The sequence below is a fragment of the Janthinobacterium sp. LPB2021202312-11-4 genome, from assembly GCF_037049705.1.
Lineage (GTDB): Bacteria > Pseudomonadota > Gammaproteobacteria > Pseudomonadales > Pseudomonadaceae > Aquipseudomonas.
Map to the genome: position 1 here is coordinate 57,143 of NZ_JBAGKV010000023.1, position 51,339 is coordinate 108,481.

A 51,339-nucleotide genomic window follows, 5' to 3' on the forward strand; every position below is an offset into this window, starting at 1 on the left:
AAGACTTCCAGGCGCGGCCGATCACCCTGAAATCGGTGAAGGTCGGCGATCCGTTGCTGCACATCGTTCGGCGTCTGAGCAATGGCGCACAGGCTGAAGTCGAGGTGTCTGGCGTCGAAGTTCACGGTCATGTGCGCATCGCCCATCGCGGGGGTTTGCACGCTCGGCCGGCGGCGCTGATTCGGCAGACTGCCCAGGGTTTCAAGAGCAAGTCGCTGCTGCATTTCGCCGGTAAATCGGCGTCGTGCGACAGCCTGATCGGGCTGATGAGTCTGGCGATTGGCGAGCAGGAAGAAGTGCAGGTCAGCAGCCAGGGCCCGGATGCCGAAGCGGCGTTGCAGGCCTTGTTGCTCGCGTTGTCCACCGCCCTGGCCGACGACAGTCACGCCGCTGCACCCGCGCCGATTGCCCAGCGCAATCGCCCGGCCGAAGCGGGCGTGTTGCACGGTGTGTGTGCCGCACCGGGTTTGGTCGCGGGGCCGTTGTTTCGCCTGAGTGCGATCAGCCTGCCCGTGGACGCCGGCAATCACGACCCCGTGCAACAACTGCAAACCCTCGATGCCGCGTTGAACGCCGTGCGCAGCGAAATCGACCAGACGCTGATTCAGGCCAGAAAACACAAGAACACCGACGAAGAAGCGATCTTCGCTGCGCACCTGGCCTTGCTCGAAGACCCGGCGCTGCTGGACGCGGCGAACACGTCCATCGACAACGGCATGGCCGCGACTCACGCCTGGAGCCAGTCCATCGACGTGCAGTGCGAGGTCCTTCAGCAACTCGGCAGTGCGTTGCTGGCCGAACGCGCCAACGACCTGCGCGACCTCAAGCAACGGGTGCTGCGGGCTCTGCTGGGTGAAGCCTGGCAGTACGATGTACCGGCCGGCGCCATCGTCATTGCCCATGAACTGACCCCGTCGGACTTGCTGCAACTGAGCCAGCAAGGGGTCGCCGGGTTGTGCATGGCGGCGGGCGGCGCGACCTCTCACGTGGCAATTCTCGCTCGCGGCAAAGGCCTGCCGTGCCTGGTCGCACTGGGTTCGGCGCTGCTGGATCAGCCGCAAGGCCAAGCGGTGGTGCTGGATGCCGATGGCGGTCGCCTCGAACTGACACCGACCACCGAACGCTTGGCCGACGTGCGTCAGGCGCAACTCGATCACCAACAACGCCGCGCCCAACAACAGGCCCAGGCGCACACCCCGGCGCTGACCCTCGATGGCGTGCACATCGAAGTCGCGGCCAATGTAGCGTCCAGCGCCGAAGCGGCGGATGCCTTGGCCAATGGCGCCGACGGTGTCGGGTTGTTGCGCACCGAGTTTCTGTTCGTCGACCGCAACACCGCGCCGGACGAACAGGAACAACGCGCCGCCTACCAAGCCGTGCTCGACGCCATGGGCGACAAATCGGTGATCATCCGCACCATCGACGTCGGCGGCGACAAACAACTCGACTACTTGCCGCTGCCTATCGAAGCCAACCCGGTGCTGGGTCTGCGCGGTATCCGTCTGGCACAAGTGCGCCCGGAACTGCTCGATCAACAACTGCGCGCGTTGCTGCACGTCAGCCCGTTGTCGCGCTGCCGAATCCTGTTGCCGATGGTCACCGAAGTCGATGAATTGCTGCACATCCGCCAGCGCCTCGACGCCTTGTGCACCGAGCTGGAACTGACCCAGCGCCCGGAGCTGGGGGTGATGATCGAAGTCCCGGCCGCCGCGCTGTTGGCCGAGCAACTGGCCGAACACGCGGATTTCCTGTCCATCGGCACCAACGATTTGTCCCAGTACACCCTGGCCATGGACCGCGACCACGCCGGCCTCGCCTCGCGGGTCGACGCCTTGCACCCGGCGCTGCTGCGCTTGATCGCCCAGACCTGTGCCGGCGCGGCGGTGCATCACCGCTGGGTCGGGGTGTGCGGCGCACTCGCCTCTGATCCGTTGGCCACACCGGTGCTGATTGGCCTGGGGGTCAGCGAGTTGTCGGTGAGCCCGGTGCAGATCGGTGAAATCAAGGACCGCGTCCGCCATCTCGACGCGAACGAATGCCGACGCCTCAGCCAGGGCCTGCTCAAGTTGAGCAGCGCTGCGGCGGTGCGTCACGCCTGTCACCAGCATTGGCCCCTGAGCTGAACAACAAAAAGAATCCTGGGAGAAACGCCATGTACCAATACTTTATCGAAGGCCTGCAGCGCCTCGGCCGCGCGCTGATGCTGCCGATCGCGATCCTGCCCATCGCCGGTTTACTGCTGCGCCTGGGCGATACCGACCTGCTGAACATCGCGATCATCCACGACGCCGGCCAGGTGATTTTCGCCAACCTGGCGATGATCTTCGCCATCGGCATCGCGGTCGGGTTCGCCAAGGACAACAACGGCACCGCAGGCCTGGCCGGGGTGATTGGTTATCTGGTGATGATTTCCACGCTCAAGGTGCTGGATGCGAGCATCAACATGGGCATGCTCGCCGGGATCGTCAGCGGCTTGATGGCCGGGGCGCTGTATAACCGCTTCAAGGACATCAAGCTCCCGGAATACCTGGCGTTCTTCGGCGGCCGGCGTTTCGTGCCGATTGTCACCGGGTTTGCCGCCGTCGGCCTGGGGGTGGTGTTCGGCTTCATCTGGCCGCCGATCCAGCAAGGCATCAACAGCTTCGGCGCCTTGATGATGGAAAGCGGCAGCTTCGGCGCGTTCGTCTTCGGCGTGTTCAACCGCTTGCTGATCGTCACCGGCCTGCACCACATCCTCAATAACATGGCGTGGTTCATCTTCGGCAGCTTCACCGACCCGACCACGGGCGCCATCGTTACCGGCGACCTGTCGCGCTACTTTGCCGGCGACCCGAAGGGTGGCCAGTTCATGACCGGCATGTTCCCGATGATGATCTTCGGCCTGCCCGCCGCGTGCCTGGCGATGTACCGCAACGCCCTGCCGGAACGCCGCAAGGTCATGGGCGGGATCTTCCTGTCGATGGCGCTGACCTCGTTTTTGACCGGCGTGACCGAGCCGATCGAATTCGCCTTCATGTTCCTCGCGCCGATGTTGTACCTGGTGCATGCCTTGCTGACCGGCCTGTCGATGGCCGTCACCAACGCGTTGAACATCCATTTAGGCTTCACGTTCTCTGGCGGCTTTATCGACATGATTCTCGGCTGGGGTAAATCCACCAACGGCTGGTTGGTGATCCCGGTGGGGCTGGCGTATGCGGTGATCTACTACGTGGTGTTCGATTTCTGCATTCGCCGCTTCAACCTCAAGACGCCGGGGCGTGAGGACGTTGTTTCGGGTGAGAAGGTCGTCGTCGCCGAGAACGAACGCGCCGGGGCCTACATCAAGGCACTGGGCGGCGCCGCCAATTTGATCACCGTCGGGGCCTGCACCACCCGGTTGCGGCTGGACATGGTGGATCGCAACAAGGCTGACGACGCGCAGTTGAAAGCCCTGGGCGCGATGGCGGTGGTGCGTCCGGGCAAGGGCGGGAGTTTGCAGGTGGTGGTCGGGCCAATGGCCGACAGCATTGCCGATGAAATTCGCTTGGCCATGCCAGCGTTGGGCCGCGCGGTCATCAGCACGCCCGCCGCCGAGGTCGAAGTCGCGAAACCGGTGGCCGTGCCAGAGGCGCAGCAATGGCTGAACGCGTTGGGCGGTGGCGAAAATGTGCTGCAAATGGACTGCATCGCCATGACCCGAATTCGCCTGCACCTGGCGGATGGCAAGGCGTTGTCGGAGTGTCAGTTGAAAGAGCTGGGCTGCCAGGGTGTCAGTCAACTGGAGGGCGGTGTCTGGCACTTGTTGATTGGCGATAAAGCGCCGAGTTTGAGTGGAGCGCTGGAGGCGTTGGTGAATCGGAGTGAGGTGAGTGCGAAGGTTTAGATTTTTGGCGCTTGCCAGTCAGTCTTCGCGGGCAAGCCTCGCTCCTACGGGGTGGTGCGTCTATCGCATTCCCCCTGTAGGAGCGAGGCTTGCCCGCGAAGGCTGTGTGTCAGACAACCCGGATCTACTCCCGTGGATCAATCCGATCCAGTACGCGGTTGGCGGTGATTTCCGCCAGCATCACGCTGTTTGAAATGCCCAGCAGGGCATTGCGGGCGCCGCCGTCCAGCAGGTCTACCAAGTGATGGACCATCACGTCGACCGAGGCCAGGGTCTCGACCAGGTAAACCGCGAGAGTTTCGGTCGTGGCGTTTGGGTTTACGGCAAACAGGCTGCTGGGGGTGCGCGGTGTGGCTTTGATGTCGGCGAATGAGGGGATGTCGCGTGGTTTTGCTTCGGGTTGTTGCGGAGATGTCGGATCGGTTTCTGGCGGATCGGGGGTAATTTTAGACATACGCTATTTTCTCTGATTGAGTGCCAACTCTCCTGCTGCTAAACGAGAGGGAGGCAGCTGTGCGCAGGTTAGCAGACCGGGGAAACTAGCAAAGCCGGCGCGCCCGAAGGCGCCCTGCGCACAGCCACCATCGAGTGCAGGCATGGGAAGGCCTGACTGACGGAGCTTGCGCTACTCACTAGATACCCTGGGCTGCTAAACCCGATCACTGATGGGCAGTGACAGGATTCAAGTTACCGAGCAGCCCCAAGGTGCACAAGCCGGCGGATTCTGGCGGAGCCGTAGGCAACGGCGCAAGATTTTGTAGGTCTCAGGAAGTAACTTCGAGCGCTTTTAAACGGGGGTCTTGTGGCGATGTTTAGTCAGTCTTCGCGGGCAAGCCTCGCTCCTACATTGGAATGCGTTTCTCCTGTAGGAGCGAAGCTTGCTCGCGAAGGGGCCCGCCCGGTTACCACAAATCCTGGGCAACAAAAAACCCGCTGATCTGCATCAGCGGGTTTCTCGTTTCAGCGGTTCGGAAGATCAAAAATCTTCCAGCCGCCACACTTCGTAAGCAGGTGTCTCGTAGGGATGGCTGAGTTTCAGCGCAGCCACCACGGCCACGATCAACTCATCCGCCACCACCAGCTCAACCTTCCATTCCTCAACCTGCTCGACCTGCCCTGCTTCGCCAATAAACGGCTGACTGCCATCCAATGGACGAAACTGGCCCAGACCCAGCACCTGCCACGCGCAGTGATCATAAGCACCGATCCGTCCGCCACCGGCGGCGAATACGGCGCTTTTGACCTGTTCCACATGACTGGCCGGAACAAAAAAGCTGAGCTTGTGCACAGCTATCAGTTAACCCAGACGCGTGCGTTACGGAACATACGCATCCACGGTGCGTCTTCGTTCCAGTCTTCCGAACGCCACGAGTTCTGCACGCCGCGGAACACACGTTCCGGGTGCGGCATCATGATCGTTACGCGACCGTCGCGGCTGGTCAGCCCGGTAATCCCGCGCGGCGAGCCGTTCGGGTTGGCCGGGTATTTCTCGGTGACCTTACCGTGGTTGTCGACGAAACGCATCGCCACGCAACCGGACAGATCGGCTTCCAGCAACGCTTCTTCGCTGGAGAACTCGGCATGCCCTTCACCGTGAGCGATGGCGATTGGCATGCGCGAACCGGCCATGCCTTGCAGGAAGATCGAGTTCGATTCCTGGACCTGAACCATCGCCACGCGGGCTTCGAACTGCTCGGAACGGTTACGCACAAAGTGCGGCCAGAACTCGCTGCCCGGGATCAGTTCGTGCAGGTTGGACATCATCTGGCAACCGTTGCACACGCCGAGGGTGAAGCTGTCGTTACGTTCGAAGAAGCCCTGGAACGCGTCGCGGGCACGGCTGTTGAACAGCGCGGACTTGGCCCAGCCCTCGCCGGCACCCAGCACGTCGCCGTAGGAGAAACCGCCGCAAGCCACCAGGCCCTTGAACTCGTTCAGGTCGACACGGCCGGCCAGAATGTCGCTCATGTGCACGTCGATCGCGTTGAAACCGGCGCGGTCGAACGCGGCAGCCATCTCAACCTGACCATTGACGCCCTGCTCACGCAGCACGGCAACCTGTGGACGGATGTTTTTCTTGATGTAAGGCGCGGCGACGTCCTGGTTGACATCGAAGCTCAGCTTGACGCTCAGGCCCGGGTTGTCTTCTTCCAGCAGCACGTCGAACTCTTGTTCGGCGCAGTCGGCGTTGTCACGCAGACGCTGGATCTGGTAGCTGGTTTCAGCCCAGGTACGTTGCAGCAGGCGACGCTGGCCTTCGAACACGGTTTCGCCGTTGAAGGTGATGTTGATCTGGCCGTTGTTCATCGGCTGACCGATCACCGACACGCAGTCACCCAGACCGGCCGCGCTGAACTGCGCGAGGATGTCCGGGGTAGCGTCCTGGCGAACCTGGATCACCGCGCCCAATTCTTCGTTGAACAGGATCGCGGCGATGTCGGCGGAGGTTTCCGCCAGACCGTCGAGGTTCAGGCTCAAGCCGCAGTGACCGGCAAACGCCATTTCGACAACGCTGGTCAGCAGACCACCGTCGGAACGGTCGTGGTAAGCCAGCAGGTGACCGTCGGCGTTTAGGCCCTGGATCACGGCGAAGAAAGCTTTGAGGTCTTCGGCATCATCGACGTCCGGCGCTTGCGAACCGAGCTTGCCGTGAACCTGGGCCAGGATCGAAGCGCCCATGCGGTTCTGGCCACGGCCCAGATCGATCAGGATCAGGTCGGTGGTGCCCTTGTCCATGCGCAGTTCCGGGGTCAGGGTCTGACGGATGTCAGCCACTGGCGCGAAACCGGTCACGATCAGGGACATCGGCGACGTCACGGTCTTGTCGACGCCTTCGTCGGTCCAGCGGGTGGCCATGGACATGGAGTCCTTGCCCACCGGAATGGTGATACCCAGGTCCGGGCACAGTTCCATGCCGACCGCTTTCACAGTGTCGTACAGACGCGCGTCTTCACCCGGGTGACCGGCAGCGGACATCCAGTTCGCCGACAACTTGATGTCGGAGATCTTGTTGATGCGCGAAGCCGCGATGTTGGTCAGGGTTTCGCCGATGGCCATGCGGCCCGACGCCGGAGCGTTGAGCAGAGCCAGCGGAGTGCGCTCGCCCATGGCCATGGCTTCACCGGTGTAGACGTCGAAGCTGGTGGCGGTCACGGCAACGTCGGCCACCGGAACCTGCCACGGGCCGACCATTTGGTCACGGGCCACCAGGCCGGTGATGGTGCGGTCGCCGATGGTGATCAGGAAGCTTTTGCTCGCCACGGCCGGGTGATGCAGAACGCGTTCAACGCAGTCTGCGATCTCAAGCGTCGACGGATCGAAGTCGTCGCCCAGTTCGCTTTCACGAACGGCCGAACGGTGCATGCGCGGGGCTTTGCCCAGCAGCACTTCGAGGGGCATGTCCACCGGGCTGTTGCCGAAGTGGCTGTCGGTGACCGTCAGTTGCGGCTCGGCAGTGGCTTCGCCGACCACGGCAAACGGGCAGCGCTCACGTTCGCAGATCGCCTGGAAGCGTTCGAAGTCCGCCGGGCCGACCGCCAGAACGTAGCGTTCCTGGGATTCGTTACTCCAGATTTCGTGCGGGGCCATGCCCGGCTCGTCGTTTGGAATGTTGCGCAGTTCGAAACGGCCACCACGGTCGCCGTCGTTGACCAGTTCCGGGAAGGCGTTGGACAGACCGCCCGCGCCGACGTCATGGATGAAGCTGATCGGGTTTTTGTCACCCAACTGCCAGCAACGGTCGATGACTTCCTGGCAGCGACGTTCCATTTCCGGGTTTTCGCGCTGTACCGAAGCGAAGTCCAGGTCCGCCGAGCTGGTGCCGGTGGCCATGGAGGATGCCGCGCCGCCGCCCAGGCCGATCAGCATCGCCGGGCCGCCGAGCACGATCAGCTTGGAGCCCACGGTGATTTCGGCTTTCTGTACGTGTTCGGCACGGATGTTACCCATGCCGCCGGCCAGCATGATCGGCTTGTGGTAACCACGAACTTCGTCGCCACGGGGGGTGGTGATCGATTGTTCGAAAGTACGGAAGTAACCGGTCAGGGCTGGACGGCCGAATTCGTTGTTGAACGCGGCGCCGCCCAGTGGGCCTTCGATCATGATGTCCAGCGCGGTGACGATGCGCTCAGGTTTGCCGTACGGCACTTCCCATGGCTGTTCAAAGCCCGGGATTTGCAGGTTGGACACGGTGAAACCGGTCAGGCCAGCCTTGGGCTTGGCGCCGCGCCCGGTGGCGCCTTCGTCACGAATCTCGCCGCCGCTACCGGTGGCTGCGCCCGGGAACGGGGCAATCGCGGTCGGGTGGTTGTGGGTTTCAACCTTCATCAGGATGTGCACCGGTTCCTGCACCGCGCCGTACTGGCGGGTTTCAGGGTCCGGGAAGAAACGGCCGGCAACGTTGCCGACGATCACCGAGGCGTTGTCCTTATAAGCCGACAGAACGCCTTCGCTGTGCATCACGTAGGTGTTCTTGATCATGCCGAACAGGCTTTTTTCCTGGCTCTGGCCGTCGATGTCCCAACTGGCGTTGAAGATCTTGTGACGGCAGTGCTCGGAGTTCGCCTGGGCGAACATCATCAGTTCGATGTCGTGGGGGTTGCGCTTCAAGCCGACGAAGGCGTTGACCAGGTAATCGATCTCGTCGTCGGCCAGGGCCAGGCCCAGCTCGGTGTTGGCTTTTTCCAGCGCGGCACGGCCGCCGCCCAACACGTCGATGGCGGTCAGGGGCTTGGGTTCGGCGTGGCTGAACAGGCCGGCAGCCTGTTCAAGGTTGCCCAACACGATCTGGGTCATGCGGTCGTGCAGCACATCAGCAATTTGCTGGGCTTCAACGTCGCTGAACTGACCGGCGACGTAGAACGCGATGCCGCGCTCCAGACGCTGGATTTTGCTCAGGCCGCAGTTGCGAGCGATGTCGCTGGCTTTACTGGACCATGGCGAAATGGTGCCAAAACGCGGCAACACCAGGAACAGACGACCGGTCGGTTCTTGCACCGGGACACTTGGGCCGTACTTCAGAAGGCGCGCGAGCACCTGCTGTTCGTCGCCGGTCAGGACGCCGGTGACTTCGGCGAAGTGAGCGAATTCAGCATACAAGCCGCTGACAGCCGATACCTTCTGGCTCAGTTGCTCAAGGAGTTTGCTGTGGCGAAAGGCAGAAAGGGCAGGAGCGCCGCGCAGGATCAACATCTTCGGGACAGCCTCGGGAAGGGGTGTGCTTTGAGGCCGTGCATTCTAGCCTAAACCGCCCGCGACATCACCCGAAACGGTACGGGCGGCATGACCCGGGCGTCGGGCCGGGTATCAAGGCCTGAAACCGGTGCTAATCGGGGCTTATTTTTTCTGTCACAAAATGCGCTTGTGGCCCATTCCTGCGGGGTCCGGGCGGGTTTTCGGTTCTCTAGCAGACTAGCCCTTCGCTGTCGAGATATGGCGCTCGCAGTCCTTTGCGTATACTGCGCAAATGTTTTCCCCAACGGCTTTGCGTCCGCGGTACGCCAAATGGCTGATCGCAACCGGACTCTTCCTGATGCTCAGTGGCTGTGTTGATAAACCCAACACGCTGGAGCGCGTAAAGGAGGATGGCGTGCTGCGGGTAATTACCCGAAACAGCCCCGCCACCTACTTCCAGGATCGTAACGGCGAGACCGGCTTCGAATACGAGCTGGTGAAACGCTTTGCCGAAGATCTGGGGGTCGAGCTCAAGATCGAAACCGCCGACAACCTCGACGACCTGTTCAATCAGGTGGGCAAGCCTAACGGCCCTGTGCTGGCGGCGGCCGGTCTGGTCAGCAGCGAGCAGCGCAAGAAGCAGGTGCGGTTCTCCCACTCTTATCTGGAAGTCACCCCTCAGGTCATCTACCGCAACGGCCAGTCGCGGCCCACGGATGCGGGCGACCTGGTCGGCAAGAAGATCATGGTGCTCAAGGGCAGCACCCACGCCGAACAACTGGCAGAGCTGAAAAAGAAATACCCCGGCATCGAGTACGAAGAGTCCGACGCGGTTGAAGTGGTCGACCTGCTGCGGATGGTGGATGAAGGCCAGATTGATCTGACCCTGGTCGATTCCAACGAAGTGGCGATGAACCAGGTCTACTTCCCCAACATCCAGGTTGCCTTCGACCTCGGCGACTCCAGCAACCAGAGCTGGGCCGTGGCGGCTGGCGAAGACAACAGCCTGCTCAACGAGATCAACAACTACCTCGACAAGGTGCAGAAAAACGGCACCTTGCAACGCCTCAAAGACCGCTATTACGGCCACGTCGATGTCCTCGGCTACATGGGCGCCACCACCTTCGCCCAGCACTTGCAGCAACGGCTGCCCAAGTACGAACAACACTTCAAGGCCTATGCCAAGAAAGAGAAAGTCGACTGGCGCCTGTTGGCGGCGATTGGTTATCAGGAATCGCTGTGGCAACCGGCTGTTACCTCCAAAACCGGCGTGCGCGGCTTGATGATGCTGACCCAGAACACCGCGCAAGCCATGGGTGTGTCCAATCGCCTGGACCCCAAGCAGAGCATCATGGGCGGCGCCAAGTACCTGGCCTACATGAAGGATCAACTGGACGAATCGATCCAGGAGCCGGATCGCACCTGGTTTGCCCTGGCAGCCTACAACGTCGGCAGCGGTCACCTGGATGACGCGCGCAAACTGGCGGCCAAGGAAGGGCTGAACCCGGACAAATGGCTGGACGTAAAGAAGATTTTGCCGCGACTATCCGAGAAAAAGTGGTTCAGCAAAACCCGCTATGGCTACGCCCGGGGCGGCGAGCCGGTGCACTTCGTGGCGAACATCCGTCGCTACTACGACATCCTCACGTGGGTGACGCAGCCACAGCTTGAGGGCGATCAGGTGGCTGAAGGCAATCTGCACGTGCCGGGGATCGACAAGAGCAAGCCAAGCCAGGAAACCCCGCCGCTTTAAAGCAAAAGATCGCAGCCTTCGGCAGCTCCTACAAGGTTATGCGAACCCTCTGTGCTTGAGGGCGATCAGGTGGCTGAAGGCAATCTGCATGTGCCGGGGATCGACAAGAGCAAGCCGAGCCAGGAAACCCCGCCGCTTTAAAGCAAAAAAGATCGCAGCCTTCGGCAGCGCCTACAAGGTTATGCGAACCCTCTGTGCTTGAGGGCGATCAGGTGGCCGCAGGCAATCTGCATGTGCCTAGGATCGACAAGAGCAAGCCGAGCCAGGAAACCCCGCCGCTTTAAAGCAAAAAAGATCGCAGCCTTCGGCAGCTCCTACAAGGTTATGCGAACCCTCTGTGCTTGAGGGCGATCAGGTGGCTGAAGGCAATCTGCACGTGCCGGGGATCGACAAGAGCAAGCAGAGCCAGGAAACCCCGCCGCTTTAAAGCAAAAGATCGCAGCCTTCGGCAGCTCCTACAAGGTTATGCGAACCCTCTGTAGGAGCTGCCGAAGGCTGCGATCTTTTGATCTTAGCCCTTCAAAGCCGCCGCCAAAATCAGCGCCTTCATCTCCGAAACCGCCGACTTGAACCCGACAAACAACGCATGGGCCACCAGCGCATGGCCAATGTTCAGTTCGTTGATGCCCTTGATCGCCGCCACCGCTTCGACGTTGTGATAATGCAGGCCATGGCCGGCGTTAACGATCAAGCCCTGGGTCAGGCCAAACGCCACGCCATCCGCCACACGCTTGAGTTCTTCAGCCACATCGGTCGGCGTTTCGGCATCGGCGTAGCGACCGGTGTGCAACTCGATCGCCGGCGCGCCCACACGTTTGGACGCCGCGATCTGCCGCTCGTCAGCGTCGATAAACAGCGACACTTCACAGCCGATCTTCGACAGGCGCTCCACGGCAGCCTTGATCCGCGCTTCCTGCCCCGCGACGTCCAGGCCACCCTCGGTCGTCAGTTCCTGACGAGTCTCCGGCACCAGGCAAATGTGCGCCGGGCGGATGCGTTCGGCGAACGCCATCATTTCTTCGGTGACGCCCATTTCGAAGTTCATGCGGGTTTGCAGCACGTCCTTGAGCAGCAACACGTCGCGCTCCTGGATGTGCCGACGGTCTTCGCGCAAATGCACGGTGATGCCATCAGCGCCCGCCTCTTCCGCATCCAGTGCAGCCTTGACCGGGTCCGGGTAACGCGTGCCCCGGGCCTGACGCAGGGTGGCAACGTGGTCGATGTTCACGCCAAGAAGAATGCGATTGCTGGTGGTCACGGAAGCGCTCCTGAGAGAGGTAAGTTCGGTGCACAGCATACACGCTGAATTTACGGCTTTCGAAACAACTCTCGGGAAACCAACGGACGACCGCCGAGATGCACGGCCAGCGCCTGGCGCATCAAACGCTTGGCGGCGGACAGCGCACCGGGGGCTGACCAGTCAGCCTCGGCCATGGCCAGCAATTCAGTGCCGTTGAACAGACCCGGTTGCAGCAGGTACACCTGCTCCAGCCCGGCATCCACTTGCAAACGATAGAGCCCGTCAGGGGCAATGGGTTCGCCGTGGATGTCGGTGTTCAGCGCAAAGCCGTAGCCGAGATCGTCCAGCAGTCGCCATTCGAAGGAGCGCAGCAACGGCTCCAGCGGCCGACCTTCGGCCAAGGCCAGCAGCGTCGCGGCGTAGTGATCGAAAACACCGGGGTGCGGATCTTCGGACGGCAACAGGCGGATCAGCAGTTCATTGAGGTAGAGACCGCTGAACAGCGCCTCACCAACGAGCCAGGTTGAAGTGCCCGAGCTTTCCATGCGCCCGACATTCTTCAGCTCGCCCCGGCCACGGAATTCGACTTCCAGCGGCACAAACGGCCGCGCCAGGGTGCCAGCCTTGCCCCGCGCACTGCGCAACACCGCCCGCAGCCGACCTTGCGGCGTGAGGAAATCCACCAGCGCACTGCTTTCGCGGTAGGCGCGGGAGTGGAGCACGTAGGCGAGTTGGCCGATGGGCTGGGACATGGAGTACTCAATGAAGGCGCGCAGTTTTACAAACAACCCAAAACCAATGTGGGAGCGGGCTTGCTCGCGAAAGCGGTGCAACAGTCAACATCAATGCTGAAGGTTACATCCTCTTCGCGAGCAAGCCCGCTCCCACAAGGTGTCTCTGGTGTATCTGGAACCGAGTGTTACAGGTCGCCGTAACCCAGCGAACGCAAGGCGCGCTCGTCATCGGACCAGCCGCCTTTCACTTTCACCCAGAGGTTAAGCATGATCTTGGAGTCGAACAGCAGCTCCATATCCTTGCGCGCTTCAGTGCCGATGCGTTTGATCCGCTCGCCCTTGTCGCCAATGATGATCTTCTTCTGGCCGTCACGTTCAACGAGGATCAAGGCATGGATGTGCAGGGTTTTGCCCTGCTGCTTGAACTCTTCGATTTCGACAGTGATCTGGTACGGCAGCTCGGCGCCCATCTGGCGCATGATTTTTTCGCGCACCAGTTCAGCGGCGAGGAAACGGCTGCTGCGGTCGGTGATCTGGTCTTCCGGGAAGAAGTGCTCGTTCTCCGGCAGGTAGCCCGCGATCACACGTTCCAGCGCTTCGAGGTTGTGCCCGTGCTGGGCCGAGATCGGCATGATCTGCGCGTTCGGCAACTGTTCCTGCAACCAGCTCAGGTGCGGCATCAGTTCGGCTTTGTCTTCAATGCGGTCGGTCTTGTTCAGGGCCACGATCAGCGGGCCGGTCACGTACTGGACGCGTTCGAGGACCATCTGGTCTTCGTCGGTCCACTTGGTGCGGTCAACCACGAAGATCACCACGTCGACGTCTTTCAACGCCGCCGAAGCGGTCTTGTTCATGTAACGGTTCAGGGCTTTCTCGCCACCCTTGTGCATGCCCGGGGTGTCGACGTAGACCGCCTGAATGGCGCCTTCGGTCTTGATGCCCAGCATGTTGTGACGGGTGGTTTGCGGCTTGCGCGAGGTGATCGCCAGCTTCTGACCCAGAATGTGGTTCAGCAGCGTGGACTTGCCCACGTTGGGACGGCCGACGATGGCGACATAGCCACAGCGAGTTGCAATTGAATCAGTCATGGCCATTCTCCACGCCCAGGGCAATCAGTGCTGCGGCGGCCGCTACCTGTTCGGCAATACGACGACTCACACCCTGACCTCGGCTTTTTTCATTCAGTAAGGTGATTTCGCATTCGACGAAGAACACTCGGCAATGCGGCTCACCCTGGATATCCACCACTTCGTAACGTGGCAGTTCACAGCCCCGGGACTGCAGGAATTCCTGCAGGCGGGTTTTCGGATCTTTGTTGGTGTCGACCAGGGTCAGGCCCTCGAACTCCCCGGCCAGCCAGGCCAGTACGCGTTCGCGCGCCATGTCCATGCCAGCATCGAGGTAGATCGCACCAATCAGCGCTTCCAGGGCATCGGCCAGAATCGACTCGCGACGGAAACCGCCGCTCTTCAATTCACCGGAACCCAGTCGCAGGTAGTCGCCCAGGTCGAAACCACGGGCCAGTACGGCCAGGGTCTCGCCTTTCACCAGGCGTGCGCGCAAACGCGACAACTGGCCTTCGCGGGCCAGCGGGAAGCGATCGAACAGAGCCTCGCCGGCGACGAAGTTGAGGATGGCATCACCGAGGAATTCCAGGCGTTCGTTGTTGCGCCCGGCAAAGCTGCGGTGAGTCAGGGCCAGGACCATCAGTTCCTGGTCCTTGAAGGTGTAGCCGAGCTGACGCTCTAGACGGCTTAAGGAGACGCTCACGGTTTACCCACGCTGAGTTCGTGGCTGGTTTCCACCGCCATCGCCGTGGTACGGCGCAGGCTTGGGACAATTAACGCTGTGTTCAAAAATAACGTCCTGAATATCATTGTTTTCATGCTTCGGACGCCGATTGTGCCGGCTCCAGAAATGCATTCGGCGCTGTGTTCACAGCGCCGTGGGTGATTACTTGATCAGGCCAACCCGCGAGAAATTCGGCAGGTGACTGAGTTTGGGTTCCGGCCAGCTCATCCAGACCGCGAAGGCCTTGCCGACGATATTCTTGTCGGGAACCATGCCCAGCAGATCCTTGGGAATAGTCGGATCATCCCAGTAGCGACTGTCGTTCGAGTTGTCGCGGTTGTCGCCCATCATGAAGTAATGGCCGGCAGGCACGGTCCAGGTATGGTCCGGCGTTGCGCGGTAGCGGCTCATTTCCTTGCGGATCTGGTGCTCGGCCGCGCCGAGTTTTTCCATGTAGAGCTCGGCGCTGCCCAACGTGCCCGGCTCGGAGCCGACCAGTTGTTCGGCAATCGACTCGCCGTTGACGAACAGACGTTTGTCAGCGGTGTAGCGAATCTGGTCGCCCGGCAGGCCCACTACACGCTTGATGTAGTTGACGTTCGGATCGCTTGGATAGCGGAACACCATCACATCGCCACGCTGTGGATCACCGACTTCGATGACTTTCTTGTCGATCACCGGCAGGCGGATACCGTAAGAAAACTTGTTCACCAGGATGAAGTCGCCAACGTCCAGGGTTGGTTTCATCGAGCCGGAAGGGATCTGGAACGGTTCCACCAGGAACGAACGCAGCACCAGCACGATGAACAACACCGGAAAGAACGACTTGCCGTATTCGACCAGCAGCGGCTCTTTGTTCAGTTTTTCGACGACCACCATGTCAGCCTGGCTGACACTGCCTTGATAGGCATTGATGGCGGACCGGCGCCGAGGCGCCAGGAACAACAGATCAAGCAACGCCAACAGGCCGCAGACGAACACGGCGATGACCAGCAACAGCGGGAAATTTAGTGACATAGGACCTAACTATCCAACCTGAGCACTGCAAGGAAGGCTTCTTGTGGAATTTCCACGTTACCGACTTGCTTCATGCGTTTTTTACCGGCCTTCTGCTTTTCCAACAGCTTGCGCTTACGGCTAACGTCACCGCCGTAGCATTTGGCCAATACGTTCTTTCTGAGTGCCTTGACGGAGGTTCGCGCAATGATCTGCCCGCCAATGGCGGCCTGGATCGCGACGTCGAACATCTGGCGCGGAATCAGTTCTTTCATCTTCTCGGTCAACTGGCGACCTTTGTAGTGCGCGTTATCCCGGTGCACGATCAACGCCAAGGCATCGACCTTGTCACCGTTGATCAGCACATCCAGCTTCACCAGACTAGCCGATTGGTAACGATCGAAATGGTAGTCCAGCGAAGCATAGCCGCGACTGGTGGATTTCAGACGGTCAAAGAAGTCCAGAACCACTTCGTTCATCGGAATATCGTAGGTCACCTGGACCTGGGACCCGAGGAACAGCATGTCGTGCTGCACGCCACGCTTTTCGATGCACAGGGTAATGACGTTGCCCAGGTGCTCTTGCGGCACAAGAATATTGGCCCGCACGATCGGCTCACGCATGTCTTCGATCGACGAGACGTCCGGAAGCTTGGACGGGTTGTCGACGTAAATCGTTTCACCGGTTTTCAGCAACAGCTCGAAAATAACCGTCGGCGCCGTGGTGATCAGGTCCAGGTCGTACTCGCGCTCGAGGCGCTCCTGGATGATTTCCATGTGCAACATGCCGAGGAACCCGCAACGGAAGCCGAAGCCCAGGGCGTCGGAGCTTTCCGGGGTGTATTGCAGGGACGAGTCGTTGAGCGTGAGCTTTTGCAGGGCTTCACGGAAATCTTCGAAGTCGTCGGAGCTGACCGGGAACAGGCCGGCGTAGACCTGCGGCTGGATGCGCTTGAAACCTGGCAGCACGTCGACGTCTGGCGTCGAGCTCAAGGTCAGGGTGTCGCCCACTGGCGCGCCGTGAATGTCCTTGATGCTGGCAATGATGAAGCCCACTTCGCCAGCCTTGAGGTCAACTGTCGGGGTGTGCTTGGGATTGAACACACCGACGCTGTCCACCAGGTGGATCTTGCCGGTGGATTTAACCAGGATCTTGTCGCCCTTCTTCACCCGACCGTGACGTACGCGTACCAGGGAAACAACGCCCAGGTAGTTGTCGAACCAGGAATCGATGATCAACGCTTGCAGCGGATCTTCGTAGTTGCCGGTCGGTGCAGGGATGGTGTGAACCAGGCGTTCGAGGACTTCATCGACGCCCAGGCCAGTCTTGGCGCTGCACTCGACTGCATCGGTAGCGTCGATGCCGATGATTTTTTCGATTTCTTCTTTGACGCGGTCCGGATCGGCCTGTGGCAGGTCGATCTTGTTCAGGACCGGCATGACTTCCAGGCCCTGTTCGATCGCCGTGTAGCAGTTGGCAACCGACTGCGCCTCGACGCCCTGACCGGCATCGACCACCAGCAACGCACCTTCACAGGCCGCCAGCGACCGGCTGACTTCGTAGGTGAAGTCAACGTGGCCGGGGGTGTCAATGAAGTTCAGCTGGTACTTGATACCGTCGCGAGCGGTGTAATACAGGGTGACACTGTGGGCCTTGATGGTGATCCCGCGTTCACGTTCCAGGTCCATGGAGTCCAGAACCTGGGCTTCCATTTCGCGCTCGGCAAGGCCGCCGCACATCTGGATGAAGCGATCGGCCAGCGTCGACTTGCCATGGTCAATGTGGGCGATGATGGAGAAATTGCGGATATGACTCAAATCACTCACGGATCAACACTCAAAAAGGCTGCAGGCATAGCCCGCCGAAAAATAGCCGGGAATTGTACCTGATCCACGACGCAAGCGTCACGTTCGCAGGTCAGACGGCGAATACAAAAACGCCCCGGTCTTGCGACCAGGGCGTTTTTCAGTAGCGGCAACCTCAGGAAAGACCCGGAATCAACCGGCCCGACGCAACAGCCAGACCCCGGCCAGGGCACAGACACCGGCCGGCACCAGCACCGCAAACAGCGGCGAGAAACCGAACACCAGGCTCGAAGGCCCAAGCAAATCCTGGATGATGCGGAAGGTGAAGCCCACCAGCACGCCGGTAAAGACCCGCTGACCGAGAGTCACCGAACGCAGCGGACCGAAGATAAAGGAAATCGCCATCAACACCAGCGCGGCGGTGACCAACGGTTGCAACACCTTGACCCAAAATGCCAGCCAGTAACGGCCATTGGCCAGGCCCTGGTCCGCCAGGTAGTGGATGTAATTCCACAAACCACTGATCGACAGGGTTTCAGGGGTCATCACCACGGTGTTGAGCAGTTGCGGGCTCAAGGCCACGTCCCAGCGTTCGACCGGAGTATTGACCACTTCCGTGTTTCTTTCATGGAACAGCGTGGTGCTGACTTCGCTCAGTTGCCAGTGATCCTTGTCGAACTCCGCACGCTTGGAGAAGCTCGCCGACAGCATGTGCCGCTCTTTGTCGAAGCGATAACGGGTCACGCCGTACAGCACGCCATTGGGTTGCACGGAGTTGATGTGAATGAACTCATCACCCTGGCGATGCCACAAGCCGTGCTTGGCGCTTTGCGCGTCACCACTGCCCTGAGCCAGGGAGCGATTGGCCTGGGCAGTGACTTCAGTCGCCGGCGCCACGTACTCGCCAATCAACACACCCACCACCATCAGGACCAGCATCGGCTTCATGACCGCCCAGACGATCCGCCCGATCGACACGCCGGCGGCGCGCATGATGGTCAGTTCGCTGTTACTGGCCAGGCTGCCCAGGCCGATCAGGCAACCGATCAACGCGGCCATCGGCAACATATCGTAAAGACGACGTGGCGCGGTCAGCAATACGTAGCTCAGGACATCCAGCAAAGTGTAGGTATCGCTGGCGTCGCCCATCTCGTCGATGAAGGCGAACAGCGTGGCCAGACCGAGGATGATCCCCAGCACCGCGAGGATTGCAACGAAAACGCTGCTACCAATGTAGCGATCGAGCTTAACCACGAGCCACCTCCTGCGCAGCGCGGCGACTCGCGATCTTCAAGCGCAAGGGTTCCCAGTAAAGCAATCCCAGGCCGATGGCCAGGAAGATCATGTGCACCCACCACAAGCCCAGCGATTGCGGGATCTTGCCCTTTTCGAGGGCGCCGCGCGCGGCAATCAGGATGGTCAGGTAAGCCATATAAAGAAGAATCGCCGGCAGCAGCTTCAGGAAACGGCCCTGTCGCGGGTTGACGCGCGACAGCGGCACCGCCATCAGGGTCACGATAAACACCAGTATCGGCAAGGAAAGACGCCATTCCAGTTCGGCGCGCGAACGGACGTCATCACCGACCAGCAAGGAGCTGGTGGTCATTGCATCACGGTCGGTCACTTCGTCACTGACGTCCGGCTTGGGCAGCAGAACGCCGTATTCGTCGTACTTGATCGAGCGGTAGTCGGCCTGCCCCGGATTACCGTCGTAGCGGTAGCCGTTGTCGAGAATCAGGTAGTGATTGCCGTCCGGGCGGATTTCCTGGCGGCCCTTTTCGGCCACCAGCACGGAAATCCCGCGATCCTTCTGGGCCGAAGAAATGTTCTTTTGCGAGATGAACACGCCGCCCAGATTGATACGGTCGTCCGTCAGCGTTTCGGTGTAGGTCACCCGCGTACCGTCACGCAGCGCCTGGAAGCGGCCCGGCTCAAGGGTGTCGAATTCGGTCAGGGCGTCTTGTTTGTTCAGCAGAAGCTGGAACTGATTGGCCCCTTGCGGCGCCAGGCTCAGGCTCAGCCATGCAACCACCAGCGCCACCAGGGTCGCCGGGAACAGGGTGTATTGAAACAGACGCTGCTGACTCATGCCGGTGGCCGACAGCACAGTCATTTCGCTTTCCAGGTACAACCGGCCATACGACAGCAGGATGCCCAGGAACAGCCCCAACGGCAGGATCAGTTGCAGGAAACCCGGCAGACGAAACCCCATGATCAGGAACAACGAACCCGGGTCCAGTTGGCCCGAAGCCGCCTGCGCGAGGTATTTAATGAAGCGACCGCTCATGATGATGACCAGCAGCACCGCGCTCACGGCACTCAGGGTCAACAGGACTTCGCGGGATAGATAACGGAAGACGATCAAACCAGACACTCCAGGGTTGTCAGGCTAAGGCGGCCAAACAAGCAAACGTATCGGGCGGCCCGCAGGGCAGAGCCGCCGAAAAAGATGGCGCATTATCCTGTGATTGGGTGCGCCTGTCACTGCGCACGCTCAAGCAGGTGATTAAAGCGTGGAAGATCGTACCGCCGAGGGTTGTCAGGCTCGTGGCCCGAGGTTCAAACTGCGGCCTTTGTCGCGGGTCGTGACCTGCGTCTTTCTATCTATATAAGCAGGCGTTTGCGCACACTGCCGAACGCTGCGTGTTGACCATTAATTCAGGGACCCGGACATGGAACTGGTTGTAAAAAGCGTTAGCCCAGAAACGTTGAAAACCGCCACTCTGGTGGTCGCCGTCGGCGAAGGCCGCAAACTCGGCGCCGTCGCCAAGCAACTCGACGAACTGAGCGGCGGCGCGATCAGCGCTGTACTGAAGCGTGGCGACCTGGCCGGCAAAGTCGGTCAAAGCCTGTTGCTGCACAGCCTGCCGAACCTCAAGGCCGAGCGCGTGCTGCTGGTGGGCGTGGGCAAGGATGAAGAACTGGGTGATCGCCCGTTCCGCAAAATCATCGCCGGCATCCTCAACACCCTCAAAGGCCTGGGCGGCAGCGATGCCGTGCTGGCGCTGGACGAAGTCGTGGTCAAGGGTCGCGACAGCTACGGCAAGACCCGCCTGCTGGCCGAAACCCTGGTGGACGGCGAATACACCTTCGACCAGTTCAAGAGCCAGAAAGCCGAACCCCGCGCCCTGAAGAAAGTCACCCTGGTGACCATCAAGGCTGCCCAGGCTGAAGTCGAGCGTGCCGTGGCCCACGCCACTGCCATCGCCAACGGCATGGCGTTCACCCGCGACCTGGGCAACCTGCCGCCGAACATCTGCCACCCGACGTTCCTCGGCGAACAAGCCAAGAACCTGGGCAAGGAATTCAAGAGCCTGAAAGTCGAAGTCCTTGATGAGAAGAAAATCAAGGAGCTGGGCATGGGCTCGTTCTACGCCGTCGGCCAGGGCAGCGCCCAGCCGCCGCGCCTGATCGTCATGCAATACAACGGCGGCAAGAAATCCGAGAAGCCGTTCGCACTGGTCGGCAAGGGCATCACCTTCGACACCGGCGGCATCAGCCTGAAACCGGGCGCCGGCATGGACGAGATGAAATACGACATGGGCGGCGCCGCCAGCGTGTTCGGCACCCTGCGTGCCGTGCTCGAACTGAAACTGCCGATCAACCTGGTGTGCATCTTGGCCTGTGCCGAGAACATGCCGAGCGGCAACGCTTCGCGCCCGGGCGACATCGTCACCACCATGAGCGGTCAGACCGTGGAAATCCTCAACACCGACGCCGAAGGCCGTCTGGTGCTGTGCGATGCCCTGACCTACTCCGAACGCTTCAAGCCACAAGCCGTGATCGACATCGCGACCCTGACCGGCGCTTGCGTGGTTGCCCTGGGCGCTCACACCTCCGGCTTGCTGGGCAACAACGACGAACTGATCGGCCAACTGCTGAGTGCTGGCCAATCGGCCGACGACCGCGCCTGGCAACTGCCGCTGTTCGATGAATATCAAGAGCAACTGGACAGCCCGTTCGCCGACATCGCCAACATTGGCGGCCCGAAAGCCGGGACCATCACTGCGGCTTGCTTCCTGTCGCGCTTCACCAAGAACCTGAACTGGGCGCACCTGGACATCGCCGGCACCGCCTGGACCAGCGGCGGCAAGGACAAGGGCGCCACTGGGCGTCCGGTTCCTTTGCTGACCCAATACCTGCTGGACCGCGCCAAAGCCTGAAACCGATGACCCTGGGCGGCGCCACCGACTGGTGACGCCGCTCATGGCTCAGGAACCGCAATGACCAAAGTCGACTTCTATATCCTGCCCAGCGCCGATCCGTCAGCGCGGCTGGACTTTGCCTGCAAGCTCACCGAGAAAGCCTGGCGCATGGGGCACCGCATCTACCTGCATTGCAGCGATGCCGCCCAGCGTGATGATCTCGATGCGCGTCTGTGGGCGTTCAAGGGCGAGAGCTTCGTGCCCCACGGCCCCGCCGAAAGCGAACCGGACAGCTTGATTGTCCTGGGGCTTGGCGATGACTGCGGCGTGCATCAGGACCTGCTGGTCAATCTCGATCTGAAGGTTCCAGCCTTCGCCAACAAGTTCGCCCGGGTGGCGGAAGTGGTGGTGGAAGATCCGACGATTCGCGCGGCTGCGCGGGAGAGTTTCCGTTTCTACCGCGAACAGGGCTATCCTCTGCAAGATCACCGTTTACAGCGACTCTGAGCATTCCGATGGACACTCCAAAACCACAGCAAAAGTCCGCGCACCTGCTGGATGACCTTGAGTCGATCCGCCAACTGCTCGGTGATGACAACCTGCAACCGCCCTTGCTGACCGACACGGTCAATGACGGTGACCAGGAACAGATTCCAATGCTGTTCGACGCGGTAGGCACCCCGCCTGAAGCCGTCGAGCCGCCCCCCGCCCCTGCCGCGCAACCGGCACCGGCCGCCAGCAAAGGCCCCGACGCCCTGCTGCACCTGGACAGCGAACTGCGCGCCGCCGCGCAATTGATCCTGCAAGACGTGATCGACGACTTCGCCCCGCATATTGAAACCGAGATCAAACGTCGCCTCGACGCACGGATGGAACGGCTGCTCAGCCAGTACGAATAACCCCGCGCCCCACTGTAGGAGCTGCCGAAGGCTGCGATCTTTTGATCTTGATCTTCAGCGTTATTGAAGACGCCAAAAGATCGCAGCCTTCGGCAGCTCCTACGGGTGCACTCGCCGTATTTCAGAGGCGCCCGGTCTGGCCCTGCTCGCCCTCTGCCACATGCCTCGCTATACTTGCCGGCTTTTCCTGAATAAATGCCAATAGGGTCCCGCCGCGCATGGATAAGACCTACCAGCCGCACGCCATTGAAACTTCCTGGTACAACACCTGGGAGTCCGAGAATTACTTCGCCCCGCAAGGCGCGGGCGAGTCCTACACCATCATGATCCCGCCGCCGAACGTCACCGGCAGCCTGCACATGGGTCACGGCTTCAACAACGCGATCATGGACGCCCTGATCCGTTTCCGCCGCATGCAGGGTCGCAACACCCTGTGGCAGCCGGGCACCGACCACGCCGGTATCGCCACGCAAATGCTGGTGGAACGCCAACTCGAAGCCAAAGGCCAGAGCCGCCACGACCTGGGCCGCGAGAAATTCCTCGAGAAAATCTGGGAATGGAAAGATGAGTCCGGCGGCAACATCAGCCGTCAGATCCGCCGCCTCGGTTCGTCCGTGGACTGGAGTCGCGAACGCTTCACCATGGACGACGGCCTGTCGGAATCGGTGAAAGAAGCCTTTGTGCGCCTGCACGAAGACGGCTTGATCTATCGCGGCAAGCGTCTGGTCAACTGGGACACCAAGTTGCACACGGCGATTTCCGACCTCGAAGTGGAAAACCACGACGAGAAAGGCTTCCTGTGGAACCTGAAATACCCGCTGGCCGACGGCGCCAAGACCGCTGAAGGCAATGATTACCTGATCGTCGCGACCACTCGCCCGGAAACCATGCTCGGCGACGCCGCCGTGGCCGTTAACCCGAACGATGAACGCTACAAAGCCCTGATCGGCAAATTTGTCGAGCTGCCGCTGGTTGGCCGCCGCATCCCGATCATCGCCGACGATTACTGCGATCCTGAATTCGGCACCGGCTGCGTGAAAATCACCCCGGCCCACGATTTCAACGACTACGAAGTCGGCAAGCGCCACAACCTGCCGCTGCTGAACATCTTCGACAAGAACGCCGCCGTGTTGTCGGCCTGCCAGGTGTTCAACCTGGACGGCACGCTGAACGAAAGCATCGACGGCAAGATCCCGGCCGAATACGCCGGCCTCGACCGTTTCGAAGCGCGCAAGCAAATCGTTGCGGCGTTCGACGCCGCCGGCCTGCTGGTCAGTGTTGACGATCACGCCCTGAAAGTGCCGAAAGGCGACCGTTCCGGCACGATCATCGAGCCATGGCTGACCGACCAGTGGTACGTATCGACCAAGCCATTGGCCGAGCCTGCGATTGCCGCCGTTGAAGACGGCCGTATCCAGTTCGTGCCGAAACAATACGAAAACATGTACTTCTCGTGGATGCGCGACATCCAGGATTGGTGCATCAGCCGTCAGTTGTGGTGGGGCCACCGGATTCCGGCCTGGTACGACGAGTCGGGCAAGGTCTACGTCGGTCGCGACGAAGCCGAAGTGCGGGCCAAGAACAATCTGGGCCCGGACGTTGCGCTGCAACAGGACAACGACGTACTCGACACCTGGTTCAGTTCCGGCCTGTGGACGTTCTCCACCCTGGGCTGGCCCGAGCAGACCGAGTTCCTGAAGAAATTCCACTCCACCGACGTGCTGGTCACCGGTTTCGACATCATCTTCTTCTGGGTTGCCCGGATGATCATGCTCACCATGCACTTGGTGAAAAACGAAGACGGCACACCGCAGGTACCGTTCAAGACCGTTTATGTGCACGGTCTGGTACGTGATGGCCTGGGCCAGAAGATGTCCAAGTCCAAGGGCAACGTCCTCGACCCGCTGGACATCATCGACGGTATCGAGCTGGAAGACCTGGTACACAAACGTACCAACGGTCTGATGCAACCGAAACTGGCGAAGAAGATCGAGAAGCAGACCCGCGACGAGTTCGCCGATGGCATCGCCAGCTACGGCACCGACGCCCTGCGCTTCACCTTCTGCTCGCTGGCGTCCACCGGTCGCGACATCAAGTTCGACATGGGCCGCGTCGAAGGCTATCGCAACTTCTGCAACAAGATCTGGAACGCCGCGCGTTATGTTCTGGACAAGGGCGAAGACTGCGGCCAGAACGGCGAGGCCTACGAGCTGTCCCTGGCGGATCGCTGGATCATCTCGCAGTTGCAACGCACCGAAGCCGAAGTGACCCGTCAGCTCGACCAGTTCCGCTTCGACCTGGCGGCACAAGCGCTGTACGAGTTCATCTGGAACCAGTATTGCGACTGGTACCTGGAACTGTCCAAGCCAGTGCTGTGGGACGAAAACGCTCCGGCTGAACGTCAGCGCGGTACTCGCCGCACGCTGGTTCGGGTACTGGAAGTGGCGTTGCGCCTGGCGCATCCGTTCATGCCGTTCATCACCGAAGAAATCTGGCAGCGCATCGCGCCGCTGGCTGGCATCGAAGGCAAGACGATCATGCTGCAACCTTGGCCAGTGGCCAACGAAGCACGCATCGATCAGGGCGCCGAAGATGATATCGAGTGGCTGAAAACCTTGATGCTCGGCACGCGCAACATTCGCGCCGAGATGAACATCGGTCCGGGCAAGCCGCTGAACCTGTTCCTGAAAAACGTCAGTGCCGAAGACCAGCGCCGTCTCACCGAGAACGAAGCGCTGCTGAAGAAACTGGCGCGTCTGGAATCGATCACCGTGTTGGCCGCTGGCGAAGAAGCACCGCTGTCCGCCACCGCGCTGGTGGGCGAGATGGAAGTGCTGGTGCCGATGGCCGGTCTGATCGACAAGGACGCCGAACTGGCACGCCTGGACAAGGAAATCCTGCGTTTGCAGGGTGAAGTCCAGCGCGTGGGCGGCAAGCTGTCCAACGCCGGTTTCGTCGACAAGGCCCCGGCCGAAGTCATCGACAAGGAACGCGCCAAACTGGCTGAAGCTGAACAGGCTTTGGGCAAGTTGGCCGAGCAACACGCGCGGATTGCCAGTTTGTAAGGGCACATCGCAATGAAAGAGGGAGGCCCGCAACGGCCTCCCTTTTTCATGCCCGCCACCGATATCTGTAGGAGCTGCCGAGTGAAACGAGGCTGCGATCTTTTGATCTTGCTCTTCAAAAACACCCTCAAAAGATCGCAGCCTCGTTTCACTCGGCACTCCTACAGGGGATATGCGTCATCAGGGAGCTAATGTGGGACAATGCCCGCACTTTCAGCCATACCCGAATCGACCACACCCATGAACGCCCCCCGCACACCCCGCCCTGCGCGCAAGAAGCCTGACTCCGCCACCCCGGCCAAGGCCGTGGAACCACGCCCGAAGGCCAGCCTGCACCCGCGCAACCGCCACCAGGGTCGCTACGACTTCCCGGAGCTGATCAAGAGCACGCCGGAACTGGCGAAGTTCGTGATCCTCAACCCGTACGGCAAGGAAAGCATCGACTTCGCCAGCCCGGACGCGGTGCGGGTGTTCAACCGGGCGCTGCTCAAGTCGTTCTACGGCGTGGCGCACTGGGACATCCCGGCTGATTACCTGTGCCCACCGGTTCCGGGGCGTGCCGACTACGTGCACTTCCTGGCGGACCTGTTGGCCAGCGTCAATGACGGCGAGATCCCACGCGGCGCGGCGGTCAAGGTGCTCGATATCGGCATGGGCGCCAACTGCGTTTATCCGTTGATCGGTTACAGCGACTACCGCTGGCACTTCCTCGGCTCGGAAATCGACCCGACGGCCGTCGCAGCCGCTAAAGCCATCGTCCAGTCCAACGGGCTGAACAAAGCCATCCAGTTGCGTCAGCAAAGCAATCCCAAGCACATCCTGCTGGGTTTGCTGGAGCCCGGCGAACGCTTTGACCTGACCATGTGCAATCCGCCGTTCCACGCCTCGATGGACGAAGCGACCAAGGGCAGCGAACGTAAATGGCGCGCCCTGGGCCGTGCCGACCCGAAACGCAAATTGCCGGTGCTGAACTTCGGCGGTCAGTCGGCCGAATTGTGGTGTGAAGGCGGCGAAGCTCGCTTTGTGACACAACTGATCGCCGAAAGCGCGAGTTTCCAGCACAAAGTGCTGTGGTTCAGCACGTTGGTGTCGAAAGCGTCGAACCTGCCGGCGATCCAGACCGCGCTGAAAAAGGCTGGCGTACTGGAAAGCCAGGTCGTGGAAATGTCCCAAGGGCAGAAGCAAAGCCGCTTCGTGGCCTGGACCTTCCAGACCAAATCCGAGCAGCAAGCGTGGCGTGAGCGCTGGGTACGCAAAGGTAACTGACCAATACTGGTCGAAAATGTGGGAGCGGGCTTGCTCGCGAATGCGGTGTATCAGTCACCATTGAAGTCGACTGACACACCGCATTCGCGAGCAAGCCCGCTCCCACAATTGTTTTTGTAGTATTTGCGGGTCAATCGCTAAATCGCAGACACAAAAAAACCGTGCCCGGATCACTCCGGAGCACGGTTTTTTTTACTGCGTCTTACTTGTTAACAGCGTCGGTCAGGCCTTTGGCCACAACCAGCTTGATAACTTTCTTGGCAGCGATTTCGATGGCAGCGCCAGTCGAAGGGTTACGGCCGGTACGGGCTGGACGCTCAGTCACTTTCAGTTTGCCGATACCTGGCAGAGTGATTTCGCCGCCGTTTTCCAGCTGATCAGCAACGATTTGGCCCAGTTGGTCCAGAGCGTTACGCGCGGTGGTTTTTGGCGCGTCGATAGCTTCAGCGATGTCGGCGATCAGTTGGTCTTTAGTAAGAGCCATGTAGTGTTCCTTCCCTATCAAATTCATATGGATTGCAGAGTGCAGTGTCAGCCATCGAGCCCGATCTTCTGGATCTGGCACCCTCGGCCATAACCGCGACGAGTCGGGGTTATAGATACCGAAATCAGGGTTTGGTTCGACCTGACAAATGCTGAATGCACGCTTAACGCAGTGACTTCGCGTAAGACCGGGCAAAACTAGCACAGAGACGGGGAAATATCCGCCTCTTGCTACCCATTTGGTCAGCTTTATTGCTCTAAACCGGGAAAAAATCGAATAAGGACCGCTCCAGACCGATGATTTTGCCTTCCGCCCCCTGTAGAAGCTGCCGAAGGCTGCGATCTTTTGACTTTGATTTTTAAAAACAAGATCAAAAGATCGCAGCCTTCGGCAGCGCCTACAAAGGGAGCTTGCCGGCCTGTTTGCGGTACACTTGGCACTTTTTTGGGGGAGCACGCCCTCCGCCCCTTCAATCAGCCGAGAAGCCCATGCCGATCCGTCATTGCATCGTCCACCTGATCGACAAAAAACCCGACGGCACACCCGCAGTTCTCCACGCGCGCGACTCTGAGCTGGCCGAGTCCACCGCCATCGAGAACATGCTCGCCGACCTCAACGAGAGCTACAACGCCAAGCAGGGCAAGGCCTGGGGCTTCTTCCATGCCGAGTCCGGGGCGCATCCGTTCAGCGGCTGGCTGAAGGAATACCTCGATGGCGGAAAGGATTTCACGGCATTCAGCCGCGTGGCGGTGGAACACCTGCAAAAGCTGATGGAAGAATCGAACCTCTCAACAGGCGGACACGTGTTGTTCGCCCACTACCAGCAAGGCATGACCGATTACCTGGCCATCGCCCTGCTGCACCACAGCGAAGGCGTGGCCGTGACCGAAGCGCTGGACGTGACCGCGTCCCGTCACCTGGACTTGGGCCAGTTGCACCTGGCGGCGCGGATCAACATTTCCGAGTGGCAGAACAACAAGCAGTCCAAGCAGTACATTTCGTTTATCAAAGGCAAGAACGGGAAAAAGGTTTCGGAGTATTTCCGCGACTTCATCGGCTGCCAGGAAGGCGTCGACGGCCCCGGCGAAACCCGCACCTTGCTCAAAGCCTTCAGTGATTTCGTTGAAAGCGAAGACTTGCCGGAAGAGTCCGCCCGCGAAAAAACCAAGACCCTGGTCGACTACGCCAGCAGCCAGGCCAAACTCGGCGAGCCGATGGGCCTGGAAGAGCTCTCGGAGCTGATCGACGAAGAGCGGCCGAAGGCCTTCTACGATCACATCCGCAACAAGGATTACGGCCTCTCGCCGGAAATTCCGGCGGACAAGCGCACCCTGAACCAGTTCCGCCGCTTCACCGGGCGCGCCGAAGGCCTGTCCATCAGCTTCGAAGCGCACCTGCTGGGCTCGAAGATCGAATACGACGAAGAAGCCGGCACGCTGATCATCAAGGGCTTGCCCACCCAACTGACCGATCAGTTGAAGCGACGCAACTGATGCTCAACGGGGTGCTGAAGAAATTCCTGCTGATCCTGCTGGTGGTCGTGGTTTACCAGAACTGGGGCAAGATCGAGCGCTACATCCACCCGGCGCAAGTGGTGTCCGAGCAAACCCAGGCCAAGGCCAACGTCGTGCTCTACGCCACCGACTGGTGCGGCTACTGCAAATTGACCAAGCGCTTTCTCGATCAGAAGGGCATTCCGTACAAGGAATTCGACATCGAGAAGGACGCGACAGCGCGCAAGGCTTATGAAGCGTTGGGCGGGCGCGGGATTCCGTTGATTGACGTGAACGGGACGTTGATTCGCGGGTATGACCCGGATGAAATCCTCGCCGCCCTGAAATGATTTTTTAAAATCAAAAGATCGCAGCCTTCGGCAGCTCCTACAGGGTGTACGCTGCCGAAGGCTGCGATCCTGGCGATATCCGCTTCACCAAAGATTTGCCGCCAAATCAGACAGCTTCGATGCGGAATCCGAACCGCGGAAAGTGCACATGCACCACGCCCGCACGTTCATCTTCACGGCGCAGTATCAATTCCTCACGCCCCGCGAACACCAGCTTGCCCGCCACCGGATCACAGCCGTAGTCGGTCGCTGCGATCACCACCTGCTGGCCCGCCTCAAAGCCGTTAGGCTCGTCGAACGCTTCATCCGGCAACGGAGCCGGCGTGGCCTTGCGCGACACCTCCAGCGCCTCTTCAGCCGTCATCTCGCTGAACGCGCCATGACCAAAGCCCAGCACCCGACCAAACCACGCCAACACCGCCGGATAAGCATCGACCAACGGTGAAGTCACCGGTGTTGCCTTGAGGAACCACAGGCAATGGGCCAGGGAGAAATCGGCAATCGACGGCTCGCCAAACAGGAAGTCGCCCTGCTCGCGTTGAAGCTGCAATTCGAGACCGCCCATGATGGTCGGCCACTGGTGCCGCGCCTGTTCCGCCGACAACTTCGTCGCGCTGCCACCGCTAAACAACCCGGCTCGGTCAGCCAGGAACGCCTTGATCGCTTCCGGCGGCAATTTGCCGAAACGCACCGCCACCGATTCCGGCTGGAACACCAGGCTCACTGCGTGCTGGAACACCACCGAATCCACCCATGCCGCGAAGGCCGCGACGATCATTTCCTGACCTTCGGGGAAGAACGCCGGCAGGGCTTTTTCCTGCTCCAGGCGACGGGCGATCAATGAGGTGTCGCAATAGATGTCGGCGCCAATTTGCAGCACCGGGGTCTTGCGGTAGCCGCCGGTCAAAGCGGTCAGATCAGGTTTTGGCATCACCGGCGAGATCTTCACCGAGCGCCAGGACAACCCCTTGAAGCCCAGCAACAAACGCGCTTTTTCAGCGAAAGGGGACGTCGGGTAGTTGTGAAGAATCAGCTCTGACATGCTCGGCTCCGCCGCTCAGATGAAGGAGCTCGCAGCTTAACGTGCAATGGGTGAGCAGCCTACAGATCTGCCTGATGGGAACTTATCAGTCAGATTGATAAGTACCGACCAGACATTCCTTGGCGCTTTTCTTGAGTTTTTTGATCAACCGTTCCTGACGCAGGGCTTCGCTTTTATCGCGGCAGGCTTCGGTGTAGACCAGCGCCACGGCGGGGCTGGAAAGGAAGAAGCGTGCGCCCTTTCCGCTTTGATGCGTGGCAAAACGGCGCACCGGGTCGTCGCTGATCCCGCAGTAAAGCGACCCGTTGGCCGCCCGCACGAGGTAGACGAACCAGGGTTTGCTCACCGGGGTTTGCGGGTCGGCGGGTATTTCGCTGAGGGTGCTCACGTGACGATCAAGGCTTGAGGGGAAACAAGCCGCGATCTTATCAGCGACTGGCCTGGAATGCCTTCAGCCCCTTCAACGCCTGGGCGCGAACGGCGTTGCGCACCAGTGGCGTCCAGCCCAGCAACAGGCCTTTGGCGCCCAGTGCCTGGCGGGACCAGCGCCACATATCAAAGCTGTCGTGGTGCTCGCAGATCTTGCCGTCGCGAAACACAAAACGCGCCTGGATGTCGTTGATCACGACATTGCCGGTCTGGCTGAACAGGTACGTCGCCACCCAATGGGCGCCGCCGGTGCGGTCGTCGCTGCGCACGCTGTCGAAGGTCAGGGAAAAGTCTTTGGCCCGAGTGGTGAGCATGCGCCACATGTCGCCGGCATCGCGGCCGCGCAACTCGCCGAACGCCGGATCACTGAACACCACGTCGTCGGTGTAGCAGGCGCTCATCGCCTCGGCATCCAACCGCTGGAAGGCTTGGTAGAACCGGGTGATCAAGGCGTTGTGGGCATCACTCATGGGCAGACTCCGTGGGTTTGCAAAATGGTTTCAAAAGATTGCATGCACGATAGTCTGCAAATGCGCGCAAGACCACCGGCATTCGTGGGCCGAATGCCAGCAGTGCGAAAATTCAGACTTTTTCCCTGTGCACCTGGACGTAGAGCGCTCGCCCGGCACCGAGCCCGGCGATGATCGCGCCGAGGCCGATGATGCCGAAGATCCAGCCGAGAGCGTTCCAGCCACCGGTCCAGTCATGAACGATGCCGACCGCAAATGGCCCCATGGACGCCAGGGTGTAACCGAAGCCCTGGGCCATGCTCGACAGGTTGGCGGCCACATGCGCGTCCCGCGAGCGCAACACGATCAGGGTCAGCGCCAGGCTGAACGTGGCGCCCTGCCCCAGACCGAGCAGGATCGCCCAACCCCACAGGCCTTCGATCGGCGCGTAGAGGCAACCGAACAAACCGCCGAGAGTCAGCAGCATAACGATGACAATCGCCAGCCGTTGGTCCTTGCCGCGTGTCGCCAGCCAAGGTGCGGCGAGGGAACTGGCCAGTTGGACAATCACCGAACCGGACAATACGAGCCCGGCCTGGGTCGGTGTCAGCCCACGACCGATCAGGATCGACGGCAACCAGCCGAACACGATGTAAGCCAGGGACGATTGCAGGCCCATGTAAAGCGTGACTTGCCAGGCCAATGGATCGCGCAGCAACCCGCGCACCCGATAGGCGACGTTATGCGAGCCGTGTTTCTGTCCCACTTGCGGCAACCAGAACATCGCCGCGACCACCGCCGGAATCACCCAGAAGCCCAGGCCCAACGCCCAGCTCTTGTCGAAATGCTCGCTCAACGGCACGGTCGCCCCTGCCGCCATCGCCGCACCCAGGCACAGCGCCATGGTGTAGACACCGGTCATGGTGCCGGCCTGTTTCGGGAAGTCGCGTTTGACGATTCCCGGCAGTAACACGCCGATGACACCGATGCTGGCGCCGGCCAACACGCTGCCGGCGAACAACCCGACTTCACCGAAGCAACTGCGCAGGATGATCCCGCCGGCCAGCACCAGCAAAATCCCCAACACCACACGCTCGGCGCCGAAACGCCGGGCCAGGATCGGAGCCAGTGGCGCGAACAGACCGAGGCACAGCACCGGCAACGTCGTCAGCAAACCGGCCTGGGCAGCGGACAAGCCGAGGGTTCTGGAAACCTCGCTGAGCATCGGCGCCATGCTCGACAGCGCCGGGCGCAGGTTCAGCGCCACCAGAATCAGCCCCAGCAACAACAGCCACGGCCGCCGCAGAATCGGGTGACTTTGCTGAATTTGTTCGTCATCGGCCTCGGCGTCGATCAGCAGCTCTTCGAGCTCTGCCGTGCGCTTGGGCTGCTGGATGTTGCTGTTATTGGCAGACATGGAGTTCTCGGCTTAAAGGTTCATTGATCAACTGTCTCGACAGGGCTTTGGCCCGTTCCGGATCGCGTTGTTCGACGGCGTCGAGCAGGTCGATATGCAGGTCGAAGACCTCTTGGCGTCGCGGGGTGATGTTCAAGGTCTGGCGTAGTTGTGCGCCGACGATGCTGGAGAAGTAGCGATACAACTCGCTGAGGGTCGGGTTGTGGGCGGCATCCACCAGAAGCCGGTGGAACACCAGGTCGCAGGCGATGTAACTGTCGAGATCGCCGTGGTAGTGGCTGCCGCTGACGCCTAATGCCTCTCGCAGGGCGATCAGGTCTTCGTCGGTACGACGCAGCGCCGCCAGGCCGATGGCTTCGACTTCGAGGATGTGCCGGGTTTCCCTGGCCTGTTCCTGGGTGCAGCGGGATAAGGCTTTCAGGGTGTCGAGCGGATCGATCACCGCCCGCAGGTAACTGCCGTCGCCCTGGCGGATCTCGATCAACCCGGAAAACGCCAACACCCGCATCGCTTCACGCACGGTGTTGCGGCTGATGCCCAGCTCGGCGGACAGCTCGGGCTCGGTGGGTAAACGCTGGCCGACCGTCCAGACGCCTTCGGTGATGCGCAGGCGCAACTGATCCAGGGCCTGATCGACCAGGGATCGCTTAACGAGTGGAGAAATGTCTGACATTGGATTCGCCCTTTCATCCAATCATAGGATGAATTTTCTGACATGTTAGTCAGCTCCGTGTAGGACGGCAACCGCCTAAATTCAGACAGAGGGAAATGGAGCGGGATTTTCGATTAGTCAAAATTACCCTTTAAGGGTAATTTCAGGGATAGGGCTTACGGTTTCTTATGGAGAAGAACACACCCCATTATGACTTGGCAGTGATCAAGGCTGAGGTGGTCAGGCTAGGCAAAAAAGCGTTCACCCAGCGGGCCAAGGAATCGGGCCGTGACCTGGGTCTAAACCTGCCGCAAATGATCGAGGCGATCTGCGCGCTGGAACGCCGAATGCTCTTCAAATCCATGACCACCTATGTCGATCACCGGGTCTGGCAGGACGTTTATCACACAACATTTTGTGGAATGGAGATTTACATCAAAGTGTCTTACCGCCCAGGCGGAGGGCACCCGGTAGTCTCCTTCAAGGAGAAAGACCTATGAGAACGCAGCAATGCGTCAACTGCGGCACACACGATGGGATGGGCCACTTCGAAGGTCGCACCCTCTCAGTGAATTACAAACAGATGTCGCGACTCGTTGACGATCTTGCGGGATGGGAATGCAGAGTCTGCAGTGAAATCGAATTCGATCATGACACCGACAGCGCCGACCGTTATGCAGATGCCGGCGATCAATTGCTTCACGACTGCCTGCAACTGATCGGCTCGGAGATAAAACGAATCCGCCGCAAACTCCATCTCACGCAAAAAAACGCGGTGAAGTTGTTGTCCGGTGGCGGGAACAACGCCTTTTCGCGGTATGAACGCGGTGAACTAGCGCCCCCCAGGCCGCTGCTCACACTGATGCAACTGTTGGATCGTCATCCCTATTTGCTGGCAGAAATTCAGGTCTTGAACGAAGGCGACGACCTCAAACAACTATTGGCCGCTCGTCATCCGGAGTTGGAGGCCGCGCTCGCCTCCTGACTCAAATCCCGGACAAAAATAAACCCGGAACAGGTCCGGGTTTATTTCACTGCCTGACGTCGATCAATGCAGGATCTGGCTCAAGAACAGTTTGGTCCGATCATTCTGTGGATTGTCGAAGAAGTCGTTCGGTGCAGCCTGTTCGACGATTTCGCCTTTGTCCATGAAGATCACGCGATTGGCCACGGTGCGGGCGAAGCCCATTTCGTGGGTCACGCAGAGCATGGTCATGCCGTCTTCAGCCAGGCCGATCATGGTGTCGAGAACCTCTTTCACCATCTCAGGGTCGAGTGCCGAAGTCGGTTCGTCGAACAGCATGATTTTCGGTTTCATGCACAGGGCACGGGCAATCGCCACACGCTGTTGCTGACCGCCGGACAGTTGCCCCGGGAATTTATGCGCCTGCTCTGGAATGCGTACGCGCTCCAGGTAGTGCATGGCGATTTCTTCGGCCTTGCGTTTCGGCATCTTGCGCACCCACATCGGGGCCAGGGTGCAGTTCTGCAGGATGGTCAGGTGCGGGAACAGGTTGAAGTGCTGGAACACCATGCCGACTTCACGGCGAATCGCTTCGATCTGCTTGAGGTCGTTGGTCAGCTCCACGCCATCGACCACGATGCGGCCCTGCTGGTGTTCTTCCAGGCGATTGAGGCAACGGATGGTGGTCGACTTGCCGGAACCCGACGGGCCGCACAGGACGATACGCTCGCCCTGCTTGACGTTCAGGTTGATGTCTTTCAACACGTGGAACTGGCCGTACCACTTGTTTACGCCCTGCATCTGAATAATGCCTTCAGGGCTCACAGGCTGTTTGATCGCTTCACTCATGACAAAACTCCTAACGCTTGTGGCCAGTGTCCAGCTTACGTTCCAAATGCATGGAGTAGCGGGACATACCAAAACAGAAAATCCAGAACACCAGGGCCGCAAACACATAGCCTTCGGTCGCCATGCCCAACCATTTCGGGTCGGCGGCGGCTTGCTTGACGCTGTTGAGCAAGTCGAACAGGCCGATGATGATCACCAGGCTGGTGTCCTTGAACAGCGCAATGAAGGTGTTGACGATGCCAGGGATTACCAGCTTCAGGGCTTGCGGCAGAATCACCAGGCCCATGCTGCGCCAGTAACCGAGGCCCATCGCCGCAGCCGCTTCGTACTGACCTTTAGGGATCGCTTGCAGACCACCGCGCACCACTTCGGCCACGTAGGCCGACTGGAACAGGATCACGCCGATCAACGCCCGCAGCAGTTTGTCGAAGTTCATGCCTTCAGGCAGGAACAGCGGCAGCATTACCGAAGACATGAACAGCACCGTGATCAGCGGCACACCGCGCCAGAACTCGATGAAGGTCACGCAGACCACGCGAATCGCCGGCATGTTCGAACGACGGCCCAGCGCCAGGATGATCCCCAGCGGCAACGCGCCGGCGATACCGACGGTGGCGATCACCAGGGTCAGCATCAGGCCGCCCCATTGGCTGGTCGCCACGTTGGTCATGCCGAAGATGCCGCCGTGCAGCAGGAAGTAGGCAATGATCGGGTAAGCCACCAGGAAGCTCAGCCCGTACACCGCTTTACGGTGAAAACGCGAGATGAACAACGGTGCCACGCCGATGACCGCCAGCCACACGGTCAGGTCCACGCGCCAGCGCAGTTCCGGCGGGTAGTAGCCGTACATGAACTGGCCGAAACGCTGCTGGATGAACACCCAGCAAGCGCCTTCCTTGGTGCAGTCGGCGCGAGTAGTGCCGACCCAGTTGGCGTCCAGGATCGCCCAATGCAGCAGCGGCGGAACGATCAGGTAGATCAGGTAAAACGCGAACAGGGTCAGCAGGGTGTTGATCCAGCTGGAGAACATGTTGGCGCGCATCCACGCCACCACACCGATGCTGCTGCTCGGTGGTGGCATGTCAGGTTTGAAAGTATGGGTAGTCATGCGCGTTTCCTCACCGCTCGATCAGCGCAATGCGCTTGTTGTAACAGTTCATCAGCAGGGAAATGCTGATACTGATCGCCAGGTACACGCTCATGGTGATGGCAATAACCTCAATCGCCTGCCCGGTCTGGTTCAGCACCGTACCGGCAAACAACGAAACCATTTCCGGGTAACCGATACCGGCCGCCAGCGAAGAGTTCTTCGCCAGGTTCAGGTATTGGCTGGTCAGCGGCGGAATGATCACGCGCAGGGCTTGCGGGATGATCACCTTGCGCAGGGTCGGACCGTTACGCAGCCCGAGGGAGCGCGCCGCTTCGGTCTGGCCATGGCTGACCGACTTGATGCCCGAACGCACGATCTCGGCGATAAACGCCGCGGTGTACACGGTCAGGGCCAGGGTCAGCGCCAGCAGTTCCGGGATCAACACCCAGCCACCGACGAAGTTGAAGCCTTGCAGCTTCGGCAATTCCCAGTGCAACGGGGCACCGAAAATCAGCGCGCACAGTGCCGGGATCACCACAATGATCGCCAGGCCCACCCAGAACTTGTGGAACGGTACGCCGGTCGCTTCGAAGCGCTTGTTGGCCCAGCGGCACATCATCACGATGGCAACGATGGCCACCACGATGCTGACCATGAACGCCCAGAACCCCGGCGACAGTTGCGCAGCCGGCATGTTCAGGCCACGACTGCTGACGAAAAAGGTGTCGCCGAAGTTATGGCTGGCCCGCGGCCCTGGCATGGTCAGGAACACGGCGAAGTACCAGAACAGGATTTGCAGCAGCGGTGGAATGTTACGGAAAACTTCCACGTAAACCGTCGCCAGCTTGCTGATGATCCAGTTCGGCGACAGCCGTGCCACACCGACGATGAACCCGAGGATGGTCGCCAGAACCACGCCGATGACGGTCACCAGCAAGGTGTTGAGCAAACCGATGACAAACACCCGGGCATACGTGTCCGATTCGGTGTAGTCGATCAGGTGTTGAGCGATGCCGAACCCGGCACTGCGTTCCAGAAAGCTGAAGCCGGAAGTAATGCCCCGGTGTTGCAGGTTGGTTTGCGTATTGTCGAACAGATACCAGCCCATCGCGACGACCGCGACAATCGTGATGATCTGAAATAGCCACGCACGCACTTTTGGATCGCTAAGGCTGAGCCTCTGCTTTGGTGCGCCGATTGATTTTTGCATGAAGTGCCCCGCAAAGAATGGAACAGAACATCACCCGGTGGTTGGCCCACCGGGTGATAGAACCATCAGCGCACTGGTGGTGCGTATTGAATGCCGCCGTTGGTCCACAGGGCGTTCAAGCCACGGTCGATTTCCAGCGGGGTGGTCTTGCCGAGGTTTTTCTCGAAGATTTCGCCGTAGTTACCGACTTGGGAAACGATCTTGACGACCCAGTCCTTCGGCAGCTTCAGGTCTTTGCCGTATTCGCCGTCAGCACCCAACATACGGGCAACATCCGGGTTCTTGGTCGACTTGGCTTCTGCCAGAACGTTTTTCGAAGTGATGCCGGCTTCTTCGGTGTTCAGCAGTGCGTAGCCCACCCAGCGAACGATCGCCAGCCACTCGTCGTCGCCGTTACGTACGACTGGACCCAGTGGTTCTTTGGAGATGGTTTCCGGCAGTACCACGTAGTCTTTTGGCGAAGCCAGTTTGCTGCGCTGTGCGTAGAGCTGCGACTTGTCGGAGGTCAGCACGTCGCAACGACCGGATTCCAGCGACTTGGCGCTTTCATCGGAGGTGTCGAAAGTGATCGGGGTGTACTTCAGGTTGTTGGCGCGGAAGTAATCGGAAACGTTCAGCTCGGTGGTGGTACCGGCTTGAATACAGATGGTTGCACCGTCCAGTTCCTTGGCACTTTTCACGCCCAGCTTGCTGTTGGCCAGGAAGCCGACGCCGTCGTAATAAGTAATGAAGCCAGGAAATTTCAGGCCCATGCCCGCGTCACGGGAACTGGTCATGGTGGTGTTACGCGACAGGATGTCGATTTCGCCGGACTGAAGCGCGGTGAAGCGCTCCTTGGCGTTCAACTGGCTGAACTTGACCTTGGTTGCATCGCCGAATACAGCGGCTGCCACAGCGCGGCAGACGTCAGCGTCGATCCCGAGGATCTTGCCGGTGGAGTCCGGAACCGAGAAGCCCGGCAAACCATCACTCACGCCGCACTGTACGAAACCTTTCTTCTGCACTGCATCCAGGGTTGCACCCGCCTGAGCGAACCCGCTGACACCGAGTACTGCGGCTGCAGTCACGATAGCCAGGGTGGATTTCAACATTTTCATTCAAACCTCCAGTTTTGCTCTTGTTGTGTCGGAGCGTGAGTCTTGTCGCACCCTTTTGAGGCGTTGTTGACCCGTGTTGGCTTTTTTTGGGGTCAACCGACGTAAGACCTTAGCTATGAGTCTAGTAGGAGAAAATCCACATCATGGACAACTCACTTCTCACCAATCGGCCGAACGGGCTGTAGCCCTTTCACGTTCGCTATGCCCGTAACGGCCACTGGCGAACATCCATCACCGGATTCTTTGCTATCCCGTCGTCAGCAGTACACTGATAGTGTTACCGCCAGACGCGAGATTGGTTGCACAGGTTTTTCCATAGCAAAGCCCGTACCACACCGCTCGCTTAAGCGATTCAGCGACAGGTCAATAGCAAAACTTGTAGCCTTGCGACATCTTCTTAACTGATCAACCCGGTACGCACTCACATCACGCACTTAATGAGAGCGCCCGCACAATATTGGAGCAGCCATGACCCAGCCCTTGATTCTTCAGCCCGGCAAGCCCGTAGACGCCTGCGTAATCTGGCTGCACGGCCTGGGCGCCGATCGCTACGACTTCCTGCCGGTGGCCGAAGCCCTGCAGGAAAGCCTGCTGACCACCCGTTTCGTTCTGCCCCAGGCACCGACCCGCGCTGTCACTATTAATGGTGGCTACGAGATGCCGAGCTGGTACGACATATTGGCCATGAACCCGGCGCGCGCCATCAGCCGCGAGCAACTGGATGAGTCGGCGGACATGGTGACTGGCTTGATCGAAGAGCAGCGAGCCAGCGGAATAGACGCCTCGCGGATCTTTCTCGCCGGTTTCTCCCAAGGAGGTGCGGTGGTCTTGCACACCGCTTTCCTGAAATGGCAGGGCGCGCTCGGCGGCGTACTTGCCCTGTCCACGTATGCCCCGACATTCAGTGACGAACTGGAGCTTTCGGCCAGCCAACAGCGCATTCCGGTGCTGAGCCTGCATGGCCAGTACGATGACGTTGTGCAAAACGCGATGGGCCGTAGCGCTTATGAGCATTTAAAGCTGCGTGGTGTCACCGTGACATGGCAGGAATACCCAATGGGCCACGAAGTGTTACCCGAAGAAATTCGCGACATTGGCATTTGGCTCGCCGAACGTTTGCGTTAACGCCTTATATGAAAAGAACCTCCTTTAGCCTCCTTTGATCATCCCGCTACGCCGCGCCCGATTCTTGCATTACACTGGCCGGCGTATATTCCTTAACCAATTGATGAGATGACCGTGCTCAAAGCACTCAAAAAAATGTTCGGTAAGAGCGAGGCTGAGCAGCTCGCGCCAGTCGCCAGCGCTGCGTCTCACACCCCCAGCCACCGCACCGACGGTCATCAGCCTGGCCGGACCGCTGCCGTAGCGGCACCGAAACACGAGCCAGTGACCACACCGGCCGCCCCACCCGTCGAGGCCATCGCCGTCGAGCAAGCGCTCAGCGAAGCGCCGAAACCCGCAAAACCGCGTCGCGAACCCAAGCCAAAGGCGCCGGTTATTCCCTGGAAACTCGAAGATTTCGCCGTCGAGCCCATGGAAGGCAAAACCCGCTTCCACGATTTCAAGCTCGCCCCTGAACTGATGCACGCTATCCAGGACCTGGGCTTTCCGTACTGCACGCCGATCCAGGCGCAAGTCCTCGGTTTCACCCTGGCCGGCAAAGACGCCATCGGTCGCGCCCAGACCGGCACCGGCAAAACCGCCGCGTTCCTGATTTCGATCATCACCCAATTGCTGGAAACCCCGCCGCCCAAGGAACGCTACATGGGCGAACCGCGAGCATTGATCATTGCGCCGACCCGTGAACTGGTGGTGCAGATCGCCAAGGACGCAGCCGACCTGACCAAGTACACCGGCCTCAACGTCATGACGTTCGTCGGCGGCATGGACTTCGACAAGCAGCTCAAGCACCTCGAAGCCCGTCACTGCGACATCCTCGTGGCCACCCCGGGTCGTCTGCTGGACTTCAACCAGCGCGGCGACGTGCACCTGGACATGGTCGAAGTCATGGTCCTGGACGAAGCCGACCGGATGCTCGACATGGGTTTCATCCCGCAAGTGCGTCAGATCATTCGCCAGACCCCGCCGAAGAACGAGCGCCAGACGCTGCTGTTCTCCGCGACCTTCACCGAAGACGTGATGAACCTGGCCAAGCAATGGACCACCGAGCCGTCGATCGTCGAGATCGAGTCGCAGAACGTGGCCAGCGAAAACGTCGAGCAACACATCTACGCTGTGGCCGGTGCCGACAAGTACAAGCTGCTTTACAACCTGGTCACCGACAACGGTTGGGAACGGGTCATGGTCTTCGCCAACCGCAAGGATGAAGTGCGGCGCATCGAAGAACGCCTGGTGCGCGATGGCGTCAACGCCGCGCAACTGTCCGGCGACGTGCCGCAGCACAAGCGGATCAAGACCCTGGAAGGTTTCCGCGAAGGCAAGATCCGCGTATTGGTGGCCACCGACGTTGCCGGTCGTGGCATCCACATCGACGGCATCAGCCACGTGATTAACTTCACCCTGCCGGAAGTCCCGGACGACTACGTGCACCGTATCGGTCGTACTGGCCGTGCCGGTGCCGATGGCGTGTCCATCAGCTTCGCCGGTGAAGACGATTCCTATCAGCTACCGTCCATCGAAGCACTGCTGGGTCGCAAGATCAGCTGTGAAACGCCACCGACGCATCTATTGCGCGCGGTTGAGCGCAAACGTCCGTAACCCAGGACGTGTAGAAAGAGGCGCAGCCGGTAACGGACTGCGCTTTTTTTTCGCCCGGATATTGCTCAAGACAACTAAAAGTCCATAATGGACAAATTAGTTTACTTTCAGCTCCCGGAGCCGACCATGTCCAGTACGCCTTACGTGATCACCCAACCCCAGGCCCGCGAGTTGCTGGCGCAGGTCGACGTGCCGAAGATCCTGCGCAAGCTGTTCCGCGACCTGGCAGCCGGGCAAGCCGTGCAACCGGCGCAGCAACTGGTGGAATTCCCGCAAGGGGCCGGCGACTTCATCAACTATCTGGGCGTGCTGGCGCAAGATGGGGTGTACGGGGTCAAGACGTCGCCTTACATCGTGCGCGAACAGGGGCCGTTGGTGACGGCGTGGACGTTGTTGATGTCGATGCAAACCGGCCAACCGTTGATGCTCTGCGACGCCGCCGAGTTGACCGTCGCCCGCACCGCCGCCGCCACCGCCGTGGCGGTCGACGCCCTCGCACCGCTGGCCGCCCGGCGTCTGGCGATTATCGGCAGTGGCAAAGTGGCCCTGGCGCATCTGCACTACGTCAAGGCGCTGCGGGACTGGCAGAGTATCACCCTGTATTCGCCAGCCTTGAAAGACCTGAAGCCCGAAGAACGGGCACAGCTCAAGGACCTCGATTCGCGACTGACCCTCGTTGACAGTCGCGAAGCCGCGATTCACGACGCCGAGGTGATCATGCTCTGCACCTCATCCGCCGGCCCGGTGATCGATCCGGCGACACTGATTAAACCGGCGCTGATCACCTCGATCAGCACCAACGCCTTCCGCGCCCACGAAGTGCCGCCGCACAGCCTCAACGACATGCAGGTGTTCTGCGACTATCGTCAGACCACCCCGGGCTCGGCTGGCGAAATGCTGATCGCCAGCGAACAGCATGGCTGGGACAAGAGCGCCATTGTCGGCGACTTGCCCGAATTGCTCAGCGACAAGGTTCCGCGTCCTGACTACGATCGCCACGTGTTCTTCCGTTCCATCGGCCTGGGCCTGGAAGACATCGCGCTGGCCAATGCGATCTACCAACTCCAGCACTAACCCCACTCCCCCTGTAGGAGCTGCCGAGTGAAACGAGGCTGCGATCTTTTGATTGTGTTATCGAAGACAAGATCAAAAGATCGCAGCCTCGTTTCACTCGGCAGCTCCTACAGGCCTACAGGGTTTTCTACATTTCGGCATTTTCGCTCCACAGGAGAGATTCATGAGCCAGGCAGACTTCATCATCATCGGCGGCGGGATCGCCGGCGCTTCCACCGGTTTCTGGCTGTCGCAGCACGGTCGCGTCATTGTGCTGGAACGTGAATCCCATCCGGCCTATCACTCCACCGGGCGCTCGGCCGCGCTGTTCACTGCCGCTTACGGCACTGCGCAAGTGCGGGCACTGACCCAGGCCAGCCGCGATTTCTTCGACGCCCCGCCCGCCGGTTTCTGCGAACACCCATTGCTGACCCCGCGCGGCGAAATGACCGTGGATTTTACGGGGGACCCGGCCGAGCTGAACAATCAATACCTGAGCGCCAAAGCCACGGTGCCGGAGATGCAACGGCTCAGCGCCGATGAGGCCTGCACCCGCCTGCCGATCCTGCGCCGGGAAAAAGTCCACGGCGCGATCTACGATCCGACCGCCAGCGACATCGACACCGATGCCTTGCATCAGGGCTATCTGCGGGGCATTCGCCGCAACCAAGGTGAAGTCCATACCGACACCGAGGTCCTGAGCCTGACCCGTGACGCCGAAGGCCAATGGCAGGTGCAAACCAACGGCCAGACGTTCAGCGCGCCGGTCATCATCAATGCCGCCGGGGCCTGGGCCGATAAGATCGGCGCGCTGGCCGGCGCTGCGCCACTGGGCCTGCAACCGAAACGCCGTGCCGCGTTCATCTTCGCCGGCCCTGAAGGGGTGGACATCCACCACTGGCCGATGCTGGTGGCGCTGGACGAATCCTTCTATATGAAGCCCGATGCCGGCATGTTCCTCGGCTCGCCCGCCAACGCCGACCCGGTTGAACCTCACGACGTACAGCCCGAAGAGCTGGACATCGCCATGGGCATCTACCAGATCGAAGAAGCCACCACCCTGACCATCCGCCGCCCGACCCGCACCTGGGCCGGCCTGCGCAGCTTTGTGCACGATGGTGATTTGTTGTCCGGCTTCGATCCGAAGGTACCGGGGCTGTTCTGGGTCGCGGCGCAAGGTGGCTACGGTATCCAGACCTCACCGGCCATGGGCCAGGCCAGCGCTGCATTGGTTCGCGGTGAAGCCCTGCCCGAGCAACTCAGCCGTTTCGGCCTGGACGCCGCGATGCTCTCCCCGGCTCGCCTGGGTTGAGTGTCGGACTTGGGTGACGTGTCGACACGATTGCGGCAAACTTCCAGCGCCCTTTTTGCCAGGGCGCTGACGTTGCCTGGAGCTCCCTGTATGAACGCCCCCAAAAAAGACCCGAGCCTGGACAACTTCCGGGCGATCGCCGACGCCATCGCTACGCTGTTCTTTCCCCACGCCGAAGTGGTGCTGCACGATCTGCGCACGCAAAAAATCGATTACATCGCCAACAACCTGTCCAAGCGGGAAATCGGTGATGACGCGGCGCTGGAGGACATGCTCAGCGAAGACGTCAGCGAACGAAACATCGGGCCGTATGAAAAGCTCAATTGGGACGGCCAGAAGATTCGCAGCCTCAGCAGCGTGTTGCGCGACAGCGAAGGTCATCCGCTGGCAGTGCTGTGCATCAATTTGAATATTTCGCTGTTCGAGAACGCCAAGGCTGCGCTGGATTTATTCCTGTCGCCGACCAAGTTGATTCCGCAACCCGACGCGCTGTTTCGTGATGACTGGCAGGAGCGAATCAACACCTTCCTGCACGCCTGGCTGCGCGAACGTCAGTTGAGCCTGAGCGTGCTGAACCGCGACCACAAACGCGAGCTGGTGCTGGCGCTGCACGCCGAAGGGGCTTTCAAGGGTAAAAGCGCCTCCAACTATGTGGCCAATGTGCTGAACATGGGGCGGGCGACGGTGTACAAGCATTTGAAGGAATTGAAGGGCTGAAGATCAAGATCGAAAGATCGCAGCCTTCGGCAGCTCCTACAGGGAAATGCGTTCCAATGTAGGAGTTGGCGAAGCCTGCGATCTTTTATTGATCAATCGCCGTAGATGTCGGACTTGAAGTACTTATCCGAAATCTTCTGATATTCGCCACTCGCGCGAATGCCATCGATGGCCGTGTTCAACTCACTGACCAACTCGCTATTACCCTTGCGCACCGCAATCCCGGCGCCTTCGCCGACGTATTTCGGGTCCTTGAGTTCCGGCCCGACAAACGCGTAACCGGCACCACGGGGCATCGACAGGAAGTCGCTCAGGGGGATGGTGTCGGCAAAAATCGCGTCGAGGCGACCGGCCGCCAGGTCCATGTAGATCTCTTCGTTGTTGCCGTAGCGCTTGACGTTAATCCCCTTCGGCTCGAACACCTCGGTGGCGTAACGGTCGGTGGTGGTCGCGCGCTGCACGCCCACAGTCTTGCCCTTGAGGCTGGCGTACTGATCATCGACCACCGCGCCGTCCTTCATCACCAGCCGTGATGAGGTGAAGTAATACTTGTGGGTGAAATCCACGGACTTCTTGCGGTCTTCGTTGATGGTCATGGACGACAGCGCCATGTCGATTTTCTTCACTTTCAGGGAAGGAATCAGACCGTCGAACTCGCCTTCGACCCAGACGCACTTGACCTTCATCTGCGCGCACAAAGCATTGCCGATGTCGTAGTCAAAACCGACGATTTCGCCTTTATCGGTTTTGGAGGCAAACGGCGGATACGCCGCTTCGATACCAATGCGCAGGGTTTTATCGGCGGCGAACAGTGAGCTGCACGCCAACAGGCTCAAGGCCAGACCGGTGATGAGGGGGAATTTCTTCATGTTCGTTCTCTCGCGGGTTGTTGTTGGTTTGGCAAGACAGAAGAAAGAGCTGAAACGGGGGAAAACACCTTTTTTGTACTTATAATTCCATATTGGACTTTTATGTATAGATCGTCAATCGGGTGTGCAGAGATCAGCCGTACCTTTGATCGGTCGGTGAATCAGGGAGGAATTTGGCGTCTCTAATGACCTCTTCGCGGGCAAGCCTTGCTCCTACAGGGTTAGCGTCGTCCACAAAATATGTGATCGACACTAACCCTGTAGGAGCAAGGCTTGCTCGCGAAGGCATACTTGAGCCCGCTGGAGATTTACCTGTTCCAGCGATCCGCCGCCGCATGATCGCTGTCGCGCCCTTCCACCCAGCGCGAACCGTCACGGGTGCTTTCTTTCTTCCAGAACGGCGCGCGGGTTTTCAGGTAATCCATGACGAAGGCGCAGGCATCGAACGCGGCCTGGCGGTGAGCGCTGGCGGCGCCGACGAAGACGATCGGCTCGCCTGGCGCCAGGGCGCCGATGCGGTGCAACACTTCAAGCTTGAGCAACGGCCAGCGCTGTTCGGCCTCAAGGGCAATCTTGCCCAGGGCCTTTTCGGTCATCCCGGGGTAGTGCTCAAGAAACATCCCGGCCACGTCGAGCCCGTCATTGAAGTCGCGCACGTAGCCGACAAAACTCACCACTGCGCCAACGCCGACATTGGCGGCGTGCATGGCATTGACTTCGGCGCCCGGATCGAACGCCGTGGACTGCACGCGAATCGCCATGATCAGCCCCCGGTCACGGTCGGAAAGAACGCCACTTCATCGCCATCGACCACCGGCTCGTCGAGCTGGCAAAGGTCTTCGTTGCGGGCGCACATCAGGTTTTGCTCGCTCAGCACCTCGGCACCGTCGCGCTGGGCCAGCAGCGCCCGCACGTCATCCACCGTGGCGAAATCGCCTTCAACCTTGACCGAGTCCACGCCCAGCGCTTCGCGGTAACGGGCGAAAAACTTCACCGTGACGTTCATGACGGATCTGCCTGGAAATGCCCGCTCTTGCCGCCGACCTTCTCCAGCAAACGCACGCTTTCGATGATCATGCCACGGTCCACAGCCTTGCACATGTCATAGATAGTCAGCGCCGCGACGCTGGCAGCGGTCAGGGCTTCCATCTCGACGCCGGTCTGCCCGGACAACTTGCAGCGCGCGACGATGCGCACGGTGTCGTCGCCCTCGGCACTGAGCTCGACCTTGACGCCGGTGAGCAACAGCGGATGGCACAGAGGGATCAGATCACTGGTTTTCTTCGCCGCTTGAATTCCGGCGATGCGCGCCACGGCGAACACATCACCCTTGGGGTGACCGCCGCTGATGATCATTTGCAGGGTTTCGGGCAGCATGCGCACCAGCGCTTGGGCTGTCGCTTCACGGAATGTCACGGATTTTTCGGTGACGTCGACCATGTTGGCGCGACCTTGGGAATCGAGATGAGTCAGCACAGGGTTACTCCTGATCAGGAGCGTCGATTGTAAACCTGCAGGTCAAATTTCCGCACGTTTGATTATCGGATCACCACAATCCCCCGTAGGAGCTGCCGAAGGCTGCGATCTTTTGATCTTCGCCCTTTTAGAAGCAAGATCAAAAGATCGCAGCCTTCGGCAGCTCCTACAGGGGAATGTGGCCCGGCATATATCGGGTACAAAAAAAACCGGGCGACCTGTGAAGGCTGCCCGGTTTTGGTGAAGGGTTACAAATGGGTTTCGGCGTATTCAGCCAGGATCGAACGTGGCACCCCTTGCAGGGTGATGTGCACACCGTTAGGGAAATCCTTGAAGCGTTCGGTCAGGTACGTAAGCCCGGAACTGGTCGCGGACAGGTAAGGGGTGTCGATCTGTGCCAGGTTGCCCAGGCACACCACTTTGGAACCGGCGCCGGCACGGGTGATGATGGTTTTCATCTGGTGCGGCGTAAGGTTCTGGCATTCATCGATCAAAATCAGGCTCTGCTGGAAGCTGCGACCCCGTATGTAGTTGAGGGATTTGAACTGCAACGGCACTTTACTGAGGATGTAGTCGACGCTGCCATGGGTGTTTTCGTCATCCATGTGCAAGGCTTCGAGGTTGTCGGTGATGGCGCCCAGCCACGGCTCCATTTTTTCCGCTTCGGTGCCGGGCAGGAAGCCGATCTCCTGGTCCAGGCCCTGCACGCTGCGGGTGGCAATGATGCGGCGATAGCGCTTGCTGACCATGGTCTGCTCAATGGCAGCGGCCAGGGCCAGGATGGTTTTACCGGAACCGGCGGCGCCGGACAGGTTGACCAGGTGAATGTCCGGATCGAGCAAGGCATACAGCGCCAGGCTTTGATAAATGTCACGCGGTTTCAGGCCCCAGGCTTCCTGGTGCAACAGGGGTTCCTGATGCAGGTCGAGAATCAGCAGACGGTCTTCTTCAATCTCCTTGATCCAGCCGACAAAGCCCTGTTCGTCGATGATGAACTCATTGATGTGCACCGCCGGCAGGTTGTCGATCAGCTTCACCTGGTGCCAGGTGCGGCCGTGGTCCTGACGGGTTTCGACCTTGCTCACGAGGTCCCAGAAGGAGCCAGTCATGTTGTGGTAACCGTTGGGCAGCAGCGAGACGTCGTCGACCAGTTGGTCGGTGCTGTAGTCCTCGGCCGCAATCCCGCAGGCCCGGGCCTTGAGGCGCATGTTGATGTCTTTGGTCACCAGCACCACGGGCAGTTTGGGTTCGCGCGCGTGCAGGTCAATCAACTGATTGATGATGATGTTGTCGTTGAGGTGCTCGGGCAGAATGATGTTCGGCTCGGCGCGCTTGCTCATCAGAATTGACAGCAAACCTTTGGGCCCACTCTTGCCGCGCTGGATGGGAACACCGAGTTCGACGTCTTCGGGGCTGGCATCTCCCAGGGTCTTGTCGATCAGGCGAATCGCCTGACGGCATTCAGCCGCAACGCTGTGATGCCCGCTCTTGAGCTTGTCCAGCTCCTCAAGCACGGTCATCGGGATCGCGACGTGGTGTTCTTCGAAGTTAAGCAGGGCGTTTGGATCGTGAATCAGTACGTTGGTATCGAGTACATAAAGGATTGGCTGGTTGGAGGAAGAACTACGTCCGTGATCATCCATACTCGGTCACCTTTGTGGGAGCCATTCGACGCAATACCTCGACGGTGCTGCGCCTCGAAGTGACTACCGAATTCACCTGCGAGGGATCAAGTGAACTGCACACAAACTGGGGTCTTGGGAGACGCCACCTGTGTTGCAGGTTTCGGCGGTCTGTCTTCGTAATACTCCAAAACCCATGACAGAAAAAAGTACTTTGACGTTTTTTTGAAGTTTATTTTTCAGAGTGACGAATAGCCCTTGGCGTGCAGGCACCGTGCCGTTAAAGTCGGAAGTCCGCCTGCATCGAAATCCCTTCCAAAATCACCCCGCCCTGCCCTCTGCCCCAATGTTTGCGGGCTTTTCACGATTTCAACGAAACGCGTCCTGACAGTCCTCCCAACCGATCCCGCTTTGCGCCGTTTGCGTGATGAGCCAGGGCATCGAGGTTTTCACGGCGTCCTGCTTCACATTGAAATTGATCACGCCGTGACGCCATAGCAGCATCAACGTCAGCACCCTCTGCGCACTCTGGCTGCCCTTGAGTTTGCCGGCGCCGTCCTGGGGATCGATGTCCCACAGCGCCACCTGCAAACCTTGCGACTCAAAGAAGCCTTGCGCATCGGAACGCCGTTGACCGTCGGGCGGGCGGAACAGCGGCACGAAGTTCTCCGGCAGTTTGTTTTTCACCAGATCGACGCTGCGCTTCACCGAGTCCTGCCAGTCCTGCCAATGGCTGTGGGAACGGAACTCCCAGCCCTGCACGCCAATGCATTGCTGTGAATACGTCGCTTGCAGGCTGGCCACCGAACGCTCGGCCAGACGCGCTTGAATGTCCTTGCCGAGCACGAAGAAGGTGCCGTTCATGTTCGACTTGCGCAGGTATTCAGTCACCCAGCCAGTGTTGTCCGGGATGGCATTGGCGGCACTGTCGAATGTCAGCAAAAACAACCGGTCATGCATCTCATCGCCGTTACGCTCATAGTCGCCAAAACGATCGACTTCACTGCTGGTTTGCGGAAACAACGCCGCCTTGCGCAATTGCTCGTCCAGGTACTGGGCGTGAAACAACCGGCTCGGCTCGGCCCACTTGATATAGAAGCTGTCGTCACTGATCAGGAACTTGCCGGCTTGCTCGCGCAGCGTCGGCAGGTCTTCGACCAGGAAACAGAACGACGCATCCTGATCGCAGCTCTGCTGGGCGAAGTTGTAGTTGCTGAGCAAACGCTGCCACATCCGCTCGCGCAGGCGGTTGATCGAGTCAAGATTGACTGTGCGCAGCCCAAGGCGCTTGGCCAGGCCCGCTTCATCGAGGGATTCGCTGGCCAGCAGGGTGCGGGCGAACATCAGGATCTCGGCCCGTGATGCAACGTCGAACAACGTCGGGTTGCTGAGTTGTTCCGGCCAGGTGCTGCGATCCAGCGTCGCCACATCACCCGGCGCCGCCATGGCACCGAAGCTCAAAAGCCACGCCGAGAATAGAAAAACGATACGCAAAGGGATGTCTCCATAACAAAACCCGCGCGGCACTATAGCTGATCCCGCCCAATATCCCGCAGCAGCACCGAATACCTGTAGGAGCGAGGCTTGCCCGCGAAGGCGGTGGCACATTCAACATCAATGTCGCCTGACACACCGTCTTCGCGGGCAAGCCTCGCTCCTACAGGATTTTGCGCGACACCACCGATCACCTATGGACTTGATAGCTGGAGTCAACACCGACAACCCCCTAGAATCGCCCCCACGATTAAAGGAGACGACTTCATGCTGATGGTGATTTCCCCCGCCAAGACCCTCGATTACGAAACACCGCCGGCGACCCAGCGCTTCACCCAGCCGCAATACCTGGACCACTCCCAGGAGCTGATCCTGCAACTGCGCGACCTGACCCCGGCGCAGATCAGCGAATTGATGCACGTCTCCGACAAGATTGGCGGGCTCAACGCCGCGCGTTTCGGCAGCTGGAACCCGGCGTTCACTCCGGAAAACGCCAAACAGGCGTTGCTGGCCTTTAAGGGTGACGTTTATACCGGCCTGAATGCCCAGACCTTCAGCGAAGCCGATTTTGATTACGCCCAGCAGCATTTGCGCATGTTGTCCGGCCTGTACGGCCTGCTACGCCCGCTGGACCTGATGATGCCCTACCGGTTGGAAATGGGCACCAAACTGGCGAACGCCCGTGGCAAGGACCTGTACGCCTTCTGGGGCACGCGGATCAGCGAATGGTTGAACGAAGCGTTGATCGATCAGGGCGACGACGTGTTGTTGAACCTGGCCTCCAATGAATACTTCTCGTCGGTCAAACGCAGTGCCTTGAACGCCCGCATCATCAACACCGATTTCAAGGACCTGAAAAACGGCCAGTACAAGATCATCAGCTTCTACGCGAAGAAGGCTCGGGGAATGATGAGCCGTTTTGTCATCGAAGAGCGCATCAACGACCCGGCCGCCCTCAAGCAGTTTGATGTGCAGGGTTATCGCTACAGCGCCGAACAGTCCAAACCGGATCACCTGGTATTCCTGCGCGATCACGCCCCCGAGTAATGCACTTATATGGCGCACGACATTCGTCGTGCGCCGCCGTCTGATCGTCAAACAATTCCCCGCCTATTACGTCGTTTTATTGACGTCAAAAACACAACCACCCTTCTTTCTAACTTTTCTTTCACTCGACAATCGTGATTTTTTTCCGTAGTGGCACCGAAAATTTTTATCGGTAGTGGCACTTAACCATCCAATCCAATTATCACCCTATATATAAAGGGCCAAATGGTAAGTGCTATCAATTTGAAAGCAGTGCCATCTTTCTCAATATTTCAAGAAATTTCAGAATTCGCGATGGGTGGACTGGAACTATGTCCAAATGCGCCGTTCATACCACCGGTAACGATTTTCCTTGAGACTGTAGGAGATAACTTACACAGAGACGAGATGCATGTAGCCAAGTTGTCACATTAACTTCCGCCTAATGATCTCTTATTTGAGCAATACCCAAAGGACAGGAGATACGCACCATTAATATCCCCTTCAAGGCCAAGGCAGCGCCCCTATAAACGTGCTCACCTGAGCACCCAACCGCTTGATTTAAGGGCCTCCAGCCTGACATCGAGCGTGCAAGGCCTTTGCACGAGCGTCTTCTGAATAGAGGATTAGCGGCATAACAGGGCACACCATAATAATAAGGCCGCGTTGCGCACATCTTGAGTGCACTTAATTAGTCGCTCGGAACTTAGTATGCCTGCACGCGGCAATGTGGCGCCTGTATGCCGCACTAGCGAGTGCACTATGACCGCTGAACATCATTAACTCCGGCCATCT

45 protein-coding genes (1 of these 45 running past the window's edge) are annotated in these 51,339 nt (G+C 59.7%); 18 read left to right on the forward strand and 27 right to left on the reverse strand.

Annotated features, from left to right (window positions below; all coding sequences use genetic code 11):
- Together ptsP and nagE are read left to right on the forward strand one after the other, a co-directional pair.
- Positions 1-2,123: the 3' portion of a phosphoenolpyruvate--protein phosphotransferase gene (gene ptsP, locus V5E99_RS22480; protein ID WP_499804443.1), read on the forward strand. It extends 394 nt beyond the left edge of the window; the window shows 2,123 of its 2,517 coding nt (coding positions 395-2,517); its start codon lies off the left edge, out of view; its stop codon occupies positions 2,121-2,123.
- Positions 2,124-2,152: 29 nt separating this feature from the next.
- Complete coding sequence (gene nagE, locus V5E99_RS22485) at positions 2,153-3,862, forward strand: N-acetylglucosamine-specific PTS transporter subunit IIBC (protein ID WP_499804444.1); 1,710 nt, start codon at positions 2,153-2,155, stop codon at positions 3,860-3,862.
- A 124-nt stretch (positions 3,863-3,986) separates the two neighbouring features.
- Here the strand turns inward: nagE and V5E99_RS22490 are convergent, their stop codons facing one another.
- The 3 genes from V5E99_RS22490 to purL all read right to left on the reverse strand — a co-directional run bounded on the left by V5E99_RS22490 (position 3,987) and on the right by purL (position 9,052).
- Positions 3,987-4,316, reverse strand: a complete 330-nt coding sequence (locus tag V5E99_RS22490; RefSeq protein WP_499804445.1) for a DUF6124 family protein — start codon at positions 4,314-4,316, stop codon at positions 3,987-3,989.
- Between the two features lie 522 nt (positions 4,317-4,838).
- Positions 4,839-5,150, reverse strand: coding sequence for a hypothetical protein (locus V5E99_RS22495; protein ID WP_499804446.1), 312 nt, complete (start codon positions 5,148-5,150; stop codon positions 4,839-4,841).
- A gap of 5 nt (positions 5,151-5,155) precedes the next feature.
- Positions 5,156-9,052 (reverse strand): phosphoribosylformylglycinamidine synthase, encoded by a 3,897-nt coding sequence (gene purL, locus V5E99_RS22500; protein ID WP_499804447.1) that lies wholly within the window; start codon positions 9,050-9,052, stop codon positions 5,156-5,158.
- 274 nt (positions 9,053-9,326) lie between these two features.
- Here purL and mltF point away from each other — a divergent pair, with 274 nt between their 5' ends.
- Positions 9,327-10,787: a membrane-bound lytic murein transglycosylase MltF gene (mltF, locus tag V5E99_RS22505; RefSeq protein WP_499804448.1), complete on the forward strand. Its 1,461-nt coding sequence runs from the start codon at positions 9,327-9,329 to the stop codon at positions 10,785-10,787.
- Positions 10,788-11,298: 511 nt separating this feature from the next.
- Here the strand turns inward: mltF and pdxJ are convergent.
- The 8 genes from pdxJ to lptF all read right to left on the reverse strand — a co-directional run bounded on the left by pdxJ (position 11,299) and on the right by lptF (position 19,718).
- Positions 11,299-12,045, reverse strand: coding sequence for a pyridoxine 5'-phosphate synthase (gene pdxJ / locus V5E99_RS22510; protein ID WP_290024677.1), 747 nt, complete (start codon positions 12,043-12,045; stop codon positions 11,299-11,301).
- Positions 12,046-12,095: 50 nt separating this feature from the next.
- Positions 12,096-12,779: a DNA repair protein RecO gene (gene recO / locus V5E99_RS22515; protein ID WP_499804449.1), complete on the reverse strand. Its 684-nt coding sequence runs from the start codon at positions 12,777-12,779 to the stop codon at positions 12,096-12,098.
- 167 nt (positions 12,780-12,946) lie between these two features.
- Positions 12,947-13,849, reverse strand: coding sequence for a GTPase Era (era, locus tag V5E99_RS22520; RefSeq protein ID WP_499804450.1), 903 nt, complete (start codon positions 13,847-13,849; stop codon positions 12,947-12,949).
- Entirely contained in the window at positions 13,842-14,531 is a 690-nt protein-coding gene (gene rnc, locus V5E99_RS22525) for a ribonuclease III (protein WP_499804451.1), read from the reverse strand. The genes era and rnc overlap by 8 nt, the downstream gene beginning before the upstream one ends.
- A gap of 183 nt (positions 14,532-14,714) precedes the next feature.
- Complete coding sequence (gene lepB / locus V5E99_RS22530; protein WP_499804452.1) at positions 14,715-15,569, reverse strand: signal peptidase I; 855 nt, start codon at positions 15,567-15,569, stop codon at positions 14,715-14,717.
- A 5-nt stretch (positions 15,570-15,574) separates the two neighbouring features.
- A complete protein-coding gene (gene lepA, locus V5E99_RS22535) occupies positions 15,575-17,365 on the reverse strand; it encodes a translation elongation factor 4 (protein WP_499804486.1) in 1,791 nt (596 codons plus the stop codon).
- A 180-nt stretch (positions 17,366-17,545) separates the two neighbouring features.
- Positions 17,546-18,607, reverse strand: coding sequence for an LPS export ABC transporter permease LptG (gene lptG / locus V5E99_RS22540; RefSeq protein WP_499804453.1), 1,062 nt, complete (start codon positions 18,605-18,607; stop codon positions 17,546-17,548).
- Complete coding sequence (gene lptF / locus V5E99_RS22545) at positions 18,600-19,718, reverse strand: LPS export ABC transporter permease LptF (RefSeq protein WP_499804454.1); 1,119 nt, start codon at positions 19,716-19,718, stop codon at positions 18,600-18,602. The genes lptG and lptF overlap by 8 nt, the downstream gene beginning before the upstream one ends.
- Positions 19,719-20,025: 307 nt before the next feature.
- On the opposite strand from lptF, the gene V5E99_RS22550 reads away from it, so the two are divergent.
- The 5 genes from V5E99_RS22550 to rlmF all read left to right on the forward strand — a co-directional run bounded on the left by V5E99_RS22550 (position 20,026) and on the right by rlmF (position 26,728).
- Complete coding sequence (locus tag V5E99_RS22550; protein WP_499804455.1) at positions 20,026-21,516, forward strand: leucyl aminopeptidase; 1,491 nt, start codon at positions 20,026-20,028, stop codon at positions 21,514-21,516.
- 60 nt (positions 21,517-21,576) lie between these two features.
- On the forward strand, positions 21,577-22,005 hold the full coding sequence (locus V5E99_RS22555; RefSeq protein ID WP_499804456.1) for a DNA polymerase III subunit chi: 429 nt from the start codon (positions 21,577-21,579) through the stop codon (positions 22,003-22,005).
- 8 nt (positions 22,006-22,013) lie between these two features.
- Positions 22,014-22,397 (forward strand): hypothetical protein, encoded by a 384-nt coding sequence (locus tag V5E99_RS22560; protein ID WP_499804457.1) that lies wholly within the window; start codon positions 22,014-22,016, stop codon positions 22,395-22,397.
- Between the two features lie 218 nt (positions 22,398-22,615).
- Positions 22,616-25,462 (forward strand): valine--tRNA ligase, encoded by a 2,847-nt coding sequence (locus tag V5E99_RS22565; protein ID WP_499804458.1) that lies wholly within the window; start codon positions 22,616-22,618, stop codon positions 25,460-25,462.
- A gap of 240 nt (positions 25,463-25,702) precedes the next feature.
- Positions 25,703-26,728 carry a 23S rRNA (adenine(1618)-N(6))-methyltransferase RlmF gene (gene rlmF, locus V5E99_RS22570; RefSeq protein ID WP_499804459.1) on the forward strand — a complete coding sequence of 342 codons (1,026 nt, stop codon included), beginning with the start codon at positions 25,703-25,705 and terminating at the stop codon, positions 26,726-26,728.
- 202 nt (positions 26,729-26,930) lie between these two features.
- Here the strand turns inward: rlmF and V5E99_RS22575 are convergent, their stop codons facing one another.
- A complete protein-coding gene (locus tag V5E99_RS22575; RefSeq protein ID WP_007905514.1) occupies positions 26,931-27,212 on the reverse strand; it encodes an HU family DNA-binding protein in 282 nt (93 codons plus the stop codon).
- A 488-nt stretch (positions 27,213-27,700) separates the two neighbouring features.
- On the opposite strand from V5E99_RS22575, the gene yejK reads away from it, so the two are divergent.
- Positions 27,701-28,705: a nucleoid-associated protein YejK gene (gene yejK, locus V5E99_RS22580; protein ID WP_499804460.1), complete on the forward strand. Its 1,005-nt coding sequence runs from the start codon at positions 27,701-27,703 to the stop codon at positions 28,703-28,705.
- Complete coding sequence (locus V5E99_RS22585) at positions 28,705-29,055, forward strand: glutaredoxin family protein (protein WP_499804461.1); 351 nt, start codon at positions 28,705-28,707, stop codon at positions 29,053-29,055. Before yejK ends, V5E99_RS22585 begins: the two co-directional genes overlap by 1 nt.
- A 106-nt stretch (positions 29,056-29,161) precedes the next feature.
- Here the strand turns inward: V5E99_RS22585 and V5E99_RS22590 are convergent, their stop codons facing one another.
- From V5E99_RS22590 to V5E99_RS22610, 5 genes are all read right to left on the reverse strand, one after another.
- Positions 29,162-30,097, reverse strand: coding sequence for a glutathione S-transferase family protein (locus tag V5E99_RS22590; protein ID WP_499804462.1), 936 nt, complete (start codon positions 30,095-30,097; stop codon positions 29,162-29,164).
- A gap of 85 nt (positions 30,098-30,182) precedes the next feature.
- Positions 30,183-30,485 carry a GIY-YIG nuclease family protein gene (locus V5E99_RS22595; RefSeq protein ID WP_499804463.1) on the reverse strand — a complete coding sequence of 101 codons (303 nt, stop codon included), beginning with the start codon at positions 30,483-30,485 and terminating at the stop codon, positions 30,183-30,185.
- A 40-nt stretch (positions 30,486-30,525) separates the two neighbouring features.
- A complete protein-coding gene (locus V5E99_RS22600; RefSeq protein WP_499804464.1) occupies positions 30,526-30,996 on the reverse strand; it encodes a nuclear transport factor 2 family protein in 471 nt (156 codons plus the stop codon).
- A gap of 112 nt (positions 30,997-31,108) precedes the next feature.
- Positions 31,109-32,392 (reverse strand): CynX/NimT family MFS transporter, encoded by a 1,284-nt coding sequence (locus V5E99_RS22605; RefSeq protein WP_499804465.1) that lies wholly within the window; start codon positions 32,390-32,392, stop codon positions 31,109-31,111.
- Positions 32,379-33,065, reverse strand: coding sequence for a FadR/GntR family transcriptional regulator (locus tag V5E99_RS22610; protein ID WP_499804466.1), 687 nt, complete (start codon positions 33,063-33,065; stop codon positions 32,379-32,381). The genes V5E99_RS22605 and V5E99_RS22610 overlap by 14 nt, the downstream gene beginning before the upstream one ends.
- Before the next feature lie 167 nt (positions 33,066-33,232).
- Here V5E99_RS22610 and V5E99_RS22615 point away from each other — a divergent pair, with 167 nt between their 5' ends.
- Positions 33,233-33,544, forward strand: coding sequence for a type II toxin-antitoxin system MqsR family toxin (locus tag V5E99_RS22615; protein WP_499804467.1), 312 nt, complete (start codon positions 33,233-33,235; stop codon positions 33,542-33,544).
- Complete coding sequence (locus V5E99_RS22620) at positions 33,541-34,029, forward strand: type II toxin-antitoxin system MqsA family antitoxin (protein WP_499804468.1); 489 nt, start codon at positions 33,541-33,543, stop codon at positions 34,027-34,029. The genes V5E99_RS22615 and V5E99_RS22620 overlap by 4 nt, the downstream gene beginning before the upstream one ends.
- 63 nt (positions 34,030-34,092) lie before the next feature.
- Here V5E99_RS22620 and V5E99_RS22625 read toward each other — a convergent pair whose 3' ends face one another.
- From V5E99_RS22625 to V5E99_RS22640, 4 genes are all read right to left on the reverse strand, one after another.
- Positions 34,093-34,857, reverse strand: a complete 765-nt coding sequence (locus tag V5E99_RS22625) for an amino acid ABC transporter ATP-binding protein (RefSeq protein ID WP_003171943.1) — start codon at positions 34,855-34,857, stop codon at positions 34,093-34,095.
- 10 nt (positions 34,858-34,867) lie between these two features.
- Positions 34,868-35,965, reverse strand: coding sequence for an amino acid ABC transporter permease (locus tag V5E99_RS22630; protein WP_499804469.1), 1,098 nt, complete (start codon positions 35,963-35,965; stop codon positions 34,868-34,870).
- A gap of 10 nt (positions 35,966-35,975) precedes the next feature.
- A complete protein-coding gene (locus V5E99_RS22635) occupies positions 35,976-37,157 on the reverse strand; it encodes an amino acid ABC transporter permease (protein ID WP_499804470.1) in 1,182 nt (393 codons plus the stop codon).
- A 65-nt stretch (positions 37,158-37,222) separates the two neighbouring features.
- Positions 37,223-38,254: an amino acid ABC transporter substrate-binding protein gene (locus tag V5E99_RS22640; RefSeq protein ID WP_499804471.1), complete on the reverse strand. Its 1,032-nt coding sequence runs from the start codon at positions 38,252-38,254 to the stop codon at positions 37,223-37,225.
- A 468-nt stretch (positions 38,255-38,722) separates the two neighbouring features.
- On the opposite strand from V5E99_RS22640, the gene V5E99_RS22645 reads away from it, so the two are divergent.
- The 5 genes from V5E99_RS22645 to V5E99_RS22665 all read left to right on the forward strand — a co-directional run bounded on the left by V5E99_RS22645 (position 38,723) and on the right by V5E99_RS22665 (position 44,057).
- Positions 38,723-39,379, forward strand: a complete 657-nt coding sequence (locus V5E99_RS22645) for an alpha/beta hydrolase (RefSeq protein WP_499804472.1) — start codon at positions 38,723-38,725, stop codon at positions 39,377-39,379.
- Positions 39,380-39,493: 114 nt separating this feature from the next.
- Positions 39,494-40,975: an ATP-dependent RNA helicase RhlB gene (gene rhlB, locus V5E99_RS22650; RefSeq protein ID WP_499804473.1), complete on the forward strand. Its 1,482-nt coding sequence runs from the start codon at positions 39,494-39,496 to the stop codon at positions 40,973-40,975.
- Positions 40,976-41,101: 126 nt separating this feature from the next.
- Complete coding sequence (locus tag V5E99_RS22655; RefSeq protein WP_499804474.1) at positions 41,102-42,049, forward strand: ornithine cyclodeaminase family protein; 948 nt, start codon at positions 41,102-41,104, stop codon at positions 42,047-42,049.
- Between the two features lie 163 nt (positions 42,050-42,212).
- Positions 42,213-43,340, forward strand: coding sequence for an NAD(P)/FAD-dependent oxidoreductase (locus V5E99_RS22660; RefSeq protein WP_499804475.1), 1,128 nt, complete (start codon positions 42,213-42,215; stop codon positions 43,338-43,340).
- Positions 43,341-43,430: 90 nt separating this feature from the next.
- The gene (locus V5E99_RS22665) at positions 43,431-44,057 is read left to right on the forward strand and encodes a helix-turn-helix transcriptional regulator (protein WP_499804476.1); all 627 of its coding nucleotides are present in this window, start codon (positions 43,431-43,433) and stop codon (positions 44,055-44,057) included.
- Positions 44,058-44,149: 92 nt separating this feature from the next.
- Here V5E99_RS22665 and V5E99_RS22670 read toward each other — a convergent pair whose 3' ends face one another.
- The 6 genes from V5E99_RS22670 to V5E99_RS22695 form a co-directional block, all read right to left on the reverse strand.
- The gene (locus V5E99_RS22670) at positions 44,150-44,926 is read right to left on the reverse strand and encodes an ABC transporter substrate-binding protein (protein ID WP_499804477.1); all 777 of its coding nucleotides are present in this window, start codon (positions 44,924-44,926) and stop codon (positions 44,150-44,152) included.
- A gap of 308 nt (positions 44,927-45,234) precedes the next feature.
- Positions 45,235-45,687: a molybdopterin synthase catalytic subunit MoaE gene (moaE, locus tag V5E99_RS22675; protein WP_499804478.1), complete on the reverse strand. Its 453-nt coding sequence runs from the start codon at positions 45,685-45,687 to the stop codon at positions 45,235-45,237.
- Positions 45,688-45,689: 2 nt separating this feature from the next.
- A complete protein-coding gene (gene moaD / locus V5E99_RS22680; RefSeq protein ID WP_499804479.1) occupies positions 45,690-45,932 on the reverse strand; it encodes a molybdopterin converting factor subunit 1 in 243 nt (80 codons plus the stop codon).
- Positions 45,929-46,402, reverse strand: a complete 474-nt coding sequence (gene moaC / locus V5E99_RS22685; RefSeq protein WP_499804480.1) for a cyclic pyranopterin monophosphate synthase MoaC — start codon at positions 46,400-46,402, stop codon at positions 45,929-45,931. The genes moaD and moaC overlap by 4 nt, the downstream gene beginning before the upstream one ends.
- Before the next feature lie 248 nt (positions 46,403-46,650).
- The gene (locus V5E99_RS22690) at positions 46,651-48,045 is read right to left on the reverse strand and encodes a PhoH family protein (RefSeq protein ID WP_054049712.1); all 1,395 of its coding nucleotides are present in this window, start codon (positions 48,043-48,045) and stop codon (positions 46,651-46,653) included.
- 348 nt (positions 48,046-48,393) lie between these two features.
- Complete coding sequence (locus tag V5E99_RS22695; protein ID WP_499804481.1) at positions 48,394-49,518, reverse strand: polysaccharide deacetylase family protein; 1,125 nt, start codon at positions 49,516-49,518, stop codon at positions 48,394-48,396.
- Between the two features lie 267 nt (positions 49,519-49,785).
- On the opposite strand from V5E99_RS22695, the gene yaaA reads away from it, so the two are divergent.
- Positions 49,786-50,565 carry a peroxide stress protein YaaA gene (yaaA, locus tag V5E99_RS22700; RefSeq protein ID WP_499804482.1) on the forward strand — a complete coding sequence of 260 codons (780 nt, stop codon included), beginning with the start codon at positions 49,786-49,788 and terminating at the stop codon, positions 50,563-50,565.
- Positions 50,566-51,339 lie beyond the last annotated feature (774 nt).

Coding starts and splice junctions, on each gene's coding strand:
- nagE (WP_499804444.1), top strand. CDS start 2,153: ATGTACCAATACTTTATCGAAGGCCTGCAGCGCCTCGGCCGCGCGCTG.
- V5E99_RS22490 (WP_499804445.1), bottom strand. CDS start 4,316: ATGTCTAAAATTACCCCCGATCCGCCAGAAACCGATCCGACATCTCCG.
- purL (WP_499804447.1), bottom strand. CDS start 9,052: ATGTTGATCCTGCGCGGCGCTCCTGCCCTTTCTGCCTTTCGCCACAGC.
- mltF (WP_499804448.1), top strand. CDS start 9,327: ATGTTTTCCCCAACGGCTTTGCGTCCGCGGTACGCCAAATGGCTGATC.
- recO (WP_499804449.1), bottom strand. CDS start 12,779: ATGTCCCAGCCCATCGGCCAACTCGCCTACGTGCTCCACTCCCGCGCC.
- era (WP_499804450.1), bottom strand. CDS start 13,849: ATGACTGATTCAATTGCAACTCGCTGTGGCTATGTCGCCATCGTCGGC.
- lepB (WP_499804452.1), bottom strand. CDS start 15,569: ATGTCACTAAATTTCCCGCTGTTGCTGGTCATCGCCGTGTTCGTCTGC.
- V5E99_RS22550 (WP_499804455.1), top strand. CDS start 20,026: ATGGAACTGGTTGTAAAAAGCGTTAGCCCAGAAACGTTGAAAACCGCC.
- V5E99_RS22555 (WP_499804456.1), top strand. CDS start 21,577: ATGACCAAAGTCGACTTCTATATCCTGCCCAGCGCCGATCCGTCAGCG.
- V5E99_RS22560 (WP_499804457.1), top strand. CDS start 22,014: ATGGACACTCCAAAACCACAGCAAAAGTCCGCGCACCTGCTGGATGAC.
- V5E99_RS22565 (WP_499804458.1), top strand. CDS start 22,616: ATGGATAAGACCTACCAGCCGCACGCCATTGAAACTTCCTGGTACAAC.
- rlmF (WP_499804459.1), top strand. CDS start 25,703: ATGAACGCCCCCCGCACACCCCGCCCTGCGCGCAAGAAGCCTGACTCC.
- V5E99_RS22575 (WP_007905514.1), bottom strand. CDS start 27,212: ATGGCTCTTACTAAAGACCAACTGATCGCCGACATCGCTGAAGCTATC.
- yejK (WP_499804460.1), top strand. CDS start 27,701: ATGCCGATCCGTCATTGCATCGTCCACCTGATCGACAAAAAACCCGAC.
- V5E99_RS22585 (WP_499804461.1), top strand. CDS start 28,705: ATGCTCAACGGGGTGCTGAAGAAATTCCTGCTGATCCTGCTGGTGGTC.
- V5E99_RS22590 (WP_499804462.1), bottom strand. CDS start 30,097: ATGTCAGAGCTGATTCTTCACAACTACCCGACGTCCCCTTTCGCTGAA.
- V5E99_RS22600 (WP_499804464.1), bottom strand. CDS start 30,996: ATGAGTGATGCCCACAACGCCTTGATCACCCGGTTCTACCAAGCCTTC.
- V5E99_RS22605 (WP_499804465.1), bottom strand. CDS start 32,392: ATGTCTGCCAATAACAGCAACATCCAGCAGCCCAAGCGCACGGCAGAG.
- V5E99_RS22610 (WP_499804466.1), bottom strand. CDS start 33,065: ATGTCAGACATTTCTCCACTCGTTAAGCGATCCCTGGTCGATCAGGCC.
- V5E99_RS22615 (WP_499804467.1), top strand. CDS start 33,233: ATGGAGAAGAACACACCCCATTATGACTTGGCAGTGATCAAGGCTGAG.
- V5E99_RS22620 (WP_499804468.1), top strand. CDS start 33,541: ATGAGAACGCAGCAATGCGTCAACTGCGGCACACACGATGGGATGGGC.
- V5E99_RS22625 (WP_003171943.1), bottom strand. CDS start 34,857: ATGAGTGAAGCGATCAAACAGCCTGTGAGCCCTGAAGGCATTATTCAG.
- V5E99_RS22630 (WP_499804469.1), bottom strand. CDS start 35,965: ATGACTACCCATACTTTCAAACCTGACATGCCACCACCGAGCAGCAGC.
- V5E99_RS22635 (WP_499804470.1), bottom strand. CDS start 37,157: ATGCAAAAATCAATCGGCGCACCAAAGCAGAGGCTCAGCCTTAGCGAT.
- V5E99_RS22640 (WP_499804471.1), bottom strand. CDS start 38,254: ATGAAAATGTTGAAATCCACCCTGGCTATCGTGACTGCAGCCGCAGTA.
- V5E99_RS22645 (WP_499804472.1), top strand. CDS start 38,723: ATGACCCAGCCCTTGATTCTTCAGCCCGGCAAGCCCGTAGACGCCTGC.
- V5E99_RS22655 (WP_499804474.1), top strand. CDS start 41,102: ATGTCCAGTACGCCTTACGTGATCACCCAACCCCAGGCCCGCGAGTTG.
- V5E99_RS22660 (WP_499804475.1), top strand. CDS start 42,213: ATGAGCCAGGCAGACTTCATCATCATCGGCGGCGGGATCGCCGGCGCT.
- V5E99_RS22665 (WP_499804476.1), top strand. CDS start 43,431: ATGAACGCCCCCAAAAAAGACCCGAGCCTGGACAACTTCCGGGCGATC.
- V5E99_RS22670 (WP_499804477.1), bottom strand. CDS start 44,926: ATGAAGAAATTCCCCCTCATCACCGGTCTGGCCTTGAGCCTGTTGGCG.
- moaE (WP_499804478.1), bottom strand. CDS start 45,687: ATGGCGATTCGCGTGCAGTCCACGGCGTTCGATCCGGGCGCCGAAGTC.
- moaD (WP_499804479.1), bottom strand. CDS start 45,932: ATGAACGTCACGGTGAAGTTTTTCGCCCGTTACCGCGAAGCGCTGGGC.
- V5E99_RS22690 (WP_054049712.1), bottom strand. CDS start 48,045: ATGGATGATCACGGACGTAGTTCTTCCTCCAACCAGCCAATCCTTTAT.
- yaaA (WP_499804482.1), top strand. CDS start 49,786: ATGCTGATGGTGATTTCCCCCGCCAAGACCCTCGATTACGAAACACCG.